Genomic DNA, 46,789 nt, shown 5'->3' on the forward strand with positions numbered 1-46,789 from the left:
TGCGAATAGCGGGCGCTCAATTGAACGACCCGAATACGCTTGCTGCACAGCGTCTGACCGATTTGCGCGACCGGCAAACCTCGTATGAACGCCGGATGAAAATGCTGCAGTGGTCTTCTTTGCCGGCGGAATCGCTCGTTGCGATGAAAGAGCAATTCGAGAAGGAAAAAGAGGAACTTGGAAAAGAGAATCAACGGTTGCGCGGGCAGTACGTCAGCAAACTGGAAGAATTTCTAAAAAGTTATAACACCGATCCCAAATTTGAAAAAGTTCGTGCCGCGATGAAGGGAAGCGATGAGTTAATTGCACAGGTAACGTTGCGACTCGCTGAACTTTATGCACTACAAGCCATCGACAACTACGGCGCCGACATGGAGCGCTGGAACACCGCCGGCAATATTGGTCCCGAACCGAAGTTGAACTACGGAAAGGCACAAAATTTATTTGCGAAAATTGTTGCCGATTATCCAAAAGCCACATGGGCATCCGACGCGTTGTATTCGTTAGCGTACATCAAATCGGAGCAGGCAACGCCGGAAGTGTATGTCGTCGACCCCAGTCGCGAAGCCGCCAAGCTCGACTACCTGAAATTGATCGAAGAGTATCCGGAAAGCCGTTACCGGGAAGAGTCGTACTTTGCGATGGGTTCGTATTGGTTCTCCTACCCGCCAAAGGGTGTTAAGATTACCGATCAACTTGATAGCGCAGAGTATTATTTCAAAGAAGTACTTAACAATCCGAAGTCGACCAAGTACGAACAAGCGCTGTATATGTTGGGCTGGATTTCCTTCCGTCGCCCCGATTATGGCAAAGCAGTCGAATACTTCGAGATGGCGATTAATTATCCGTATGATCATAAGATCGATCGCGAAGGTTCCAGTACCAGTATTACCACTGACGCAACCAATTACATTGCGACAATATTTGCCGAACCTGCCCGTATCTGGGATGGTTCGGGAGTTGCGAATGCATTGAAATATGTCGCCGCCGATTCTATTCGGGCGCAACGGTTTGGCGTTAAGATGCTGGAAATTTTGGGCGACCAGTTGGCGCGCAACTTAGCCCAGTTTGATTCCGCGGTCGTTGCCTGGCAAGGTGCGGTAGCTATCAGTCCATATCACGAACGCTCGCCATTCATTCAGCAAAAAGTAGTTGAATCGGCGTTCCGCGATTTGCGCAACATGCAACTGTGGTATGCGGAAGGAAATAAACTCTTTAACGATTACAAGACCGGCTCGCCGTGGTGGGATACTTCGCACAAAGCGAAAGTTCGGAAAGCGGTCAAGCAGATGGTGCGCGATACGTACCAGCAGGTCGCTTCCTTCGCAGTCAACCGGGCGATCAATAAAGAAAGCCCCGACTACGATCCTAAAGGCGCCGACGAAGCTGTTCGCGTTTGCAAGGAATTCATTAACGCTTTCCCGACCGATTCTGCCGCGTACGAGTGGAACTATCAGTTGGCGAATTTGCTGTCTCCGGGTTACTTGAATCGTCCCGAGGAAGCATTTGCGGAATATCAGAAAGTCGTTACTGCATATACGTTTGCTTCGTATCGAAAACCGGCAAGCGAGCAGATGTTGCTGGTCGCTGAAGAGTTGACCAACGAACAGGCGAAGACGACACCATATCCACAATTTGGCACAGACAGCACGACCGGTTTACCGACTGCGACACGCAGCGAACTAACCCAAGGTGAAACGATGATGATGGCGGCGGCGGAGAATTATGTAAAATTGTTCCCCGACGACGTAACGATTGCCCCGGCATATTTGTACAATGCCGGTCGCATTAATTATCAACGCGGGCGGATTCCGGAAGCTAACGACTACTTCGTACAAATCATTCAGAAGTATCAAACGACCAAGTATTACGAACCGGCGTATAAGAATTATGCGGAAGGTTACTTGGTTATGCGTGACTTTGCTGGTGCCGAGCGGGTTGCTACCGAAATCGAAGCGGCAAGCGTAAGCGATACCCTCAAGCAGTTTGCTAACGAACGAAAAGCAGCCGCGATATTCTCGAGTGCAACGACATTATCGTTGAATGCCGAGAAACCATCCGAAAGCGGCGAAGTAGTCGCGGTTGACAAGACAGCGCAATACGAAAAAGCCGGCGACGAGTATATGCGCGTCGCAATGATTCCGAACTTTAAGGATGCCGACCTTTCGTTGGAAAATGCCGCAGCGCAATATCGCAAAGCGAACAAGCTGGAGAAGGTGATTGAAGCGTATAATACGCTGGCAACTAAATTCCCCGGCTCGAAACGGGCACCACGCGCACTGTACAATGCTGGTTTGATTCAACAGACCGACTTGAAACGCCCAGCCGAAGCGGCGGCGACGTTTGACCGGTTGGTTTCGACATACCCGGCGAGCGAAGAATATGATGTGAAGCAAGCGACAATCAACGCCTCCTTTAATTATGAGCAGGCGCAGGATTATCGCAACGCGGTTCGGATTAATCAGTTGTTTGCCGAACGCTATCCAACCGATGAAAATGCAAATCAGTTGTTATTCAAGACGGCCGGCTTGTATCTCAAGATGGATGACGTTGCATCGGCAAATCGGATTTACGACGACTTTTCGCGGAAATTCCCGGACAGTCCGAATGCGGTGTTGGCGAACTTTGAGCGCGGCAAGTATGCACAGGATCGCAACGACTTAACGACCGCCCGCCAGCAATACCAAGCTGCGTATGACCGTCACATGGGGTTGATCCGGCAGGGTAAGAGCGGAAACGCGGAATATGCATCGAAAGCATTGGCACAGATTGTCGGTTGGGACTTGGAAACTTACAAAGCGATTCGCTATGCCGAACTGCCGCAATTCAAGGAAGGCGTGACCGCCCGGAAAGACAAGAAGATTCAGCGCCAAGAATTGTTTGACCGAATCAAGATTATCATTGAAATGGCACAAGCCGAGCAGTTCCAGGCGTTGCATTGGGCAGGCGAATTGGATGAAAATCTCGCCGAGACGCATTTGAATCAAAAACGTGAACCGACCAAAAAACCGGAAGAAGCGTTTAACAATCGTCAGAAGATAATCGACGAAGCGATTGCTATTTATCAATTATCAGTCGATGCCTATGCCAGCTCACTTGATCAATACAGTACTGCCGTCGGAGTCCTCGATAACCAACGAGCTGAGTTGGCGGGCAGCATAACGAAATTGCAAGAGTGGATCGATGTTAATGGCACAACTGCCGGCATCGTCGATTCAACCGTTATGCTCGATGCCCAAAAGAAGGCGCTCGACCGTGTGGAAACAGCGTTGAGTGAAGCGCGGAAGTGGCAGGCGATGGTGCGGGAGAAGGCTCCGGAAATGGCGTTCCGCAAAGCAACGTTGAAACAGGAATTAGTGTATGGCGCATTAGAGTTGCCGGATGCAGCTGTGCCGGGTATCAAAGACCCGCAAGTCGGGCGCAGTATTTATCGCCAGCAGGTTTTGCAGGGATTCGTCGGACAGTTTGCTTCGGAAGCGTTCCAAGCGTACATGGATGCAATCAAAGTTGCTCGTGAAGCCGGCTACGAAGAGAAATGGGCAGTACCGGCCCGTGCCGGCATGAAGACGACGATTGACACGTTACTGTATACAGCCGATGAATTGAATGAGCGCTGGTTTACGATTTACGAAAAGAATTCCAACGCTATTCAGGATTTATTGCCGAAGGGCGCTGGTGCGCGCGACAAGCAAAACCGCGAAGTGTACAAGATTTCTTCGGAGATGCAGTTAGCGGTGGAATATTACGCTGGTGAACTTGGTGTAACAACGGTGATGAATGCGATTTTGGGACGCTTACTGGAACAAATCGCAACGGATACCGTCGGACGAGCGTTGCAACAACCGGCAATTGATGCTGTAATCACTTGGTATTCCAAGCAAGCAGGTCTTGCCGAGAAGATGAAAAACGAAGCGGCGACGGCAGAAGCAACTGCGAAAGAGAAATTCCGGGAAACGTCACAGTACCAGTTTGAAGATGCCTACACCGGATATGAAAGCGTTCGTTTAACCTTCTCCGGTCAACAACGCGACCTCTTAGCGACGTCTTACGACTTCACCGAGAAATATGGCTTTAGCTCGTCGGCGATGGGAGTTATTCTCCAGAAGCTCGCCGAGCTCGATCCAGAAACTTATGGTGCCAAAGTTGGAATCCAGTTAACGGAAAACTGGATTGGCAGTGATGAGACCTGGATTTCCACTGACACCTATATTGAGGGGTATCCAGAAGCTGATCTCGACGTATCCAATTGGCGCTATGCTACCGCAAGCCAATTCACCGGAGTCGCTCTCGACAGCTTTATGAATGCGCAAGCCAAGCCAATCCACGGATTAAAAGCGGGTGAAACGGCATCGGCAGGTATGAAGCGTTGGTTCCGTAAACCGGTATGGATTACGGAACGCATCACTTCGGCTGAGATGCGCATCATCGGTGACGACAAAATATCGGTCTTCGTAAATAAGGAGTTTATTTACGAAACTCAAGAAGACACCGATTGGAAAGCAACCGTTCTACAGGATGTATCTTCGCAATTAAAGCCGGGGTACAATGTTATCGCGGTCGAATTAAGTGATGTCGATGGTTCAGGCGGTGGGTTCATCTTCGGTCTTAAGTATAAGACAGTACCCGGCTCGGTTTCTCCGATATTGCCGGAACCGCCGAATGCGGCGACGATGCGCAACATTGGTACCGGTGGCAGCATCACCGCACCGGCGCAAACCCCGGAAGTGAAGCCGGAAGAGACGCAACCGGCTCCTGTTGAGCAAGCGCCTGCGACACCGGTGGAACAACCAACGGAAACGCCGAGCGAGCAGCCAGTTGAGCAACAACCAACGGAAGTGCAACCGGAAACAACAGCGCCAGCACCAACGGAACAACCAGTAGCAGAACCGGTTACGGAACCAGTGCAGGAACCGGTCGTAGAACCGGCGCAACAGCCGGTGACAGAACCTGCAGCGGAACCTGTAACCGAACCGGTCGTGGAGCCAGTTTCCGAGCCTGTAACGGAACCAGTACAGGAACCAGTCGCAGAGCCGTTGCAACAGCCAGTTACTCAACCGGTCGTAGAACCAGTGCAACAGCCAGTAACCGAACCAGTGCCAGAGCCCGTGCAAGAACCGGTGGTTGAGCCGCAATCGACCCCGCCGGACACGACAAAACCGGCAGGCGAGTAATCGATTATTTTTGCAAGCCGAGTGGCTTGGTTTGACCGAGAGTAGCAGAATTTGTTGTTCTACACTCTTACCGAAAGAGGAGAGCGCTATGACAGGAACCCGGAGAATTGTTTTGGCGATTTTGCTGGCACTACCGTTGCTGGTATTTGCCCAGCAGACGATGACGCTCGAACAGGAGCGGGTGAAAGGGGAGCTCGATTTTCCGAACCTAACGATTTACGGCGGAAAACAATCGGCGCAATTTCCCTCGACAGCGCTTGATTTGAAGCCCGATGAGGTTTTGTCGCGTGTTCCCAAAGTCATGGTAACACCCGATCCAATTGAACGTGTTCAAATGGGTGGGCAGGAAGTTGTCGATCGCTCAAAAACGGTTGCAAAGTAACCAGCAACCGTCTATATTCGGTCAACTTATTTTAGTAGTTGTTTTATTCATTCGTATTTTTTAACGAGCTGTAAACCATCACGGAGGAAGTAATGGAAGGTTTCTTGGCAAAATTCTTTGAAGCCTATAACCTAGGGAACGACGGTAGCTTGTTCATGTGGTATATCGCATTAATGGGCGCATGGGGTATTGTAATTGCCATCGAACGGTTTTACGCCATTTGGGTAAAAGCAAACGTCAATGCCGAAATGTTCATGACGGAAATTCGCAAGCTTGTCATTGCTGGCGACTTAAAGAAGGCGGTTGCACTTTGCCGTTCAGGCAGGGATAAGGCTCTTCCGTTCGTGGTGGGAGCAATTTTAGAGCAAGCGGAAGCAAAGGGCAGCTATGACTTCCGTGCGATGCAGAATGCCGCCGACGAAGCAATGCTTGAGATGGCGCCGAAACTGAACAAGCGTACCGGCTTGTTACAAATGGTTTCCGGTGTATCCACTTTGCTTGGTCTAATCGGAACGATTTATGGTCTAATTCTCGCATTCCAAGCGGCAGCAGCGTCAGGTGCCGGCGGTGCGCAAGCGTTAACGACTGGTATTTCGGTCGCTATGTTAACCACCTATGCCGGTTTGTTGAACGCAATTCCGTTGTCGATTGCACAAGCATTGATTCAGAATAAGACGAACGGTATCATCGAATCGATCGATGAGCATTCCGTCAAGCTTATGAATATGCTTACCGCAGCGAAGTAGTTTGTTGTTTTTCGACGTGTCAGACTGTTGTTAACACAACAAATCATAGAGGTTTGCGATGGCATTTCATCCATCTAAGCGCGCGAAGTTTCGCGGCGGTGAGTATGCGGATCCCGATCTGTTACCACTGATGAACATTATGTTGATCTTGATTCCCCTCTTGATCAGTATAGTATCGTTCATCAAGTTTTCGCAGATCGATTATAATCCGAGCCCCGACATGGGCGGCGGCGCTGCCGATATGGGCAGTGGCGGCGGTGGATCCGGCGCCGACTTGCCGAAACTGAACATGCTTATCAACATCGTCGAAAGCGGATTCCAGATTTCGGTAAAAAATGCGTTGCCCGGGATGCCGGGGTATTATGATGTACCGAAACTCCCGAACGGTCAATACGATTTTGATGGATTGCAGAATCGTCTCAGTGAGATTCGGAAAACCATCATCGGCGAACCGACCAAAACGGAAGAGGTCATTGATCCAGTTTCGCGTAAGAAAGCCTATCGGTTAACCTTTGCGTTTGCCGATGCCCAACAGGTACGCGTTTCTGCTAAGGGTGATTTACCGTGGAAGGTTTGTACTCGTCTGCTTGATATGTTCCGTGTATATCCGGGCAGTAAGTTGCCGAATGGACAGCCGATGCCGCTGTTTTCGGAACCAGTTTTCGGTCAGATTCAGTAATCGCGAGGAGTTTGTAGAATGGCTTCCCCACCGACCAAACGAACAAAGAATCGGAAATCAAAATTCGATATGCCGCCATTGACGTCATTAATGGATGCAATCACCATTTTGACGTTCTTCCTGCTTACACAGATGTCGGCATCGACCGTCTTGAATCCGATTGTACCAAACATGGCGCTCTCGACTTCGCAAGTGGATGCAGAAAAAGGGATTCTGTTCGGATTGGATAAATACGGTTTCTATTACGACAAAGGAACCGGCGGATCCACCGATCAGCGTAAAGTCATTTTAGCTGACCCAGCGCAATTGATGTCTCCCGATGTTGACATCCCCAACTTCCGTGCGATGTTGGAAGAAGAGAAAGCGAAGTTTGAAACCCGAAGGATTCCGTTACCGAGCGTTACGGTAGAAATCGATTCGATGGTGGAATACAACTGGGTATTAAAAGTGATTAATACCGTCGGGTTGGCAGAGTACAGCAAAATGAATTTTGTCGTACTGAAAGCAGATAAGTTATAGGTTCGCGAAAGGGTATTGAAATGTCCGTGAATGCAATGGGATTCCCGCGCGAGCTTGAACATCAGCTATGGCGGGACACCGACAAAGAACTGATCGTCATCTCGATTGTTGCCTATGTTGTTACAATCGGGTTCTATGGCATCATGTCAGCTCTTGGTATGCAGTACACATTAGAGCATGCGCAAAAGAAACTTGACCAACTCTATCAAGTGAAACCAGCGGTTATTGCGCAGCGACAGGCAGCTCGCAAAGAGCAACCGAAGGAAGAGGGTAGGCAAGAAGAAACCGAGCGGACAAAGGAAATCGCTTCCCGCACAACGGAAAAGAAAGAGATGTCGGCAGCTGAACGGTCGGCGCGACGTCAGTCGGAAGCCGGTGCTCGTGAACGTTCCGCAGGAGCGGCCGTCGCGGCAGCACAGTCGGTTGGTATCTTCAAGCAAGCTGGCGTTAAGGGTGGTATTGGCGGCGGTGGACGCGGCGGCGGCGCAGTGGAAGGTCTTTCTACCGGTGCTGGTGCTGGCGTCGACGCTAATAAATTATCCGGTCTTGGCGTTTCCGGTTCTGATTTAGCAGGTGCGAAGAAACTTCGCGCCGGCGGTGCGTTAATCGAGGGTGGCGGTGGAACAGGTGGACGATTAAATCTATCGTCGATGAGTTCCGCTGACATTGAAAACTTGATCAAGCGCGCATCGGTGAAGGTAACGGGCGCACCGTCCTTATCCGGTTCGGAGAAGGCGAAAGGAGCTTCGGCTCGCAGCGCCGGTGCAATTTCCGGAAAAGTATCCGGCTATGGTGTGAATGTAAAAGCGTGTTACCAGCAGTTCCTCCGTCAGGATCCGAACTTGGCAGGTACGGTGCGCTTCGCGTTTACTATCAAGGCAAACGGAACAGTTTCCGGGGTGAAAATCACCGATAGCGATTGGACCGATACTGCACTCGGACGCCGTGTGGAAGGGTGTATCCGGGAACGTGTCCAAAGCTGGAAATTCGATCAAATCGAAGCCGCCAGCGGCGATTTGACAGTAAATTATTCCTACGTATTCTCACGGTAAGGGGGTAACGGAATTCCGAAAATGACGGAGGTCAGTTATTTCCAAAGATGGTAGACAGCTACTAAAGGGAACCGGAGAATACTTCGGTTCCCTTTGTTTGTTTAGGAATGATTTTGTGGTTGCGACATTCCTGTCGCGATTTGTAAAAGTCGAATTGCTTTTGATTTGAAGAAATTGTGGCGTATGCCTTCAAAGGATACCAGTCGGGTAGGGGCGGACTCCCATGTCCGCCCGCATGAAGATAAGTTTATAGGGCGTATACAATACGCCCCTACGAAAGTAAGAAAATGAGAACGATTTATTGCGGCGAATTGCGGAAAACGCACGCCGGACAAACGGTAACGGTATGCGGCTGGGTGTCGCGGGTCAGAAATCTTGGCGGCTTGCTGTTTGTCGATTTGCGTGACCGGGAAGGGATTGTCCAGCTTTCGTTTCCCAGCGGTTCGACTGCGGCGGAAACTGCGCAACAGCTCAGTCGAGAAGATGTCGTGAAAGCGACCGGTATGGTTTCGCTCCGACCGCAACCCAATGCGAAAATTCCGACCGGTGAAATTGAATTGACAGTAACCGAGTTGACAATCTTGTCGGAAGCGGCAACGCCACCTTATGAACTGGACGAGAAAAACGTCAGTGAAGATTTGCGTTTGAAGTATCGTTATTACGATCTCCGCCGACCGGAACTCGCTCGCAATTTACGGATTCGCGCGAAGACCGCCGCGGTCGTCCGGAAGTTCTATGACGAACTTGGTTTTGTCGAAGTGGAAACGCCGGTGCTGATGCGCTCGACGCCGGAAGGGGCACGGGACTATATCGTGCCGTCGCGCGTCCATCACGGCACTTTTTACGCATTGCCACAGTCGCCGCAACAGTATAAGCAACTGCTCATGGTGAGTGGACTCGACCGCTATTATCAAATCGTGAAGTGTTTCCGCGATGAGGATTTACGCGCCGACCGCCAACCGGAGTTTACGCAAGTCGACGTCGAGATGTCGTTCGTCGAACAAGAACATGTGATGAACACCGGTGAAGAGATGTTACGGCGGGTTTTGCGCGAAGTTGCCGAATATGAATTGCCAGCTGTGCCGCGGATGACGTATGCCGAAGCTATGAAGAAATACGGCAGTGACAAGCCGGATATTCGATTCGGATTAGAAATCCAAACGGTGACCGAACTCTTTGCCAATTGTGGATTTGGCGGGTTTGATAATGTAATTGCCAGTGGTGGTTGTATCGCTGGGATAAAGCTGCCGAATGCCGCAGGCGTATCGCGAAAAGTATTAGACGGTTGGCAAGAAGCGGCAAAGAAATTGGGGCTTGCCGGACTCGTCACGCTGAAGAAAACCGCCGAAGGATTGACGTTCTCGATTGGAAAATTTGTTACACCGGAAATAACGGAGAAAGTTGCGCAACATTTCCAGATTGCCGAAGGCGAGATGATCTGTTTTGCCGCAGCGCCTTCTGAGAAACTCTATCCGGCATTTGGCAATTTGCGATTGCAATGGGCACGGGAACTGAATGGTATACCGGCGAATTCATGGGCGGCGTTATGGGTGACCGGTTTCCCGTTACTCGAATGGGACGAAGAGGGACAACGCTTTTCGGCGATGCATCATCCGTTTACTTCGCCGGCCGATCCCGACGCATTTGTCAAGATTGTTAATTCCGGTGACCTCTCGGGTTTAGGCAAGATCAATGCGAAGGCGTACGACCTTGTATTGAATGGGAATGAGATTGGCGGCGGTTCGATCCGGAATCATCGTAACGATGTCCAGACCGCAATGTTCCGTGCGCTCAGCATGACCGAAGCGGAAGCGAAGGAAAAATTCGGATTTTTCCTCGAAGCATTAACCTATGGTACACCGCCCCATGGCGGCATCGCATTCGGTTTCGACCGGATGGTTGCCTTGTTGTGTGGAATCGATAATATCCGTGATGTCATCGCATTCCCGAAAACGACGACTGCTTCATCGCTCATGGATGGTTGTCCGGCGTCGGTCTCCGATGCGCAACTTAAGGAATTGGGCATCAGAGTCGTGTAACATGTGTTGTTAGGGTAGGGGCGGACTCCCATGTCCGCCCGTAAAAATTAGAATTTTAGGCGGATGACATACGCCCCTACTATAAGAGAAGAAAAAATCGCAACGAAGAAAACAGTAACTGAGAAACCGCGTGTCAAAACGACCCGGTGGGAGTTTGATTTAGGGGAAGCGGCCGGACTGGAGTTGTTCGGACCTAACGACGCACACCTCCGCTATCTCGCGAATTATTTCGTATCGGCATTGGCGGTACGAGGCGACAAGCTTGTCGTTACCGGCCCACAGCAAGAGCGCGAATTAATCGAAGCGGTTTTTCGCGATTTATTACATATCAAAAATGGTAAGAAAGACGCCGTCCGCGACAGCGACGTTCGCACGGCGGTAGCGCTCGCAACGGAGCGGCTGCGGAAGCGACCGCGCAGCGACGATTCCCATCATGTAAAATTCGAGGAGGCGACGCCGGAAAATGGCAACGTCGATTTGGTGCCAGTATCGCCGTTATTGCGAAAACCGGTTTCTCCCCGTACCGCGAATCAAGGGTTGTATCTCGAACTGATTCGGGAAAATCCGATCGTATTTGCGACCGGCCCAGCGGGTTCCGGTAAGACCTATCTCGCAGTCGCCGCGGCGGTTTCGGCGTTGTTGGAAGGGGAAATCGAACGCATCGTGCTGGTGCGTCCCGCCGTCGAAGCGGGGGAGCATTTAGGATTTCTCCCCGGCGATTTGAAGGAAAAAGTCGATCCATACTTTCGACCGATTTACGATGCGTTGATGGAGATGCTGCCGGCTGAAAAATTGAAGCGGTTTCTCTATAGCGGGATGATTGAGATCGCTCCGTTGGCATACATGCGCGGCAGAACGCTCAATAACGCCTTTGTGATTTTGGATGAAGCGCAAAATACAACCAGCGGCCAGATGAAAATGTTTTTGACCCGGATTGGGCGGCAATCGCGCGCCGTGATTACCGGCGACCTTTCCCAAATCGATCTTCCGAAAGGGGAACGTTCCGGATTGGAGGAAGCGCTCCAGATTTTGAATGGTGTCGATGGCATTGCGAAATTAGAGATGACGAGCAGCGATGTTGTGCGGCACGGTCTGGTCGTCGAAATCATTGCCGCTTATGAACGGTTGCAAAAACCGAAGTATCACCGGGCGAATTAGATTATTGTCCAACGGAACCATGGAATACTCTTGGCGAACAGTGTTTGGTAGTACTTGGCGGACGCAGGTTTTGCGGCTGCTACTCCTACTTATTGCTACCGTTCTACTGGTGGGGTTTCTACCGGGCCCTTTGGGGAATGAGTTTGCCGATTTGCGGGAAGGTGCGGTCGCACCGCGCGATGTCAACGCCCCATTTGATTTCGAGATATTGAAAGACCCCGACCGCTTGGCGCAAGAGCGGTTCGATGCCCGCCGCTCAGTTGCTCCGGTGGTGGAACTTAACGACACCCTCCTTGCTCGACTGAAACAACAATTTGCCGCACTACTCTCCCGCATCGATGCCGAACTGAACAAACCACAAACCCAACTCTCTACCGAACAGTTTATCTCGTCCCTTACCGAAACCGTCAATGCCGAATACGGTTTCTTTTTGCCGAAAGACGCTTGTTCCTGGATCATCGATACCTATTCGCAGGATCAACATGCGATAACCGATGCCTTTGCCCGCTGGCGCCGATTGCAGACTGCATTGTTCGCACAGGGGATACTCCGTGGCGAAACCGAGAAACTGGGATTAACTGTTACTGCGAAAGAAGGGATCAACACCAATCGCCGTGAAGTAGCCTCATTTATCCTCGAATCGGATTTACAGGAAGTTTTGCTGGCGAAACTACGCGAACAGGAGCCGTCGGAAGAGGCAATTCGTACCGGTTATGCGATGTTGCGACCGTTTTTGAGTGCGGATTGGATATCGAATGAAGCGGAAACTGAACGACTACGGGTTGCTGCCGCTGCCGGTATTCCATCGGCACAGGGAATAGTTCTGAAAGGGGAACGGATCATTGAGCGTGGCAAGCGTATCGATGATAAGCAACTCACGATATTAAACTCACTGCAAACGAAACGCGATGAGATGAGCGTTGCTCGTGGACCGCTGGGGATGATATTACCGAAAGTGGGTACGGCTTTAGCGGTGTTCCTGTTACTAACGCTTTGGATTCTTTTCCTTTTAGTGCTGCGGCCACAGCGGATGCGGCGGATATCCGATTTCGTTCTGGGGTTATTGTTGGTGGTGCTGCCGCTGCTGTTATTGACTTATGTGTTGCTCCCATCGGATTGGTCGTACCTCTATTTTCCTGCCGGTGCGTTCCTCATGACGATTGCAATTCTCTACGATACCGAAATCGCATTAATCGCAACGGTTGCGTTGACGGGATTAGCTGGATTGTTAAGTGAAGGTCGCATCTCGTTGGTTCTATACACGGCTCTCTCCAGTACGACAGCGTTAGTAATTGTCGGCAGGGTGAGTATGCGGGGTCACCTCTTTCGCGCCACCCCAGTGATTTTTGCTGTGGCGGTGATGGTTGTATCGGCTCGCGCCGCGTTTGAACTGATGTGGTCGATTGAAACGACATTCGATCTGATAGCGGGAGCGGTCGCCGCGGTGGCGAGTCCGTTGGTGGTGTTTGGTTTGGTATTCCTCGCGGAGAAGATGTTTCGTGTCCACACCGATTTAACTTATCTCGAGCTTGCCGACTTCAATCGTCCAGTTTTAAGAAAACTGGCATTTGAAGCGCCGGGGACCTTTCATCACTCGATTTTGGTGGGGGCTTTGGCGGAAGCGGCTGCCCGTTCGATTGGTGCAAATCCTATTCTGGCAAGGTGTGCGGCTTATTATCACGACATCGGAAAACTTGAACAACGCGATTATTTTATCGAAAACCAGTCCGATCAACGCAATCCCCACGAAGAGTTAGCGCCGGAAGTGTCCGCCGATATCCTGCGCAAGCACGTATCGAAGGGTATTGAGATGGCACGTTCGATTGGATTACCGGAAGAAATTGTGGCGGCAATTCCGGAACATCACGGGACAATGGTGATGCGTTTTTTTCTTCATCGGGCAGAACAGGAGCGCGGAACCGTTGCCGATAGTATATTCCGGTATTCCGGTCCACGCCCCCGCAGTAAAGAAACGGCGTTACTGATGTTGGCAGATGGTTGTGAAGCGGTGAGTCGGACGCTGAAGAACTCGACACCGGACGAATTGCGACAAGCGGTACATCAAATTGTGAAAGACCGGGTCGCCGATGGACAACTCGATCACGCTCCGGTAAGCTTTATCGACTTGCGTCGTACCGAAACCGCCTTTGTGAAAGTACTCGACGGTGTTTTGCATAAACGGATCACCTATCCGCAAGCGAAAGCATTATGATTGAAATCGAAAACGAACATCCGAAACTCCGGGCGAACCGGGTTGCACTTAAGAAATTGCTGCGCGATACCATTCTGCGCGAGCAAAAGCAAGCGGGAAGTATTACGTTACTCATGGTGACTGACCGGAAGTTGGCAAAATTGCATAAAGAATTTTTGCAAGACCCCTCGCGTACCGATGTTATGACCTTCGATTTATCGATCACGAAGGCGGAAATTGCGGGGGACATCGTAGTATCGCTTGACCGGGCGTTTGAACAAGCGCAGGAGTTTGGCGTTACTTTGTTACAAGAAACCGGCCGGCTGGCGGTTCACGGCATTCTTCACCTTTGCGGGATGTCCGATCGAACTCCGGCGCTGCGCAAGAAAATGAATGCCCGGGAAACCTGGCACTTGCAGCAGTCGGGCTGGATAATGGAGAACCAATAAGCAATGGACGTTGCGAGTTATATCGTATTAACACCGATACTGTTTGCTTTTGCCTTTCTTTGTACCGCTGCCGAAGTTGCATTTTTTGCACTCGAACGCGATGAAATCGAACGAATCAAAAAAACCGGAGGTGGCGCCTCCGAACGAATCCTTTTTCTCTTGGATCAACCGCGGGAACTGTTGTTAACAACTGTTTTCGGACAAGTTTTGGCGATTATCGGTTTGACCGGTTGCACGATGGGATTGGCAAACTCCTTTGCTGAGGCATCAAATACCAGTCTTTTTTATACCGGTATCGTCAGCTTAGTTCTTTTAGCTGTGATCTATTTATTATTAGGAGTACTGATTCCCCGGTTGATGGCAACGGGTAATCCAGAACGAACACTTCGAACAGTGGCGCTTCCGTTAAAACTAATCTATTACGTTTTAATGCCAGTTACTGCGCCGTTTGCATTGTTGTCGCGGGGTATCGCCCGTATTCTGGGTATCGAACGGGAACGTCCGGCGATGTCCGACAGCCAGTTAAATGCTTTAATCGAAATCGATGAAGAGCATGGCGAAATCAACGAATCCGAACGGGAAATGATTAAGGCGGTAATCGAGTTTCGCGATACCGCTGCCCGTGAAATTATGGTTCCCCGGATCGATGTCGTCGCATTAAGCGTTGATTTACCCATTGAGGCAGCAATCCGCAAAGTTCGGGAGTCAGGACATAGTCGTATTCCCATCTTCGATGGAACAATCGATAAAATTCTTGGAATTCTATACGCGAAGGACATGTTAGGAACAACCCCGCCGGGTACCACATTACGGAATTTAGCTCGTCCGGTGTATTATGTTCCTGAGAATAAACATGTCGACGAGTTGTTAAAAGAGTTTCAGCATCGCCGGTTGCACCTTGCAGTTGTCGTCGATGAATATGGCGGGACGGCAGGTGTTGTGACTTTGGAAGACATTCTGGAAGAAATAATCGGAGAAATTCAGGACGAATACGATAAAGAAGCGGTAGCTTTGCAACGCCTCGGCGAGGATAGTTGGTTGGCAGAGGGACGTTGCCAAGTATTCGATATTAACGAACAATTGGGAGATACTGCCGTACCGGAAGGGGAAGATTACGATACATTGGGCGGTTTCTTGTATGCGGTCGCCGGTCGGGTTCCCGATCCCGGTGAAACCTTCCGGCAGGGTAACTGGTCGTACACGGTTGAAAAACGCGCCGGCAACCGGATCGTAGCGGTTCGCCTGCAGCGCGATGATTCACCGGTCGAGGAAGCGTATGTCGGTCATTAGCGATTTTTGGCATCGAATGGGATATCAAATCCTGTCGCGCCGTTATCGAGCCCTCTGGAAATCGGAGGAGCTGGTTCGCTATCGGGGAGGAATCCTTCCCCAAAAAGTTTTGGTGTGCTTTCCCCCCTTGAATGGCCCAATTCAGGAAGCAGTTCGTGCAATTCAATGGCTTCCAAGCTTTTTCTCGGACGCGGAATTTCGTATAGTGCATTATGACGAAGTGTCAGGCAGTATTCCGATCGGTTTCCGGTCGTGGGGGGTGCTTGGTAAACAGCACTTTAACACTTTTGGGTTACCGAAACGCACATTTCTCGATGAAATTCGCAGTTGGCAAGCCGATTTGGTGATTGATTTATCCGATCCTGCCAATGAAGTCACCGATTTGATTTGTGCGAATGCCGGTTGTAAGTGGCACGCTGCCTTGGGCAATTCCGAATCGCAGCGGTTCCAATCTTCGGCAAATATTTTAATCGTTCCCCGCGGCGGCGCTTCGCGACAAGAGCGATATGGAACGTTGTTACGCTATTTAGCGCCTAAGTAGTAAGATCGGTTCGTCGAAACGAACATAAATCGTTTTTATTGTGACGCCTGTTCGACATTTTCTGGTGGAATGGGATGGGTAAATAGTGAAGCCGAATGGCTTCGGAGATCACTTTCGGATGTTACTGAGCTGGTTACGCACGATTCTTGCGCTTCCTTTGCTCCTGCTGATAGGCGGGGGAGCGATAGCTTTTGCCAGCAAGTGCACCGGAAATACGGGAAGGATAAGGCACCGCGCGCGATGGCGCCGGGAAGCGAACCCTCCCCGGAGCTTTGAGAATGAAAAAGGAAATTATTATCAACTCCTCTTCCAGCGAGACCCGGATCGCCCTCCTGGAAGACGAAATTCTGGTCGAGTTGTTTGTCGAGCGGCCGGAAAACGAGCGGACAGTAGGCGACATCTACATGGGGAAAGTCCGCAAAGTCCTCGAAGGGATGCGCGCAGCGTTTGTCGATATTGGCTGGAGTCAGGATGCCTTTCTCCACTTTTCCGATATCGGATCCGGTGCGCTTTCGCTGGATAACCTATCGGGACAACTGTCCGAAGAAGATATCGAAGTCGATGACCGTGGCCGCGCCGAGCGTGCAAAACTCTCGGTCGGTGAAAATATCCTCGTCCAAATCATCAAAGAACCTATCGGTACGAAAGGTCCTCGCATCACGAGTCAGCTCGCGTTGCCCGGTCGATTTTGTGTATTGATGCCGGGGGAAAAAGCGGTTGGGGTGTCGCGACGAGTTGCCGATTTCCGGGAACGACGACGGCTTAAGCAAATCGCTGCCGAAATGCGTCCCGAAGGTTGCGGCTTGATTATGCGAACAGTAGCCGAGAACCGCGAAGACGATGCCATCCGGCAAGATGTAATGCAGCTTCACAACTTCTGGCGGCAGATCGAGAACAAGTCGCATACTGTTCCGGTGCCCAGTCTCATCTATAAAGATGTTTCGTTGGCCAGTTCGATAATTCGCGATTTATTTACCAGCGATATCGATCATTTAGTGGTTGATACCAAACCGCTCTACCGAGAAATCGAAGATTACCTCAAGAATGTCGCACCCAATCTACTTGACCGGTTGACGCTCTATACCGGGCAGGCGCCGGTATTCGATTATTACCGGATTGAAACCGAAATTGAAAAATCGGTATCGCGAAAAGTGTGGCTTAAGGGCGGCGGATACATTATTATCGACCATACCGAAGCTTTGGTCACAATCGATGTAAATAGTGGCAGATTTGTCGGGAAGAAGAACCACGAGGAAAACTCATCGCAGGTGAACGTGGCGGCGGCGCGGGAAGTCTGCCGTCAGCTACGGTTGCGCGACATTGGCGGTATCATCGTCGTCGACTTCATCGATATGTGGGAAGATCGAAACCGGAAACGGGTCGAAGACGAAATGCGGCGGGAATTGAAAAAGGATCGTGCAAAAACCGACGTCGCTCCGATCAGTCAATTCGGTTTATTGGAAATGACCCGGCAACGGATCAAGCCGTCGTTGTTATACACGTTTAACTCGCCCTGTCCGACTTGCAGTGGTACCGGGCTGGTTGCGTCAAGGGAAACGGTTATGACGGCGCTGGAACGCTGGGTAAAGCGATTCCGGTTGGCGACGCGCGAACGTCGCCTCCGCATCACAGTCCATCCCGATATCTACGGTTATTGCACCGGCGGTCTCAAGAGCCGGATTAATCAATTGATGTGGCGGCACCGGTTACTCATTACGATGGTAGCTGACTCATCCTTTAAGGTAGATAACTTTACCGTCTGGAGTTTCCGACAGAAGCGAGACATCACTACGGATTACTCGCAAGGAGGATGAGTTTTTCAGTTTTAGGGGTCACGCATACTTTTCTGCGGTTTGAGATTTGAACCGGCTGAGAGATTGTCAAGTAAGAAACTGAATGCAATCATGCGTTGCGAAATGGTAGTTTCAACAAACGCCCCCCATCCAAATGCATAGAGCCAGTAGACAGTAATAATGCTATTGTCAATATTGTTGTTATATCTCTTGTATTAATAATAATATGTATATCCTATTGGTTTTAAATGGGTTGTATGTTTTGACGTTGGTTTCTCGCCGAGTTCGCTCTCCGAGAAGGGGGATAAAACCCTCCTGTGGATAATTATATCCTGTTATTATTTAAATACTTGTCTGGTTGTGACCCTTTCAGGGTCTGATGTGTGCAAGGGTAAACAGACGTAACATCTTGCCAACTACCGGAACGAGCCTTATGTTGACTGTACCCCTAAGGGGTTTGTCAGTTCAGTGAACCGCCCTCCTGCCTCCTCGGGAGGGCGGTTCTTTCGGTTACCGATTTCGACAACCGACCGTATCCTGTAGAAACCTGATCCAATCCGGACATTTTCCAAACCATGACGTTTCAAGACACTGACAAAGCAACCTCCGACCTCGATAACCTCTGGAAGCGATTTTGTAATGAGCTTACCATTCGGATCGGAGACGATCCAGTGCGGACATGGTTTCATTCTTTGCGTCCGATTCGACTCGACCCGGTACGTGAGCAATTTGTCATTGCCGTCCCTGGCGCATTTCACTTGGAATGGCTACAATCGCATTATGTCGAACCGGTGACAGAATGTGCGCAACGGGTATTAGGCAATGGTTTTGCGACCGTGTTCGAAGTAGGCAGTGGCGACTGGCATAAATCCAATTCCCCCGAGCTAACTGAAGCAAAACGCAACTCTGAGCCAACGATTTCGGCCATTACAGCAAAACCACCGGTGAAACGAGCAACGGTACAATCGCTCAAGATCGATCCCGATTTTTGTTTTGAAACCTTTGTTGCTGGCGAGGAAAACCGGCTGCCGCGCTCGGCAGCGATGGCGGTAGCGCAATCGCCGGGAGGAAATCGTTTCAATCCACTGCTGATACACGGCGGTGTCGGATTAGGAAAGACGCATCTGCTTCATGCGATTGCGAATCTCAGCATGCAGACGATGGAAAATTGTCATCCGGTACTGACTAACGCCGAGCAATTCACTTCCGATTTTATTCGTGCGGTTCAACACGATAAAAAATTAGACTTCGCCGATCAGTATGGCGACTCTGATATTTTGTTAGTAGACGATGTCCAATTCTTCATGGGGCGCGAACAAACCCAGCGACAGTTTTTCCACACCTTCAATACGCTCATCAATGCCGGCAAGCAAATCGTCATGACTTCGGATCGCACTCCGAAAGAGTTGGACGGTCTCGAAGAACGGTTGCGCAGCCGTTTCTCGCAAGGCTTGGTGGTGGAAGTGATGCCGCCGGAATACGAAACCCGGGTCGCGATTTTACGGGTATGGGCAGAACGCGACGGTGTAAAACTGCCGGTTGAAGTCGAAGATTTTTTGGCGGCTCATATCACTTCCAATGTTCGAAATTTGCGCGGCGCTGTTATCCGATTATTGGCAATCGCATCGCTCGAAATGAGCGAGTTGTCGGTTGCCGTTGCGCGTAGAACCCTTCACGATTTACTCTCGAAACCCCAAATCGCAGTTACTGTGGATCGCATCATTGAAATCGTCAGCCGATACTACCGGCTTGCGCCGGAGTTGTTTTCCTCGAAATCGCGGAAGCAACCGTTGGCGGAAGCCCGGATGATTGTAATGGCATTGAGTTGCGAACTTACTGGACTGTCGCTCGCCGCAATCGGAGCCCGATTAGGCGGACGCGATCACACCACAATTCTCCATGGCAGGGAAACAATCCGCGAAAAAGCGGAGCACGACCCCGAGTTTAATCGACTCTTAGAGCAGTTTAAACGCGAAGCCGAACACGGAATTACCATATAATCGGTTATAGAACTCAATTACCCTGATATGTAGTTTTCGTAGCTCAAGTGAATAACAAGAGTCGTGCGTTTTAGTGCGTACGAAGTGGTTTAGATGTATTATGCCTATTATCAAATCACTTTTGTGTTGCGATGTTATGTCCGTCACATTGAGTTATAAGTACCAGTACTCACCTATCGTTTTCCAGAATATTATTCCTTGATTCTGGTGAAGTAAGTTCGTATAATTTGAGAGATGATTTGAAGAATTTAGGAAGCAAACGGCCTGCGGCTTCGTTTTGTTTGAAGTCGTGTGTGCCACATCACTATCGCACGATCAAACCTCTTGCCTGGATGTTATTTTTTGGCAGAGGAAGTTATTACTATTATGAGAACGCTTTAATACTTTAATACAGAATAGCAACGAGACAACTCGCTGTGGGGAAGCTTTCTTTGGAGGTTGGAATGAAATTTGGAATGAGCAAGTTATACGCAATGAGTATCGCAACGATGCTGATACTTTTTGTTGTGCCATTAGCATTTGGAGTCTCGGTTACTCAGATCGGTTATTCCGCGAGTACCGGCGCTTCCGATGTTACCGTGGATCGCGGCGACACCGTTTTCGTGAAAATGACACTGGACTTAACTGGTCGACGTTTCAAGGATGTCTGCGATTACGACAACAATGTCGGCTCAATTACGTTATTGGGTTATGATGAATCGGACAACTTGGATTTTAACGATCCGGTTTCGTTTACACTGACCAGTCCTGGAACTACCCCATCGACTTCGACCAATGTGCAGGGGTATTTTGTTGTCCCCTCCAACTGGTCTGGTACAACCACCCGTTTGGACATGATTGTTACGATTCGTACTTATCCTGCGATTGGTACTGCTTCACAGTACACCAATGGCTATGTATCCTATTACGATTTAACCGGATTGGATGCCACGATTGTAACAGTGAACAGTGCGTTTGGCGCGACCTATGACAACCTCCGCATGACTTTGAACGCCGACGTTACGCAAGCCCCAACATTAACGACACCATCGGGCAGCTATCAGGGTGGCCGCGATAACTCGACGATCAAAGTGAAATTTACGATTCCCGAAGCGGCAACTGCCAGTTCAATGAAGCTGTATATAAAAACCGGCGGCGGCAGCACTGTACAGACGATTACTTTCTCGAATACTACTGCAGCAACCTACAGTGGAACATTACAGTATAGTGGCGGTACATTCTCCGTGGTCGCAGCGAGTAACGACGGCGGCACGACATTACCGACAATCGATTCGCAGACCAATACGACCGCGCTTGCGAATGGAACCACCTACAATGTGATAATCGGTTATCAGGATGCCGCAGGCCATGACGAAGCAACGGCAAACTATGCAAGCTTTGTCTATGATACCGGCACCCAGTCGACGACATGGACAGCCCCGACCAGTGGACAAGCAATCACATTGAATGGTTCACCGGACAACTTCAACTTCCAGTGGACGAATGCTGAAGTCTATAACAGCTTGGTGTTATCGTTCATCAACGCGAGTGATTTGAATTCACCGCACGAATTGACGTTAGCAAGCTCATTTTTTACTTCCGGCGCAAAAAATGTGACAGTTGATTTAAGCAATATCACATCCGATGCGAATTTCACTTACAACAATCCGGATGGTACTGCACTCGAGCTCGGGTTGACCTATACTTGCCGTATTGCGGCAATTGACTTACCGATTAACTCGGCGATTAATTCCAATACGTCGTTTAGCACTACCGACGGAGCGACAACGGCACCGACGTTAACGACCCCGGCGAACAGCAGTCGCGATAATGCGACATTATCGTTAGCATACACTTTAAACGAACAAGCGTATGATGCATCGGTGAAACTGCGTTGGTTCCCAGCAGGCGGTCCGTACACCTCCGACGATGTGTTGCGCACCTGGACGATGACTTCGGAACAGTCCGGCGCTCATACTGGCTCGGTTACATTAACCAATGGCTTAGTTAGCACCGGTGGCGGTAGCAATAGCGACTTTGGTGTTAATGTCGCAAGTGATTCGGGCGTAACGGCAATTACCGCAGGGACCTACGACCTCCGTCTCGATATGCGGGATGCCGATCAAAACCCGGTTGCCAGCTCGACGATTCGCACAAGCTTTACGATGGACACGCAAACTTCCGCGCCGGCGATTACCTCGCCTGCCAGCAACACTAGCGGTACCTCGTTGGTGTTAGTGTATAACCAACCGGAAGCGGCGACAGCAACGACCAAGACGGTCTCGTTTACCCGTACCGGCGGTTCTGCCGATGGTAACTCACACGTTTTGGTGTTTACCGCAGGCAACTTAGCCAGTGGTAATGGACAAACTCATACGTTCTCTGGCAGCGACCTTGACGGCAATGCGACGGTCGTTACTTTACAGGGTGGCAGCACCAATTCATTAGTGAATGGCGCATACTACACTGTAACCCTCTCCTATCAGGACGATCTCGGTAATACCGCGGCATCCACCACGATTACAAACTGGATGTACACGACTTCTGTCAATAATGCAAACGTTGCGGGAACGGCTTACCCGGGTTATTTGGCTCAGTTCCCGGAGAACTTATCGAATAAGCGTATTTACCGGGTGTCGATGTATACGAACTCCGGAACCAATACATTAACTTCGGTGACCTTTACGATTGGCGGCTCGGCGAACTCAAGTGACTTTGCAGCGGGCGGCTTCAAGTTGTGGTATTCGGCAAATGCAAATGCGGCAACCTTCCCGGCGGACGGCGCTCAAATCGGTAGCGGTCAAAGCTATGGTAATTCGGTAACGTTCAGTGGGTTATCTCAGCAGGTTACAACATCGACCAGTTACATCTATTTAACGGTGTCGCTGTCGAGTAACGTTGATGATACACACAACATCACTTCGACGGTGAATGCTGCAAGCGATATCACGTTTGCATCGGGCACTGCCGCGGGTAGTTTCCCATTGGAGCAAGGCGATAACTTGTTACCGGTCGAGCTTTCGCAATTCGATGCGTCGTCGCGTAACGGTTCGGTTCACCTGCAATGGGTAACAGAATCCGAAGTTAACAATGCCGGCTTTGAAGTGTTGCGTAAGTTGGATGGCGCGACCGATTACAGCGTAGTTGCAAGCTATAGCAGCGCAACTGAATTACGCAGCCAAACCGAAAATGGCACCTCATCTGATCGTCATAACTATTCCTTCGTCGATAACACCGTGGTACCGGGCAGTGCTTATACTTATGCACTACGCTCGATCGACCTCGACGGCGTTGGCGAAATGATGTCGATGACGGTGAACGTAACCGTATCGCAGTTACCGACTGAATTTGCATTGCTGCAGAATTATCCCAACCCGTTCAACAATAGCACAACCGTACGGTTTGCATTGCCGAATTCGGCGAAGATGACGTTGGCAGTCTATGACATCACTGGTCGCGAAGTGATTCGTTTAATCGATGGCGATATCCCGGCAGGCAGCCATGCCGTTAATTGGAATGGCAAGAATGCATCCGGTACTGCATTATCGTCGGGTACCTACTTCATGCAAATGAAGGCCGGCAACTTCAAATCAACCCGGAAGATTGCCTTACTGAAGTAACAAGCAAGTGATACAAGAAGGGGTGGCCGAACAACGGTCACCCCTTTTTTTCTTGGGAGAATACATGGATTCTCTGATTAATCCGTTAGCATTCGATCAACCCGAGCTTTCCAGCGAACGGTTGTTATTGCGGAAATTATCGATGGATGATGCGGAAGCAATTTTTGAATATGCTTCCCAAGACGAAGTCACACGTTTCATGTTGTGGGACACCAACCGTACCATTGAGGAAACACGCACGTTTCTAAAGATGTCCTTGGAAGCCTACGATGCAAAAGTACCGGGGATCTGGGCGATTGTCTACAAACCAGAAAACAAAGTGATTGGTACACTTGGTATGCACAATTATCGCCCGCAGCATTTTCGCGTAGAAATTGGTTATGTAATCGCAAAACCGTATTGGGGACGCGGAATAATGACCGAAGCGGTTAAGACAGTGCTTACTTTCTGCTTTGAGACGATGGGACTTAATCGGGTAGATGCCTGTTGCTTCGATGGGAATATCGCTTCCGAGCGGGTGATTTTGAAATCGGGTATGAAATACGAGGGGACGTTACGCGAGTTCGTTTTCGTTAAAGGGAAATTGTGGGATGTTCGGATGTTCTCGATTCTCCGCCGTGAATATAGTATGACATAAAACAGAACAATAGGGAATTTTGCGAAATGCTTTGAGACAATTCAACATGAAAGTATCTCATAATTATCACATGAGAATGGCAATGAAGGCGCGCGTTACTTATACAATGTAATGTTCGACGTAGTAGGCCCATCGGACAGTGACCCGACAATATCGTTGCAACCAGACGAGCGCCCGTTCAACTTTTCATCGTCCCTGGTGTTGCAACGGCTGTTAGCTTTTTACGGGTCTTTTCGTGGTTGACTTCTTTCGCTTTTGTAAGTACGGTTCGGCATGATCGGCTGAGTGTTTCGCTCAAATCGCTGAGATTGCGTTGAAAAATATCTGTATATTCGCGATAGGGTGAATTGTGGATAGGGGTTAGATGCGATGAACAAGCATACTCGATTGGTTGCGTTTTTCCTGATGGTTTTCATCGGGCTATTCTTTTTCGCACCCGGTTGTAAGAAAACGACGACCAGCAACGATGATGCGTCGAGTGGGCGGTTCGGCATGATTTCCGGACACATTACTGACCATTCCTCTGGTGCCGGGATTTACTTGGCGCATGTTTCAACCAATCCTCCAACCTACACTGCACAAACCGATTTCTTTGGCAGTTATTTTATCAATGCGGTGCCAGCTGGGAATTATCAGCTAATCGTTACTGCCGAGCGTTTCATAACTGCCACTATCCACGATGTCAGTGTCACCGGCGACCGAAATTCGAGTATCGACGTTGTACTTACCCCTGTACCAACCATCGGTACCATTACCGGACGTGTCACCGACAGCTTGAACCAACACGCATTGGGTGGCGTACAAGTCTTCACCGAACCGGCATCGCAAACAGTAACGACAACGGTTTTCGGGTACTACACCCTCGCCGATATTCCCGCCGACACTTACAACATCGTCGCGGCACGCATTGGTTACGATACTTTGCGGGTGATGAATTTCTTTTTGCCGGGCGGCCGAACCCTTGCCCGTGATATCATGATGATTCCGCAATTCGGAATTCTTAGTGGACAAGTGACTGACAGTCTTACCGGCACGCCGATATTGGGTGCTATCGTATCGACTTCTCCCGATACGAATACCGTCGCAACTGATTCGCTTGGTTTTTATCGCATCGATTCGCTCCGGGTCGATACGATTACAGTCTATGCGTCAAAGAGTAATTATCGTTCGCGCAATGCAACCAATGTCATCATCCGAAAAAATCTAACGACGACCGTAAACTTCCAACTGCGGCAATAGCGATGACTCGCGTTACATCGCTTCAATTGCTCTGTTCTGCACTGGTTATACTACTCGCAACAACTGTTGCTCTGGCACAGAGTTTCCAGATCGGTGGCGACTACTCGATTGTCCCCCGGGTGCAAATGAATGGCGCGCAATTCTATGCCAATGGACAACTTCGCGATCCGGTTACCCTCTTGCAGGAACGTGGGGTAACGCTCATCCGTATCCGGTTGTGGCACACTCCCACCGAACCGTGGCACGGTATCGATTCCGCCGTCGCTTTTGCCGCACGATGTTCCGCGCAAGGGTTAGCAATTCTGCTTGACATCCACTATTCCGATACATGGGCAGACCCCGGACAACAAACGCCGCCCGCCGCATGGCAAGGGTTGTCAGATACCGCACTCCGCGATTCGATGTATCAATACACGTACAATGTGCTCAGTCGTTTTCGTACTGCGAATGCAACGCCACAGGCTGTGCAAATCGGTAATGAAATCACGAATGGAATGCTCTGGAATAGCGGGCGGGTCGATGGTTCGTGGAATACGCCGGAGCAATGGAATCGCTTTGCCAGTTTTCTCCAGTCTGCAATACGCGGAATGCACGACGCGATTCCTGCGGGAGAAATTGTTCCCGAGATATATCTTCACACCGATTTGAGTGGTGATTCTACCCGGGCGATTGCATTCTATCGCAATCTGCAAACTCGCATCGGTTCCGATTTCACGATTGCGCTCTCCTATTATCCGTGGTGGCACGGCTCGCTTGCTCAATTTCGTACAACCGTAACCACGCTGGCGAATACTTTCCAGCGTCCGATTTTTATTGCAGAGACGGCATATCCATGGACGTTGAGTTGGAACGATACCACATTCAATCTCGTGGGTACGAGTTCGCAATTACTCCCCGGTATTCCCGCGACACCCGATGGACAAGCGGCATTTCTCGATTCAGTTGGTTCGATTGTGGCAGCGCTGCCGAATGGCTTGGGACGCGGTATCTGTTATTGGGAGCCGGCGTGGGTATCGACGGCGAGCTTTGGTTCGCCATGGGAGAATCTCGCACTGTTCGATTTTCACGGAAATATCTTGTTGCCTGTCGCCAATGTCCTGCAACGGTTAGCACAAACCAGCGTCCCGGAATCAGCCAACCGAATTCCCGCAACCTTTGCAGTATCGGCATTCCCGAATCCGTTCAATGCAACGATTTCGGCGAAAATCAGCGTACCACTCGGTGAGCCGGTGCAGTGTTACGTGTACGATTCGGGTGGGCGTATTGTATATTCGACGCTTACGAATTTCCCCACAACGAACGATATATCATGGCAGTGGAATGCCTCGCATTTTGCCGCTGGCACTTATTACCTTCGGGTGAAAAGCGGTTCACAAAACCGTACAATCCCAATCATCTTTCTCAAATGATGGAACAATCGCTATGACCGAAAAGAGACCGAAGAAAATCCGCATCTATACTCGTACTGGCGATAATGGTACGACGTCGCTATTCAGCGGCGGTAATGTATCAAAAACCGATGCGCGCGTCGAAGCGTACGGTACAGTCGACGAGTTAAATTCGCTGTTCGGTTGGGTGCGCGTTGCTTTGCAGGAAGCGATTGAAGTTTCTGCCGCCGATAAGTTCACGACCAATCGCAATGGTAAGCGCACAGTTGTAGCGAATCTGCCGACCTCTGATAAAATCGATTCGCCGCTCGTGAATGTGGTTGGACTAATCCGGCTCGATACGATGCTCGGCGATTTACAGCATGAGCTGTTTGAACTCGGTGCCGATTTGGCGACGGATTATGTCTCAAACGGCGATTTGAAACGAACGATTAAACGCACCAGCGAAACCGAAACGAAGCAGTTGGAAAATTGGATCGATGAATTGGAGTTACCACTCGAACCGTTACGCGCCTTTATCCTTCCGGGCGGTAGCGAACTATCGGCGCGATTGCATATCGCGCGTACCGTTGCCCGCCGGGCGGAGCGGCTGGCGGTTGCTGCCCAGATCGTCTGCCCAATGAATCCCGAAGTGGTGAAGTATTTGAACCGATTGAACGACCTCCTCTTTGTGATGGCGCGCTTTGCCAATTTCTCGCTCGGCAAAGAAGATGTGAAGTGGAAACGGTAATTTCAGTATTGTAGGGGCAGACCCTCTGGGTCGCCCAGTGTAGGGGCGCAAACGCTTGCGCCCGGTATTATGGCATTCGCCAATTAATACAGGTCTGGAGACCTGTCGCTACCCATTATCGGGCAGACACGATGGTCCGCCCCTACCCACCACCCACACCCATTACCTATCACCCATTACCTATCACCTCTCCTCCACTTGATCTCGCCCAAATTTGATCGTAGATCAATACATCATGTCTGAAATCTACTTTCAATCCGACGACAAGAGCTTTACGCTGTATCACGGCGACTGTCTCGATGTCCTGCCCCGGTTAGTAACCACCTTTGGCGACGCATACGCCGACTTGGTGTTTGCCGATCCCCCCTACTACCTCTCGAATGATGGGATAACCTGTCAATCGGGGAAGATGGTTTCCGTCAATAAAGGGGGGTGGGACAAATCCAACGGGCCGACCGAAGATCATGCGATGGTGAAAAATTGGCTGAAGGCGGCACGGGATGCAATGAAGCCGGATGCGACCATCTGGATTACCGGGACGATGCATATCATTTACAACATCGGGTTCGCATTGCAGGAGCTTCATTTCAAACTCTTGAATGACATCGTCTGGGTGAAACCAGCGCCACCGCCGAACCTTGCCTGTCGCACCTTTACCCACACGACGGAAATCGTCTTGTGGGCGGCGCGCAACGATGGCTTGGTCAAAGGGGAGAAAAAGTCGAAGTACGTGTTCAATTACCCGGAGATGAAGCGTCAGAATGGCGGCAAGCAGATGCGGAGCTTTTGGGGACAACCCCCATCCGACGAAGAGCTGCTCTGGTTACCCCCTTCCGAACGAGTAGGGGTCGAATTCAATTCGACCCGGGAGGATGGAACATCCGCAAATGTCTTTGCATCGTCTCCGCCGATGCACCGGGCGGATTTGAAATCTGCCCCTACACAACCGGACGATTCTCGGAAACGCCCGTCGGACAGGAATGTCCAACGTACGGAAGAAACAACCCCCAATATCTTTGAAATCGGAGCGCCTCGTAGCGACGAGAAGAAATTCGGGAAACACCCGACCCAAAAGCCGATGGCGCTCTTACGACGCATCATCGAAGCCGGTTCCAATCCCGGTCAGATGGTGGTAGATCCGTTTAATGGCACAGGTGCAACCGGAATAATGGCAGCAATGCTCGGAAGAAAGTATATCGGTGTCGAATCAAATGAAGAGTATTTGGAGATAACTCGCAAGCGTTACTTAGAAGCATGTAACAACATGAACGAGAGATTCTACTTCAACAAGGATAAGTAATGGAGCGTCACGAAGCGATTGTGCGGATTCAACAATTAGAAGGTCAAGACCTTGTCGCTATAGCACATCAGTACAATGTCACCGTTTGGAAAAACGGCAAATTGAATAAAGGATGGTGTGGGCATACGATTGAAAGGCATCTTGGTCTTCCACTGAACTCATCGCAATCACCAAATTTTGGATCATGGGAATTGAAGGTTGTTCCACTTAAAAGGATTAATGGAAAATTAGTACCAAAAGAGACGATGGCAATAACTATGATTGATGAAGTTAATGTACGTGATGCATCATTTGAGGACAGCCACTTGCTTGCAAAGATGCAAAAAATCTTGATTGTAGCGAGAGAGTTTGAATCAAAAGAAGAAAAACACTCAACTCTTGTGGATGTCGCCCAATTCGATTTAACCGATATTAATATTATTAATCAAGTTAGAGCAGATTATGAACTTGTACAGTCAACTATTAAAACCTTGGGATATACAAGTCTGACAGGGAAAATGGGTGTCTTAATACAACCAAGAACGAAAGGTCCTGGACATGGGAGTACATCACGTGCATTCTATGCTCGGAAGGGGTTTGTTAAAACAATTTTGGATCTAAAATAACGAAACTTGTCATCGAAAAATATCCCGATTGGGATTTCGGTTTGACGCCCGATGCTTCGATCCGCCGCGATCTCAATTACAATAGTACCCGCCATCCTGATACTAACAAATCGCCCCTCTTCGCAGTCATCCCCGGCGGCAAATACCGCCGCTTGTAGGGGTCGTTCGTGAATGACCCGTTGCTTTCGGGTGGTGCGCGAACCACCCCTACGGGGTACCGACAGGTCTCCAGACCTGTATTAAAAAATGCAATTCTGGAGAATCGCCAGTACCCCCGCGGGTAGGGGCGGCACAGAAAATGTCCGCCCTCATCATCACGGGTAAAGCATTTTGACACCTACCCACTACCGGTCGGGAGACCTGTAACCACCATAAAAAGCTCATCCCAAGGAAACCTTGTTCGATAGGAAACGGTTGGTGTATCTTCTACAACCACCTCAACCGAAAAGAGAGTAAAAGAGAGCAATGGCAGGCTTCGAACAGGAAACTATCGATCGCATTTTGCAAGCCACGGATGTCGTGGAGTTGGTTGGCGCGGTCGTACCGTTAATCAAACGATCCGGCGATAACCTGTTCGGCAGATGTCCCTTCCACAAAGAAAAGACCCCTTCGTTTTCCGTCAATCGGCGACGGCAGATTTTCCATTGCTTCGGCTGCGGCGAATCGGGCAATGCCATCGGCTGGCTCATGAAGTATGAGAAAATCGCTTTCCCGGAAGCAGTGCGCCGCCTTGCTGAACGGGCAAACATCCCCCTGCCGAAATACCGCCCGACCGCCGACGACTCGATCCACGAAGCGCTCTACCGGCTTCACGATTTAGCCCAACAATTCTTTTACGACCGCTTGCGCGACAAAGCGAATCCCGACGCAAAAGCTGCAATGCTCTATTTGCTAAACCGCGGATTAACCCGGGAGACCATCGACGGTTGCGGCATCGGACTCTCCCCGGCAAACTGGGACGATTTTGCGCAACTTGCATTGCGCGAAGGGCATAAACTGGAAAATCTCCTCGCATCGGGGCTCTGTGGACGCAGCGATGCAGGAAAATTGTACGACCGTTTCCGCGACCGCATCTCTTTTCCGATTCAAAATTTGTCGGGAAGAATTGTCGCCTTTGGCGGACGTGTCAGGCCGGGCCGCGACGATGCGGCGAAGTATTTAAATTCCCCCGAAACCGCCATCTACCGGAAGAGCGAAATTCTCTACGGGTTATCGTGGGCACGCGACGCCATCCGAAAAACCGATACTGCGATTGTCGTCGAAGGGTATCTCGATTGTATCTCTTTGCAACAATTCGGCATCGGGAATGCGATTGCTACCAGCGGCACCGCCCTCACCACCCGGCAGGCACGGCTCATGCTACGATTCGCGCCAAAAGTATTTTTGGTCTATGACGGTGACGACGCCGGACGGCGAGCGGCATTGCGGGGAGGCGACGTACTAATCGCCGAAGGGCTGGATGTTGTCGTCGCGTTTCTGCCGCAAGGGGAGGACCCCGACACTTTCGTCCAGAAATTCGGCGCTGAGGCGTTTCAACAATTATTAGCGGAGGGGAAAGGGTGGCTCGACCATCAACTCGACCACTTTAGCGAACAGGGGATGCTCGCGACGCCGTCCGGCTCCGCGATTGTGTTACGCGAATTGGTGCGGGTGCTGCGGGCGATGCAGGATAAAGTACAACTCGAATTCTGGATAAAGTTACTTTCGCAGAAAATCGGGATTACCGAATCGATTGTCCGCCACGAGCTCTCCCGCGTTGCTGTACAAAAATCCTATGACGACCCGGACGACCCGGCGCCGGTTGCGAAAGCGGCGTTAGCTTCGCCGAATGCGGAACTCGAAGCACGGATTATCGGATTCATGATTCGCTATCGCGAACCGGGAAAGCACTTCCGGATTCATCGCGACTTGCAGAAATACCTCCGTCCCGCCTACTTCCAAGTGCCCGCCCTGCAAGCGTTGTTTGGCGTATTTCTCGATTCCTGGCTGGAGAATGGGGAATTGCCGACGTTGGAGAAGATTCGCAGCGTGGCGCAACAATACGAAGGGTTTCCCGAATGGATCGACGAGCAGATGATTGCTTCGCCGATGCCGCCGGTCGATACCGATCCGTTTTCCTACGAAGTATCGATGCTGGATAATACCGTACGGCAGTTGTTAAAGCCGTTGCTCGAGAATGAGTTAAAGCAATTGCAAAACCAACTTGCCGGCAACCTTACCGACGAGGCACAGCAAAAAAATCTTTCCGAACAGAAACGCGTCACCGCCACGAAACGGAAACTCGCACAACCGCTTTATTTGGGAAAGTAGTTTTCATTACTCGCGTTTTACTAATAAATGTTATAACTTACGTATTATGTATGTAGAACGGAGAGGCAATATGCGAAAACGATTATCGGTGATTGGCAACAGTTTAGGCATTGTGATTGAAAAGCCGATTCTTGAGTTGCTCAGCATTGACCGCGACACGGAACTCGACATCACAACCGATGGCGATCGGTTGGTAATCGCGCCGATTCGTGAAAAAACGAAGAGTGTACTCGAAAAATCGGCAAAAAAGGTACTCACAAAGCATAGCAGCACTTTCCATAAACTCGCGAAATGACGTTCCACGAAATCACTTTGCTTTCTTGTGAGGATATTTTTCAACTTCACGATTTCGTTCTCGAACACTCTGGCGGGTTAAACGGAGTTCGCGATGCAAATTTACTCGAATCTGCAATCAGTGTCGTTGTAGCGGAATTTGCCAACGTTGCGCTCATCCAACGCTTTACTTGAAGGCGGCTGCTTATGCCTATCACATTGCACAAAACCAGCGTTTTTTGATGGGAATAAAAGAACCGGTTTGTTAGCTGCATTGGTAATTCTTGACATCAATGGCGTGTTTGTCGACGACCCCAATGAACAACTTTGTTCAGCGATGATTGCGATAGCCTACGGGAAAATGAGCAAAGAAGATTTCGCAAAACTGCTTTCCGAGTTAACGATAATTTGACTCTACTTCTTACTTCACCAATACCAACTTCTGTTGAGTGTGATTGCTTCCACTCGTGATTCGATAGAAATAAATCCCCGACGCCAATTCCTGCGCATCGAATTGCCAGCGATAGGTTGTACCACTCACGGCATGGCGGTTCACCGCATCGGCAACCACTCGCCCGGAAATATCGGTTACGGTTATCGCAACATTACCCGAAGCCGGAACCCGATAGGCAATTGTCGTCGTCGCATTGAATGGATTCGGATACGCGTTCGTTATAATCGTTGTGGTTGGAATTGCGGTTTCGGACTGCTGTGCTGCACTTGCCGGGAAGCTATACACATAGACCCCGCCTGCATTTTCGGTATTGAGATAATCTTCATAAGGCGCAGCCGCGACGAAGTCCGGTCGACCGTCGCCCGTAATATCAAGCCCGCCAGTGACTACCCAGCTAAAATTACTTGCCGCTTGTACATTCGGGGAAGCGATGCTATCGATGAGCATACCGGTCACGGCATTATAGAGATACCCCCGCCCCGACAATGAATCGCTGCCATATCCATCGTTCGGCATCCCAATGAATACATCGGTTGTACCATCACCATTAACATCACCCACCGAAGCTAACGACAACCCGAACCAACTATCCGATATCGGATTCGGAGCATACAGAGTTCGTAATACGGTGCGGTTGGCGCCGCTGATCAGCTTCACCAATCCCGTATTGTATGTGACACTATCATAGTTAGAGTAGGGTGAGCCAACCATGATATCTGCCCGTCCATCGTTATCGATATCCGGCAAACCTGCCAGTGAGTATCCAAATCCTTGATCAGTTAACGAACTTTCACCTAAGGTATCCCGAAGCGCACCGGTAGCTCCGATAAAAGTAAAAGCTCTGCCTTGACAGAATGCACCGGCCATGTAGTCAGGTCTACCGTCACCGCTAATATCGCCTAATCCGGCAACAACATAGCCAAACGAGATACACCCGTCGAGGATTGGTGGATCGTACTCCCGTTTCCAATTGCCATTGACACCGTCGTAAACAAATACTTTCCCTTGCCCAACGCACCCGATGAGGATTTCAACGTGACCATCGTTATCGACATCGCCCGCACTTGCCAACGAATGTCCAAAGTACCCGCGCGAAACCAGTTGTGGTGGTTGGTAGGACCGGACAAGTTGCCCGTTGGCTCCACTAAACAAGTACACTTTTCCGGCATCGGTAACACCATTGGTATTTTCAAAGGGGGAACTAACGAGAATATCGGAAAGCGAATCACCTGTTACATCGGGAATTGCCGCTACTGCGAAACCAAACATCGCAGTTCCTTCAGGAACTGGCGCTGTAAGTGTGTAGAGAATCTGGAAATCACCGCCGCGATATACATAGACATTGCCCGCCCAATTGTAACCACCGGCAGTCTCGCGGTGCGCCGCCACCACCAGTTCGGCGATTCCATCGCCGGTGACATCGGGTAGCATAGCCAACGAATTGCCGTACTGGGCATCGATGTCGTACGCCGGTGAATGGAGCGAAGCGGTCAGCGTCGCTGCCTGAGCAGAAACCAGTATGGTGAATACAGATAGTATCGCGATTGTTCGCAAGGCTCCCCCCGAAGCATGTAAGTTATGTAAGTAATACGGTGTACTTCCCCTTTGCAATTGGGACTGCCTCGCCTCCATTTCTATAACACACGGTAGTATCGATTCGGGAATTTCCCTATCTTTTGGTAACAAATTTACACGGTGGTATCCCATGAAACGACTCTTCCTTTTTGTCTGGATTGTTCTTCTTGTCACAAGTTCGTTTGTATTCGCCGGAATCGACGAAGATGTACAGGCGAATCTTACCAAAGCGAAAACGAATCGCGGCGAAATCGAAAAAGCAATCGCCTACTTCGAAAAGAAAGGCGATCCGCAACAACTCGACGCCATCAAGTTTTTGGTGGCAAATATGGAAAACCAGTGCTATGTCGAAGTGGCATTGTACTACGAAGAGCCGAAAGCGGTCGAGTTCAATCTGCTAAGCTACCCGTTGGATGTGATTTCAGCGCTCTTCGAGAATTTGGAAGAACGGGGAGAAATCTCATTTCTAAAGCGGGAACGGGTCGAACAACCATTCGATAATCTTGCATATCCTAATTTCAGCACTGCCGAGAAAGCACTCGATTCGATTGCCAAGGCACGCAATGGTTTGGAGTTCGGCAGGAAGCAGCGATTAGAGGATTTGGAAACGGTTTCTGCCGAATACCTGATCAAAAATGTGGAAAATGCATTCAAAGCGTGGCAGTCGCGACCGTGGGCAAAGCAAATTCCCTACGAAGCATTTCGCGAGTATATCCTTCCCTATCGTGGTAGTAATGAGCCAATCGAGGAGTGGCGGGAGTTTTTCATTGATCGCTACAACGAATTAGCCAAGAGCATGAAGGATTCGACCGATCCGATTGAAGCGGCGACGTTGATCAACCGTGAATTAACGAAATGGTACACCTTCGATGAACGGTACTATCTACATCCCACCGATTTAGGGCTTGCCGAGATGCGGAAAACCGGGAAAGGTCGTTGTGAGGATATGACCAATCTCACAATTTATGCGCTCCGGGCGAATGGCATTTGCGTCATGAGCGATTACACTCCGTATTGGGCGAATAGCGGTAATAATCACGCTTGGAATGCAGTACTTGACCGCAGCGGAAAAGCGATTCCGTTCATGGGGTGCGAAGCCGATCCCAACGCCTACAAACTGAGCGGAAAAATCGGAAAAGCATATCGCAAAATGTTCTCGAAGCAGAGCGAAGTGCTTTCCGCGAAAATGGAGAAGTGGGAGAAAGCGCCTGATTGGTTGTCGGGGAAATATTTTCACGACGTCACTTCCGATTATGCCGATGTCTCCGATGTCGCGGTGAAGTTGGAAAAACCGCTACCTGATAGCGCACGGTGGGCATATCTTTGTGTTTTCAATTCCGGTGAATGGAAACCGATTTACTGGAGTACGATTCAACAGAATGAGTGTCTATTCAAGGCGATGGGACGCGACGTTATGTACACCCCGATGTACTATGTAAAAGGTAAAATGGAGCCAGCCGGCGAGGCGTTTTTGTTACACAAAGATGGCAAGACCACTAGGTATGATGGCGACCCGAAAGTTACGCAAACCGTGAAATTAGTTTCGACCACCCGGAAAATCATTGCGGAAGCCACTGAAGGGAAAGTAATCACCGCCCTCGATTCGGGCGCTACCTATGAACTGCATTATTGGGATAACGGCTGGCAGAAAATCGCCGAGAAAACTGCCGATGGGAAGACGCCGCTGGTATTCGACAATGTCCCGCAAAACCGCTTGTATTGGCTGTATAAAAAGGATTCTAATAAGGAAGAAGAACGGATATTCACCTACGAGAACGACAAGCAAATCTGGTGGTAGTAGTCCATCCGTCCATTTGACATTGTCATTGCGAGGAACGTAGCGACGAAGCAATCTCATCCGGTAGGGGCGGCACAGAAAATGTCCGCCCATTCCATTGGGGGTGGTTACGGGCTTCCAAGCCCGTTACGTAGGGGCGTGCCGCGCACGCCCGACTACAATCCCGTACGTCGGACATTCTTGTCCGACATTGGAATGGAATAGAGGTATCACGATGAAACAGTTTAGTTGGATACTTCTCCTCTCTCTCGCCCTGACCGGCGAGTCAACTGCCACGCCGCGGTGGGGCGATGACTTCGATTGGTTGGGCGATACCCTTGCCATCACCGTACCAATGGGAATGATTGCCTTTGGCGATACCATCGTCTGCCATACGCCAAACAACATGTTTGCCTTGTTACAAACGGACAACCGCACATTTCTAAAACTCTGGCAAATGAACATCCCGTATGCTGTTGCAATGCCTTATAGCAACTACTACACGATTTCTAATCGGTTCTGCCATATCCTGCGGCGTGGAAACCGGTTTTACTACGGTTGGCCAAAGGCAATGATCGAGTGGAATGGGAACGACGCGCCGGTCTACCGGGGAGCTATCCGAAATGGATTGCAGTTTACTCCAGATACCGCTTTCACCGCAGGTGATTTCATTATTCCATCATCAATACCAATGTCCTTATATCGAAGCTATAAGCCGGTACAGGTAAACAATATGATTCTGGTCGCCGACCGCATATTTCGAATTGATTCCCTTACCGACCGCATAGAATATGCCGGGAATGCAAGAACGAATTGGTACGATTCAAGCGTTACCGAATGGGCGGTACGGTGGCCTTATGCTTATGGAATTACTACAACTCACCAAATTGCTGTGGTAAAACTCGATACTACACCACCCCAAACAGTACACCGGTTCGAAACAACATTCCAACCCGTTTTCTGCAGAATCATTAACGATTCTTTGGTGATGGGTGGAGGGTGGTCAGTATGGTCGTTGGAAAATCCCCGAATTCCACAATTTGTAGGTAACAATACTCGGTTTCCTGGAATAGACTACTTGTGGGAGGAGCCAGTCGACAGCGTATGGTTCGGATGGCGTGGTCCATACTTCTTTCTGATTTCATTGGCACAAGGATTGCTCGCACCAATGATTGCTGACACCTTTCGTCGACCAGTAATGAATGCATCTTCCACACCAAGCTGCAACGTCGCAAAGACAAATTATGGCTGGCTTGTGCAATCGAATCATGTACTCTACCCGGAGCAGGATTTTTTTCAATTGCGGCAGTATCGCGACGCCCAGCATCGCCAAAGACTTGACTCATTGTGGTACTACCGACAACCGGTAGGGTTCGACTCCAACTACTTGGCGCATGAGCATTACCAACATTATTATCCCTTAGTACAATCAGCAAAGGAAGGAAAGGCGTTTGTAACGCGCGGAATACGTCAGGCGGTCTTAGTCGCCGACACCGTAAACGCCCGCCATCAAATGCGATGGCTGCCACAAGGTATCTATCAAATCGCAATCGATGGCGAGCAAGTGTTAGGTGGCGCTGGCACTGACCGTCGGTTTCATCTATTAACGTGGAGTAATAGCAGTTGGTTAGACCAAATATTCACAGTGCCGGATTCCGTTACGACGAATGTGGAGTTGTTTCGTTCCAATCTGGTGGTTTTCCAAGGAAACACCCAGTATCCTTTCCCGGTATATCGATTCCAGAATGGAGAAATGATATCTGACGGTGTTCTTCCTTATCAGCCCATAACATTGCGAGAATCCAGCGCGATTCTGGACATCGGAGACAGTATTCGATGGTACCTTAAACAGGGAGGAGCCTGGCTGCCGCAAAATTGGAGTGTGCCGGGGTCGGGATACGCATTTGCAGAAGGGGATACCATTTCGACAAGTGGTGGGCAAATCTATGCGCTTCAGCGGAATACCGCTCCGACATTAATTGTAGACACGTATCCATTTTATAACTCCAATGGATTTTTACTTCAAAGTAAATCCTATTTTTTACGACAAACACCGCTGGATAATTATCAACACATCTATACTCGTTACGACCACACATCGGAGGGTTGGGTGGAGCGAGGTGTAATAATGTCTGGAGCGCCTTTCCTCTACTATGGATCGATGTTATTGACAATGACCCCCGGTGCGATTTCTACTTACCGGATGCCGCCGAATAACGCTACCCCCGAGCTGATCGGAACGCTACCGTTCGATTTTGCTTTATCTAATCCCTATCCCAATCCATTTAATTCGACGATCACCTTCCAGGTCGATCTCCCCCGCTCGGCAATGACCGAGTACGCCATCTACGATGCCCTCGGACGCGAAGTATACACCCAACCCTCCGAACGTCTTTCCCCCGGGTCCTACACCCTCCACTGGAACGGCCATGACAACAACGATCTTCCTGCCAGCAGTGGCGTCTACTTTATTCAAGTCCGAGCCGGAACCTTCACTGCCGTCAAGAAAATTGTCATGCTGAAATAACGGTTTTGGGTGGTGGATACGGGCTTCCAAGCCCGTTCAAAATTGGGCGAAACGCTTCGACCTGGGTGGTTAGAGGTCTCCAGACCTGTATAATTGAAAAAGTTTAACGGGCTTGGAAGCCCGTATCCACCACCCCTACGGGGTACCGACAGGTCTCCCGACCTGTACAAATTGGAACAGAAAAAGCGAACACAGGATTGGAATCCTGTAACCACCACTACACCGTAGGACAGACACTCCTGTCTGTCCATGAAGTAACGCAGACAAGATTGTCCGCGCCACAGAAAAAGGGCGGCTGCCAGCCGCCCCTACGGCGGGCTGGGAAGCCCGTAACTACCCATCATAATAATTGATGCAAATGAGATTACCTTCGGTGAGCCCTTCGGGGTTGCTTCGCAACGCTCGCAATGACATCGGCGTGTGCAGTAAGCCCCTGTTCTTGTTTTACCAGAAAGTTCCCTGTAATTTGAGCCAGTATCCAACAGGTTTCCTATGCAAGTACTCAAAAAAATCGACCAAATTCTCTGTAAAGTCGAGTTATCAGTTTTGGTGTTGCTCCTTTCGGTGATGGTGTTGCTCGCCTTCGCACAAGTAGCGCTCCGGAACATCTTTTCGACTGGTATCTTTTGGGCGGATTTGGTGTTGCGGCATCTGGTGTTATGGCTTGGCTTCATCGGCGCACTGCTTGCCGCCAGCGACGACAAGCATATTCATATCGACGCGTTGCGCCACTTCATGCCTAAGAAAATGCGATACTATGTCGACATTGTGACGCACCTCTTCGCGGTCGTGGTATGTTACTTTTTCATGCGGGCGTCGTGGGTCTTCGTAAGAAACGATATGGCGGAAAAACGTACGATTATTGGCGACCTTCCCTCATGGACCGGAGAAATCATCATCCCGATTGGTTTCGGATTGCTGGCGGTGCATTTCCTGATTAAAACGATTATGTATGCCGGCAATCAGATGAATCAGGAGGTGCAACCGTGAGTTTGGCAATTTTCGCGATCATCTTCCTGTTTGCTTTCTTGGGAGCGCCGCTCTTCGCCGTTATCGGGGCATTGGGATATATTGCCTTCCATCTCGCCGGGATTGACCAATCGGCATTGATTATCGACCTCTATGGAAAAATCGCCGGACAACCGACGTTAATCGCCGTACCGCTCTTCACCTTCGCCGGGTATTTGTTGGCGGAGAGTAAAGCGCCAAAACGCATCATCGAACTGGCAAAGGCGTTGTTCGGCTGGATGCCAGCAGGACTTGCCATCGTATCGCTTGGGACGTGCGCCATTTTCACGGCATTTACCGGTGCATCGGGTGTTACGATTATCGCATTGGGCGGCTTGCTGTATCCGTTCCTGATTCAACAAAAGTATCCGGAGAAATTCTCGCTCGGATTGGTGACTGCGTCGGGCAGCGTCGGTCTCCTCTTCCCCCCCAGTTTACCGATTATCCTTTACGGATTTGTTGCCGGGGTGAGTATCGATAAACTGTTTGTCGCCGGCATCTTACCGGGTGTAATTCTGATTGCGGCATTGGCGGGTTATTCGTGGTTTGTCGCAGCGAAAGCGAACGTACCGAAAATTCCTTTTAGTTGGAGTAATGTCGTTTCCTCAGTGCGCAATTGCGCGTGGGAAATTCCATTGCCATTTATCGTAATCGGCGGCATCTACGGCGGCATCTTTACCGCAACGGAAGCGGCGGCAGTGACTGCCTTCTACGCTTTTATCGTGGAAGTATTTATCTATCGCGATTTACACCTCTTCCGTGACGTACCACAGGTAATGCGGAAAAGTATGCTGTTAGTTGGCGCGATTGTCATGATTATCGGCAGCTCGCTCGGACTCATGAATTACCTGATCGACGAACAAGTCCCGCAGAAGTTAATCGCCATCGTCCAGAGCAATATCGGGTCGAAGTTTCTCTTTTTACTCGCGCTCAACGCATTCCTGATTATCATGGGAATGTTCATGGAAATTTTCTCCGCGATTGTTACGGTTCCCTTGATTCTCCCAGTAGCGGCGCAGTTCAATATCGATCCGGTACACTTGGGCATCATCTTTTTAACGAATCTCGAGTTGGGTTACTTGATGCCGCCGATGGGATTGAATCTCCTTATGTCAAGTTTGCGGTTCGATAAACCGATTCTACAGATATCGAAGTCGGTCGGTTGGTTTCTCCTGTTCGAGTCAGCAGCATTATTGCTCATCACCTACATCCCGGAAATCAGCCTCTGGCTGGTTGGAGCAAGTCACGTTAAGTAAATGGGCAAACAACACCACATCCTCTTAATCGACGATGAGCCGACTAACCGTCTGCTAATCCGCACGATCCTTGCTGCCGGCGATTATGACATCGTCGAGGCGGTAAATGGGTATGAGGGGTTGTCCAAATTGCAATCGAACACCGACCTCATTATCCTCGACGCCGTGATGCCGGGAATCGACGGCTTCGAGGTCGCATGGCACGTCCGAAAAACCGATCAATTTCACGATTTGCCGATTATCATGGCGACGTCACTCAATGAGACGCAGGATCGCTACCGCGCTATTGAAATCGGCATCAACGACTTTATCCGCAAGCCGATTGACGAAACGGAGCTGCGGCTTCGCGTCGCCTCGTTACTGAAATTGAAGGAACAACAGGACATCCTGAAACGCAACCGTCAGGAATTGGAAGAGCAGGTTTGGTTACAGACGCAAGTCTTGCGGCAATCACTGGAAGAGATGGCGGAGGCGAAACGAAGAACCGAAGCAGCGCACCGGGAAACCCTCTTTCGGTTAGCGCTGGCTGCCGAGTATAAAGATGACAACACCGGTGCTCACTTGCAGCGGATGAGTCATTATTGTACCGTGTTAGCAAAGGGGATTGGCCTTCCGGCGAGTGAAGTAGATACAATCCTGCACGCCGCGCCGATGCACGATGTGGGAAAATTGGGGATACCCGATTCGATATTGAAGAAACACGGGAGACTGGAAACCGACGAGCGTGCCATCATGAAGCAGCATCCCGCGATTGGTGCGCGGATTATCGGCGGCTCTTCTTCGGAATTGTTGCAAGTCAGCGAACTCATCGCCTTGACGCACCATGAGCGGTGGGATGGTACCGGTTATCCGAATGGGATGTCCGGAAAAGAGATTCCACTCTACGGGCGAATCGCATCGATTGCCGATGTCTTCGATGCGTTAACGACGATTCGTCCCTACAAGAAAGCGTTTACCAATCAAGAAGCGTACGACTTCCTTCGCAATGGACAGGGGAGTCATTTCGACCCGGAACTGATCGACGTCTTCTTTCGGGAAATCGATCAAATCCTTGCCATCCAAGGAAAATTCCGCGAAGATGTGCTTGCGCAAGCCTGCGTGTTTCCAAGGTTGTAGTTTTAGTCCGTTGTTACATTAACAGTGTCTAAACGTGGAGTGAAGTGAGTAGCCTTGTTCTGCGCAGAAACGTGCAATCACATTTTGAGAAACCAGTCGGCAGATGGGTTATCTGTTTATTTAGAGTACTTCACCAATATTTTCTGTAAAACAGGTGTTATAGGAGGTAAATCTTCCTGTATGGTTGCCCAAACAATGGGAAGATCAATTTGGTTGTAATTGTGCGCGATCCGATTTCGCATACCGCGCATTCTAACCCAATTCACTTGAGGGAACTCCTCTTCGATTTCTTTTGGGATGTATCGAGCCGCCTCACCGATAACGACGAAGTTAAAACCGATTTTGTCTTGAGTACCAAGATCATTTGTGAACTCAGAAAAACTCATTTTTTCAACGTAACGGTTGATGCGTTGAATACGTTCCAAGATATCTTCGATGCGAACAATCCAATTCTTCTCAGACATAGATTGCTTCACTTAGTATGCGTGCGCGAAATTGTCGCTTCACGCCGGTTGTCGTTACCAAATCGATTTTACTTCCCGTTAATTCGGATAATTGATCTTCTAAATCACCTAATCGAAAAAAGCCGATTGGTTCGGTAAATTCCACCAGAATATCCACATCGCTGTTTTCGGTCTCATCCCCCCTTGCCACTGAACCAAAAAGGGCAAGCGATTTTATCGGAAACTGTCGTTTCAGTTCCGGTAATCGTTCCGAAAGAATGCGAAGAACTTCAACTCGATTCGGCATTGTAAACCCGATGTAACACTCCAAGAACATGATTCAAACGACTTCTTGATATTCCTCGAAAGATTCGCATTGTACTACTGAGTTTACTAAAGTTTTATGCGCATGTAAATATCGCGCAGTAGTTAACATCCAAATTTATCCTTCGCTGTGATCGCAAGTTACTTCCGTTCTAACTCGGCAAACCATTCCAAATCGGGCGTGCGGGGAAACATGTCGTAGAGCCGAATCCGAGTGAGTTGGTAGCGTTCGGAAGCGAGCAGGATTTTCAAATCGCGGGCGAGCGCAGCGCCATGACAGGCGATATAGGCGATTTTACGGGGTTTGCGGCGGAGAATTTCTTTCATCACAACCGCTCCCGCGCCATCATAAGCTGGATCGAGGAGAATGCCATCGGGACGCAACGCCGGTTCGATGGTCGGAAAGTCCTTCACGACATCGCAACCAAAATATTGTATCGGTAATTTTACTTTTTTCTGCGCGCGCGTACCATCCTGAATCGCGGTTACACTCCGTTCCAATACCAGCACCTCGGTACCGGACTTCGCGATGCGACGAGCAAACGGCCCATACCCGCCATATAAATCGAACATCGTCGTTGTTATGTCGCGCGACCACACCTCGACCGCATTCACCATCGCTTTAGCGCCCGCGTCATTCACTTGCCGGAACGTCAAAGGATGAATCGCGATGCCATCATCACCGGATAAGAGAAGTTCACCCGCGATAGTATGGGTAGTCGACGCGGCGTTCTTTTCCGAGTCGCGGCTGAGCGGCGCGCTGGAGATGCCGACCAGACCGGGGTACTCGTGAAAGAATCCGCTGAGCTGGGTTTTCACTGCGACAGGAAGGTTTTCCCGGGTCGTGAAATGAAGATGCATACCATCACCCACCCGCAGCGATATTCGTGCCAATAGTGCTGGTAGTTGCTTGATATCGTTGCGCATGGCAACTAACAATTCGCGATACAGTTGGCGCAACGGTTCCATCGCCAACATACAATCATTCACCGGTACGACCAGTGCGGCGTTATTCGTAGGATGATAACCGATTTTAGGATTTTGACCGCTGGAAACCGATAGCTCGATTTTGTTGCGGTACTCCCACGCGGGACCCTCGGTTATCGGTGGTTCGATTTCCCATTCGATACCGCCAATTCGCTTCAGCGTCTCTTGGGCATGGGCATGTTTGTAAGACAATTCGGCACTGCGTTCGATACAACCGTAACGCGACCCGGGGCATTTATCCGCATGGGGACACGGATGGGGCGTCCGCTCCGGCGCATCGGAAAGCCGCCGACGTAACGTGCCCCGCCACACGTTGCCGGTAATCACCGCATCGATCTCGCCGCTCTCGCCCGGCAACAATCCCGGCACGAACCCGACCCGCCCCTCATTGCGAAAGACCCCTTCGCCGTGCGCGCTTAAATCGGTCGCAATTACCGTCAATCGAGTATTATTTACCATCGTCATCCACCACGGTTGGGGCGTTCGTCGCCGCTTGATTTACCGGAAGCGTATTCGCACCATAGCGATAGACCAATTCACCACCGTAATGTCCGGCGATAGAAACCAGCAGCGCGCCTGCCACTGAAATGATGATGACGCTATTCCGGAACCGCTCGAGTTTCGGGACAAATAGAATCGTAAGCCGCAGTACCAGCATGCCGATTGCGACCCACATCGTCGCATATCCTAACGATTCATGCCGTTCGAGTAAAGCGGAAACGGCAGGATTCTGGAGGACATTTGCTTCGACCGAGCTTCCGGTAACGACTGCGCCGATTGCCCCAAGCACTCCGACAATCGATAGTAGGAGAGCGCTTTCCCGCATTCCTTCGGGACGACGCAACACGATTGCGAGAATATCGCAAACGGCGACTAACACGAGCGCAGCCACTGGCAAGTGAACTGCCACCGGATGAAATCCGGCAAATTGTAGGTGTGAGAACATAATAGGTAACATAACACAAAACCGGGGCGCGAGCGAGCAAATTTTAGTATTTTTTTGGAATGAGTGCGATTCATGGTGGATACGGGCTTCCAGCCTGTACATCATTTCGGTACGACAGACACTCTTGTCTGTCGGCATTTAGGGCGTATGCCACTCGCCCCTACAGTTTTATAAAAAATAGGGGCGTATCGCTACGCCCCTATCGTTCCTTGTTCTCTGTAAAGCAAATGGGATTGCTTCGTCGCTGCGCTCCTCGCAAAGACAACCGCAGACAGGAGTGTCCGCGCTACAAGACGGGCGGCTGCCAGCCGCCCCTACGAAGTTACTTCACTAATTGGATCAGCTGGCTATTGCTAAAGCCCGGTGCATCCATCTTCACGATATAGGAACCACTCGAAAGATGATCGGCGCGGAACGAAACCCGGTGCCAACCCGCCTTCAGATTCCCATTATGGAGATCGACCACTTTTTGTCCCAACATATTATAGATTGCAAGTGTAACGTCTGAACTTCTCGGTACTGCAACCTTGAAGGAGGTCGTGGCATTGAAGGGATTCGGATAGGCTTGTTCTAATCGAAACTCACCCGGAAGGGGTAACTCGGTTGCGTCGATGTTGTCAGCGACAATTTGGAAAGTCGCATCGGAACTATCTTGGATGGCGCGAATCGCTACGGTCTGATAAGAGATCCGAATTCGTGCTTCATTGGTGTTAATGGAAGGCACTTGCCACAACAGTGAGTCTAAAACAACCGCAAGCAGTTCCCATGGTCCAAAAGTTGTGAACTTCACTTCTACCATTACGGCATCGGTTTGCAAAATACCTTCACTCCGCCATCGAATGGGATAGGATGAGTTTCCCTCCAATAACTCGCCGCCATTCGGTTGCAATAATTCTAATGTTGGTACAAGGGAAAAACTCTGACGCGACTCATCAAAGATGTTAGAGTCGGTCGTCGATTCGATCCGCAATCGGGCAGTTGCGCCCATTGTGTAAGTACCAGTGACGATACATGCTTCATTCGTATCGTTCGGCGTACTGGCAATTAGTGTATCCCAACTACCCGTCGGATAATTGCGATTTATCAGGAAACGAACGTTACCGGTCGCAATAGGCGTTGTTTGCCATTGCAGTAATGTTGTATCGCCAATTCGCAGAGCGTTATTTGTAAAGGGTTCCTGGAGACCAAACTGCGTTACATTGATTCGATCGCTAATTACTTGGATTGCGGTATCAAGTACCGAACGAATCCGTATTCGTGAAGTCAATCCGGTAACCGGAGCAGTAACCAACCAATTCTCACTGGAATCGTTCGCTGTACTATCAAACAAGGTCTCCCAATTTCCCGATGGATAGTTGCGATTCAACGAAATCTGGACACTACCTGGAATAGCAGCACACGCCCACTGCAAAGGAAAATTTGTACCGACCACCAACCGGGAGAGAAAAGTTGGATTAACTAACTGTAATCCCGTTTTAATCCGCATCGTATCGGAGGAGACATTCCATATTTCGGTATCGCCATGCGGAACGACGAACAACTGGCCTTGGTTCAGTATCTCGTTGTAATAGGTACCAGTAGGAATCGGCCCATCGAATGATTCAAATGCCCGCATGTAAAAATGGTCGCCTTCATAGGGAAGAGTAGGAAGATACCATGGATATGAACTAAAAATAATTAATACAGAAAAAGTTCCTTGCCAATCAGTTCCATGACCAATGGGAAAAGACAACCAAAGTCGATCATCTCCCCCCGGCATACCATTTGTTAAGGGGGGATCTATCCCATCTTGTAATGAATCGACAATAACCTGAACTTGACTCCCGATTGCAAGTGGTTGTCCAAGATGGTTGCGGATGTAGGTGGGATCGAAGGTCGTCGCATCAAATGTATTAATCTGCATGCCACTCGGTTGTGCGAGTAGTAAAGAGGAAAGCAACAGCAAGAAGAAAATGACAGAAAAAATCGAGCGGTACTTCATGGCACTTCCCTTTCCGATTCAGTAGCACATCAATAATACATAACAATTAAGTTGATTGCGAGCGTTTTTCTTGTCCAGTGAAAAATATTTCGTAAGTGGTGGGTTATTAAGATTCTATTCATGGTGGATACGGGCTTCCAAGCCCGTAAAAAGAAATAGGGGCGTATCGCAACGCCTCTATCGTTCCTTGTTCTCTGTAAAGCAAATGGGATTGCTTCGTCGCTGCGCTCCTCGCAAAGACAACCGCAGACAGGAGTGTCCGCGCTACAAGACGGGCGGCTGCCAGCCGCCCCTACGAAGTTAC

36 protein-coding genes are annotated in these 46,789 nt (G+C 50.0%); 30 read left to right on the forward strand and 6 right to left on the reverse strand.

Annotation, left to right across the window (positions count from 1 at the left end):
• Window positions 1-20 precede the first annotated feature (20 nt).
• The 25 genes from OEM52_01070 (at window position 21) to OEM52_01190 (ending at window position 32,503) form a co-directional block, all read left to right on the forward strand.
• On the forward strand, window positions 21-5,171 hold the full coding sequence (locus OEM52_01070) for a tetratricopeptide repeat protein (protein ID MDK9698728.1): 5,151 nt from the start codon (window positions 21-23) through the stop codon (window positions 5,169-5,171).
• Between the two features lie 88 nt (window positions 5,172-5,259).
• The gene (locus OEM52_01075) at window positions 5,260-5,553 is read left to right on the forward strand and encodes a hypothetical protein (GenBank protein MDK9698729.1); all 294 of its coding nucleotides are present in this window, start codon (window positions 5,260-5,262) and stop codon (window positions 5,551-5,553) included.
• A 92-nt stretch (window positions 5,554-5,645) separates the two neighbouring features.
• Entirely contained in the window at window positions 5,646-6,299 is a 654-nt protein-coding gene (locus OEM52_01080) for a MotA/TolQ/ExbB proton channel family protein (protein MDK9698730.1), read from the forward strand.
• A gap of 58 nt (window positions 6,300-6,357) precedes the next feature.
• The gene (locus OEM52_01085; protein ID MDK9698731.1) at window positions 6,358-6,978 is read left to right on the forward strand and encodes a hypothetical protein; all 621 of its coding nucleotides are present in this window, start codon (window positions 6,358-6,360) and stop codon (window positions 6,976-6,978) included.
• Between the two features lie 18 nt (window positions 6,979-6,996).
• Window positions 6,997-7,497 (forward strand): biopolymer transporter ExbD, encoded by a 501-nt coding sequence (locus OEM52_01090; GenBank protein MDK9698732.1) that lies wholly within the window; start codon window positions 6,997-6,999, stop codon window positions 7,495-7,497.
• A gap of 20 nt (window positions 7,498-7,517) precedes the next feature.
• A complete protein-coding gene (locus OEM52_01095) occupies window positions 7,518-8,549 on the forward strand; it encodes an AgmX/PglI C-terminal domain-containing protein (protein MDK9698733.1) in 1,032 nt (343 codons plus the stop codon).
• Window positions 8,550-8,836: 287 nt separating this feature from the next.
• Complete coding sequence (aspS, locus tag OEM52_01100; protein MDK9698734.1) at window positions 8,837-10,588, forward strand: aspartate--tRNA ligase; 1,752 nt, start codon at window positions 8,837-8,839, stop codon at window positions 10,586-10,588.
• A gap of 63 nt (window positions 10,589-10,651) precedes the next feature.
• Complete coding sequence (locus tag OEM52_01105) at window positions 10,652-11,746, forward strand: PhoH family protein (protein ID MDK9698735.1); 1,095 nt, start codon at window positions 10,652-10,654, stop codon at window positions 11,744-11,746.
• A gap of 19 nt (window positions 11,747-11,765) precedes the next feature.
• On the forward strand, window positions 11,766-13,958 hold the full coding sequence (locus OEM52_01110) for an HDIG domain-containing protein (GenBank protein MDK9698736.1): 2,193 nt from the start codon (window positions 11,766-11,768) through the stop codon (window positions 13,956-13,958).
• Window positions 13,955-14,386 (forward strand): rRNA maturation RNase YbeY, encoded by a 432-nt coding sequence (gene ybeY / locus OEM52_01115; protein ID MDK9698737.1) that lies wholly within the window; start codon window positions 13,955-13,957, stop codon window positions 14,384-14,386. Before OEM52_01110 ends, ybeY begins: the two co-directional genes overlap by 4 nt.
• A 3-nt stretch (window positions 14,387-14,389) precedes the next feature.
• Complete coding sequence (locus OEM52_01120; GenBank protein ID MDK9698738.1) at window positions 14,390-15,676, forward strand: hemolysin family protein; 1,287 nt, start codon at window positions 14,390-14,392, stop codon at window positions 15,674-15,676.
• The gene (locus OEM52_01125) at window positions 15,663-16,217 is read left to right on the forward strand and encodes a hypothetical protein (GenBank protein ID MDK9698739.1); all 555 of its coding nucleotides are present in this window, start codon (window positions 15,663-15,665) and stop codon (window positions 16,215-16,217) included. The genes OEM52_01120 and OEM52_01125 overlap by 14 nt, the downstream gene beginning before the upstream one ends.
• Window positions 16,218-16,495: 278 nt before the next feature.
• Window positions 16,496-18,031, forward strand: a complete 1,536-nt coding sequence (locus tag OEM52_01130) for an Rne/Rng family ribonuclease (protein ID MDK9698740.1) — start codon at window positions 16,496-16,498, stop codon at window positions 18,029-18,031.
• 554 nt (window positions 18,032-18,585) lie between these two features.
• Window positions 18,586-20,010 (forward strand): chromosomal replication initiator protein DnaA, encoded by a 1,425-nt coding sequence (dnaA, locus tag OEM52_01135; protein ID MDK9698741.1) that lies wholly within the window; start codon window positions 18,586-18,588, stop codon window positions 20,008-20,010.
• 443 nt (window positions 20,011-20,453) lie between these two features.
• On the forward strand, window positions 20,454-23,609 hold the full coding sequence (locus OEM52_01140) for a T9SS type A sorting domain-containing protein (protein MDK9698742.1): 3,156 nt from the start codon (window positions 20,454-20,456) through the stop codon (window positions 23,607-23,609).
• A gap of 64 nt (window positions 23,610-23,673) precedes the next feature.
• On the forward strand, window positions 23,674-24,246 hold the full coding sequence (locus OEM52_01145) for a GNAT family N-acetyltransferase (GenBank protein MDK9698743.1): 573 nt from the start codon (window positions 23,674-23,676) through the stop codon (window positions 24,244-24,246).
• Window positions 24,247-24,615: 369 nt separating this feature from the next.
• On the forward strand, window positions 24,616-25,485 hold the full coding sequence (locus OEM52_01150; protein MDK9698744.1) for a carboxypeptidase-like regulatory domain-containing protein: 870 nt from the start codon (window positions 24,616-24,618) through the stop codon (window positions 25,483-25,485).
• Between the two features lie 2 nt (window positions 25,486-25,487).
• Window positions 25,488-26,894, forward strand: coding sequence for a glycosyl hydrolase 53 family protein (locus OEM52_01155; GenBank protein MDK9698745.1), 1,407 nt, complete (start codon window positions 25,488-25,490; stop codon window positions 26,892-26,894).
• A 37-nt stretch (window positions 26,895-26,931) separates the two neighbouring features.
• Window positions 26,932-27,603: a cob(I)yrinic acid a,c-diamide adenosyltransferase gene (locus OEM52_01160; GenBank protein MDK9698746.1), complete on the forward strand. Its 672-nt coding sequence runs from the start codon at window positions 26,932-26,934 to the stop codon at window positions 27,601-27,603.
• 235 nt (window positions 27,604-27,838) lie between these two features.
• Window positions 27,839-28,903 (forward strand): site-specific DNA-methyltransferase, encoded by a 1,065-nt coding sequence (locus OEM52_01165; GenBank protein MDK9698747.1) that lies wholly within the window; start codon window positions 27,839-27,841, stop codon window positions 28,901-28,903.
• Window positions 28,903-29,508, forward strand: coding sequence for an MvaI/BcnI family restriction endonuclease (locus tag OEM52_01170; protein ID MDK9698748.1), 606 nt, complete (start codon window positions 28,903-28,905; stop codon window positions 29,506-29,508). The genes OEM52_01165 and OEM52_01170 overlap by 1 nt, the downstream gene beginning before the upstream one ends.
• A gap of 465 nt (window positions 29,509-29,973) precedes the next feature.
• Entirely contained in the window at window positions 29,974-31,818 is a 1,845-nt protein-coding gene (gene dnaG, locus OEM52_01175; GenBank protein MDK9698749.1) for a DNA primase, read from the forward strand.
• Window positions 31,819-31,888: 70 nt separating this feature from the next.
• Window positions 31,889-32,113 (forward strand): AbrB/MazE/SpoVT family DNA-binding domain-containing protein, encoded by a 225-nt coding sequence (locus OEM52_01180; protein ID MDK9698750.1) that lies wholly within the window; start codon window positions 31,889-31,891, stop codon window positions 32,111-32,113.
• The gene (locus OEM52_01185; GenBank protein ID MDK9698751.1) at window positions 32,110-32,286 is read left to right on the forward strand and encodes a hypothetical protein; all 177 of its coding nucleotides are present in this window, start codon (window positions 32,110-32,112) and stop codon (window positions 32,284-32,286) included. The genes OEM52_01180 and OEM52_01185 overlap by 4 nt, the downstream gene beginning before the upstream one ends.
• Before the next feature lie 67 nt (window positions 32,287-32,353).
• Window positions 32,354-32,503: a hypothetical protein gene (locus OEM52_01190; protein ID MDK9698752.1), complete on the forward strand. Its 150-nt coding sequence runs from the start codon at window positions 32,354-32,356 to the stop codon at window positions 32,501-32,503.
• A 9-nt stretch (window positions 32,504-32,512) separates the two neighbouring features.
• On the opposite strand, the gene OEM52_01195 is transcribed toward OEM52_01190, so the two are convergent.
• Entirely contained in the window at window positions 32,513-34,099 is a 1,587-nt protein-coding gene (locus OEM52_01195; GenBank protein MDK9698753.1) for an FG-GAP-like repeat-containing protein, read from the reverse strand.
• 151 nt (window positions 34,100-34,250) lie between these two features.
• Between OEM52_01195 and OEM52_01200 the strand changes: the two genes are divergently transcribed.
• The 5 genes from OEM52_01200 (at window position 34,251) to OEM52_01220 (ending at window position 41,804) form a co-directional block, all read left to right on the forward strand.
• Window positions 34,251-35,918 (forward strand): transglutaminase-like domain-containing protein, encoded by a 1,668-nt coding sequence (locus OEM52_01200; GenBank protein MDK9698754.1) that lies wholly within the window; start codon window positions 34,251-34,253, stop codon window positions 35,916-35,918.
• Window positions 35,919-36,132: 214 nt separating this feature from the next.
• A complete protein-coding gene (locus OEM52_01205) occupies window positions 36,133-38,424 on the forward strand; it encodes a T9SS type A sorting domain-containing protein (protein ID MDK9698755.1) in 2,292 nt (763 codons plus the stop codon).
• Window positions 38,425-38,916: 492 nt separating this feature from the next.
• Complete coding sequence (locus tag OEM52_01210; GenBank protein MDK9698756.1) at window positions 38,917-39,414, forward strand: TRAP transporter small permease; 498 nt, start codon at window positions 38,917-38,919, stop codon at window positions 39,412-39,414.
• A complete protein-coding gene (locus OEM52_01215; GenBank protein MDK9698757.1) occupies window positions 39,411-40,688 on the forward strand; it encodes a TRAP transporter large permease in 1,278 nt (425 codons plus the stop codon). The genes OEM52_01210 and OEM52_01215 overlap by 4 nt, the downstream gene beginning before the upstream one ends.
• On the forward strand, window positions 40,689-41,804 hold the full coding sequence (locus OEM52_01220) for a response regulator (GenBank protein MDK9698758.1): 1,116 nt from the start codon (window positions 40,689-40,691) through the stop codon (window positions 41,802-41,804).
• A gap of 116 nt (window positions 41,805-41,920) precedes the next feature.
• On the opposite strand, the gene OEM52_01225 is transcribed toward OEM52_01220, so the two are convergent.
• The 5 genes from OEM52_01225 to OEM52_01245 form a co-directional block, all read right to left on the reverse strand.
• A complete protein-coding gene (locus tag OEM52_01225; GenBank protein ID MDK9698759.1) occupies window positions 41,921-42,268 on the reverse strand; it encodes a DUF86 domain-containing protein in 348 nt (115 codons plus the stop codon).
• Window positions 42,261-42,554, reverse strand: a complete 294-nt coding sequence (locus OEM52_01230; GenBank protein MDK9698760.1) for a nucleotidyltransferase family protein — start codon at window positions 42,552-42,554, stop codon at window positions 42,261-42,263. The genes OEM52_01225 and OEM52_01230 overlap by 8 nt, the downstream gene beginning before the upstream one ends.
• Before the next feature lie 158 nt (window positions 42,555-42,712).
• Window positions 42,713-44,017: a hypothetical protein gene (locus OEM52_01235; protein MDK9698761.1), complete on the reverse strand. Its 1,305-nt coding sequence runs from the start codon at window positions 44,015-44,017 to the stop codon at window positions 42,713-42,715.
• Window positions 44,007-44,468, reverse strand: a complete 462-nt coding sequence (locus tag OEM52_01240; protein MDK9698762.1) for a DUF2231 domain-containing protein — start codon at window positions 44,466-44,468, stop codon at window positions 44,007-44,009. The genes OEM52_01235 and OEM52_01240 overlap by 11 nt, the downstream gene beginning before the upstream one ends.
• A gap of 358 nt (window positions 44,469-44,826) precedes the next feature.
• Entirely contained in the window at window positions 44,827-46,485 is a 1,659-nt protein-coding gene (locus tag OEM52_01245) for a T9SS type A sorting domain-containing protein (GenBank protein MDK9698763.1), read from the reverse strand.
• Window positions 46,486-46,789 lie beyond the last annotated feature (304 nt).

The organism is bacterium, assembly GCA_030247525.1.
Lineage (GTDB): Bacteria > Electryoneota > JAOADG01 > JAOADG01 > JAOADG01 > JAOTSC01.

Coding starts and splice junctions, on each gene's coding strand:
- OEM52_01075 (MDK9698729.1), top strand. CDS start 5,260: ATGACAGGAACCCGGAGAATTGTTTTGGCGATTTTGCTGGCACTACCG.
- OEM52_01080 (MDK9698730.1), top strand. CDS start 5,646: ATGGAAGGTTTCTTGGCAAAATTCTTTGAAGCCTATAACCTAGGGAAC.
- OEM52_01085 (MDK9698731.1), top strand. CDS start 6,358: ATGGCATTTCATCCATCTAAGCGCGCGAAGTTTCGCGGCGGTGAGTAT.
- OEM52_01090 (MDK9698732.1), top strand. CDS start 6,997: ATGGCTTCCCCACCGACCAAACGAACAAAGAATCGGAAATCAAAATTC.
- OEM52_01095 (MDK9698733.1), top strand. CDS start 7,518: ATGTCCGTGAATGCAATGGGATTCCCGCGCGAGCTTGAACATCAGCTA.
- aspS (MDK9698734.1), top strand. CDS start 8,837: ATGAGAACGATTTATTGCGGCGAATTGCGGAAAACGCACGCCGGACAA.
- OEM52_01105 (MDK9698735.1), top strand. CDS start 10,652: ATGACATACGCCCCTACTATAAGAGAAGAAAAAATCGCAACGAAGAAA.
- OEM52_01110 (MDK9698736.1), top strand. CDS start 11,766: ATGGAATACTCTTGGCGAACAGTGTTTGGTAGTACTTGGCGGACGCAG.
- ybeY (MDK9698737.1), top strand. CDS start 13,955: ATGATTGAAATCGAAAACGAACATCCGAAACTCCGGGCGAACCGGGTT.
- OEM52_01120 (MDK9698738.1), top strand. CDS start 14,390: ATGGACGTTGCGAGTTATATCGTATTAACACCGATACTGTTTGCTTTT.
- OEM52_01125 (MDK9698739.1), top strand. CDS start 15,663: ATGTCGGTCATTAGCGATTTTTGGCATCGAATGGGATATCAAATCCTG.
- OEM52_01130 (MDK9698740.1), top strand. CDS start 16,496: ATGAAAAAGGAAATTATTATCAACTCCTCTTCCAGCGAGACCCGGATC.
- dnaA (MDK9698741.1), top strand. CDS start 18,586: ATGACGTTTCAAGACACTGACAAAGCAACCTCCGACCTCGATAACCTC.
- OEM52_01140 (MDK9698742.1), top strand. CDS start 20,454: ATGAAATTTGGAATGAGCAAGTTATACGCAATGAGTATCGCAACGATG.
- OEM52_01145 (MDK9698743.1), top strand. CDS start 23,674: ATGGATTCTCTGATTAATCCGTTAGCATTCGATCAACCCGAGCTTTCC.
- OEM52_01150 (MDK9698744.1), top strand. CDS start 24,616: ATGAACAAGCATACTCGATTGGTTGCGTTTTTCCTGATGGTTTTCATC.
- OEM52_01155 (MDK9698745.1), top strand. CDS start 25,488: ATGACTCGCGTTACATCGCTTCAATTGCTCTGTTCTGCACTGGTTATA.
- OEM52_01165 (MDK9698747.1), top strand. CDS start 27,839: ATGTCTGAAATCTACTTTCAATCCGACGACAAGAGCTTTACGCTGTAT.
- OEM52_01170 (MDK9698748.1), top strand. CDS start 28,903: ATGGAGCGTCACGAAGCGATTGTGCGGATTCAACAATTAGAAGGTCAA.
- dnaG (MDK9698749.1), top strand. CDS start 29,974: ATGGCAGGCTTCGAACAGGAAACTATCGATCGCATTTTGCAAGCCACG.
- OEM52_01180 (MDK9698750.1), top strand. CDS start 31,889: ATGCGAAAACGATTATCGGTGATTGGCAACAGTTTAGGCATTGTGATT.
- OEM52_01185 (MDK9698751.1), top strand. CDS start 32,110: ATGACGTTCCACGAAATCACTTTGCTTTCTTGTGAGGATATTTTTCAA.
- OEM52_01200 (MDK9698754.1), top strand. CDS start 34,251: ATGAAACGACTCTTCCTTTTTGTCTGGATTGTTCTTCTTGTCACAAGT.
- OEM52_01205 (MDK9698755.1), top strand. CDS start 36,133: ATGAAACAGTTTAGTTGGATACTTCTCCTCTCTCTCGCCCTGACCGGC.
- OEM52_01210 (MDK9698756.1), top strand. CDS start 38,917: ATGCAAGTACTCAAAAAAATCGACCAAATTCTCTGTAAAGTCGAGTTA.
- OEM52_01220 (MDK9698758.1), top strand. CDS start 40,689: ATGGGCAAACAACACCACATCCTCTTAATCGACGATGAGCCGACTAAC.
- OEM52_01225 (MDK9698759.1), bottom strand. CDS start 42,268: ATGTCTGAGAAGAATTGGATTGTTCGCATCGAAGATATCTTGGAACGT.
- OEM52_01230 (MDK9698760.1), bottom strand. CDS start 42,554: ATGCCGAATCGAGTTGAAGTTCTTCGCATTCTTTCGGAACGATTACCG.
- OEM52_01235 (MDK9698761.1), bottom strand. CDS start 44,017: ATGGTAAATAATACTCGATTGACGGTAATTGCGACCGATTTAAGCGCG.
- OEM52_01245 (MDK9698763.1), bottom strand. CDS start 46,485: ATGAAGTACCGCTCGATTTTTTCTGTCATTTTCTTCTTGCTGTTGCTT.